Genomic DNA, 57,671 nt, shown 5'->3' on the forward strand with positions numbered 1-57,671 from the left:
GATTGTTTCTTCTTTCCAGAATTGACGTTTCGTTCTTGGTTTCTTCTATTCTGTTCGGTTTTCAAAGATCTCTTTTTTGCACCGTTTCGCGTGCCTGATTATATTACCACAACTTGGTGGACTTTGCAAGCTTTTTTTTCAAACTCTCTTTTATCAGATCCGCTCTCCCTTGGCGCCCGTTTATATTAGCAAATATCCCCCTTCTATGTCAAATACTTTTTTCACTTTTTTTATATTTTTTATAAAACAAAAAAAAGACGACCGTTTTGAATCTATTATTGTTCATCTTGTCGTCTTTTTAGTTATAACCAAAACGATCCAAGCTATGCCTTTTCCCCGATACACTACACCAATTGACTTAAATCATTTTGATACATAGATTTCTCTATGTTATAACCTTTCTAAATGAATAATATCATAAACTTATTCCTTTTCAATATTTTATTTTTTTATTTAACATATGCTAAACTATAACCAGCTTGAAAGGAGATTACGCATGAAAAATATTATATTTCAACAATGTCAAACGGTTGTTGACGATACTCTTTACCCTATCTCAAACATATCAAATATATTAGCTATCCTATATCATGAATTTCCACATATAAATTGGGCCGGTCTATATTATTGTGATAATGAAAATCAAGAATGTATCTTAGGCCCTTTCCAAGGAAAGGTAGCCTGTACAAAAATTCCATACCATAAGGGCGTTGTAGGAACTTGTGCAGCAAGCAAAAAAATGATCGTAGTTGATAATGTACACCAGTTTGATGGACATATCGCCTGCGATCATTCCAGTAAAAGCGAGTTAGTAATACCTTTGATTTATAATAATGAATTATTGGCAATCCTGGATATCGATTCAGACCAATACAATAACTTTGACCAAGATACTGTTGAAACGATTTTAGAAATATCTTATATACTTTCTTCACTTGTATCTAAAGAAAGAAAGTGAATTGCTTTTCTTGAATATTCAGATGATTGTATATAACACATCTTTTTGTATTCTTCCATCCTTTCCTGATCCACTTCCAGGTTCAGGAAATTTTTTAATTGTTTTCCTCTCCCTTGATTTATAATGGCTCTCTTGATTGTGAGAATACCTTGATTCATCGTTTTAGCCATGGCAGGCCAAAGAAGACTATTTTCTATTTTTTCGCCAATTAAAATATTACATGCCCGTCGATCTACAAATTCTCTAAAAACACGACTAAAGGAAATTGGAAAGTTTAACGGTTGCTCTAAACACTTTTCATCATATGTTCCCCAAAAGGCAAAACTATATACCGGATGATTGGTTCTTCGTACATTTTCATTTTTTAAAAATTGATCGGCAAAATCTGCATAGACATCACATGATGTTAATTTTGGATCATACCCCAACATATTGTCACGAATCATGTTCCAGCTTTCATACGTATAATCATTTTGTTCATAGCATGCCGGATCCAAACAAGACAAACTAAATGTTGGGCAGATAATGCAGCCATCTTCTTTTACCAATTCCTGTAAAGCCTCAATGATAGCTTGTGACCCTGACAAAATTTCATTAAATCCTGTTAAATCTGCCTGCACGAGCACGACCATTCCTTCATCAATGCCCATAGTTGAAAATATGTCTAAAAAATCTTTTTTCGTATATAAAATGTCCATAGTTCTTATCCTTTTATTACCATTTATTTTATCATAATAAACGCTATTACGAGAAAAAAACTAATCCAAATATCCCTGCTCTAAAACCTTCTTTAGCCAATATAAAGATTTTTTAGGAATACGTTTATATGTATCTAAATCTAATTCCAATAATCCGTAACGATTTTTAAATGCATTAATGGCAGAAAGATTATCAATGAATGACCAAATTAAATATCCATGACAGTTACAACCTTCAGCCTGCGCCTTTATAGCATATGATAAATGCCTTTTAATAAAATCAATTCGATACTCATCATCTATATATCCATCATTGTTTCTAAACCGATTTTCATTTTCTATTCCAATACCATTTTCCGATATAAACCAAGGTTTATTGCCATACTCTTTCTTAATGCGCATGGCTATATCATAAATTGCCTGCGGATAGATTTCCCAGCCTCTATCGGCATTGTATTCTCTTTGAGGCCATACATAATCTTCATAATAATATTTTGAACAGAACGGACCATCATATGCTGATTCTCTGGCTTTTACACGAATTGGGAAATAATAATCAATGCCTAATAAATCAATTTGATTCTCTTTAATTTGTTTAAGATCCTCTTCTTTAAACTCAAACAAGCATCCGTGCTTAGAAAGCTCCGTGAATATTTCTGAAGGAATCTCACCTTTTAGATAGGCATCTAAATAAAGTCTAACTTCAAAAAGATCGGTATAATAAGCTGCTTCTACATCGCGAGCATCTTTGCTTCTGGAATAAACCGGGGTCATATGCACCATAGCTCCCATTTTAACATTTTCATATTTTCTAGAAATTTCTACCGCTTTGGCTGTTGCCAAGATCTTATGAAAATGTGCCTGATACGCACGTTGAGGATCATGCACAAATGGATACCATATTTTTTTGATATATCCATTATCAATAGGAATATTAGGCTCAGTAAAGGCAAACCACAAATCAACTTCATCATGAAATTCATCAAGAACTTTTTGAACATAATCTACATATAGATCCACCGTTTCACGCGAAGCCCATCCATCATATTTCTCTAATAAGATCGCTGGAATATCCCAATGTTCCAAAGATACGATAGGTTTCATACCATGAACCTTGATTGTTTGAATCACATCTCGATAATATGCAACGGCTTCTTTATCTACTTCTTTTTTTAAAGCATCTTTCATAAATCTTGCCCATTGGATCGTAAAACGAAATGTATTCATTTTAAAATCTGCCATCGTCTTGATATCTTCTTTGTAATGATGATAGAAATCACTGGCTTTTTCTGGCCCAATTTGATCATGCCAGCGGCTAGGATCTGTTTCATAAAATAAATCAGCCCAGCTTTTTTGCGTTTCACTTTTTCCAGCACAACCTTCGATCTGCCAGGCACTGGAACTGGTTCCAATCATAAAATGATCAGGAATAAGAATTTTCTGGTTCATTGTCTACACCTCTTTTCTTTCTTTATAATCCAAAAACGCTACTTTGTCTACCTAATAAAAAAATAGAGTCCGAAGACTCTATCGTTATTAAGATCTTAATGTCGCATCGCATTCCGTCTGGATTGCCTGCAAGATGTTTTCAAATACTTCATTGATCTCTTCATCTTTTAAAGTATGTGTATCTGACTGGAATGTTATAGATAACGCAACTGATTTTTCATCCTTGGCAACATGTTCTCCTTGATATACATCAAATACTTCCACATTGCGAATGATTTCTTCCTTGTTGTAGCGTGCATTTTTATTGATGATACTCACAACCTTTTTAACCGGCATATTTCGATCGATCACAAACGCAAGATCTCGCTGTACACTTGGATATTTTGAAACTGGTGCAAATTTGATCTTTGCTTTCTTGATATCAACCAATGCATCAAAATCCAATTCGGCCATAATTACATCTTTACAATCTGTCTCTTTAGCATACTGTGGATGAATTTTTCCTAAATATCCTATACATTTTTTATCGATCAAGATCTTGGCACTTTGATATGGATGGAAATGCACCACATCTTCTGTATTTGCCTCAAAAGAAACACGTGCTGCAGAAATACCAATGTGATCAAATAATGTTTCGATCAAACCTTTTCCTGTATAGAAATCACTTGGCAGTTCATATTGAAGCCAGCGAGTCTGCTGCAAAAGTCCACTTAAGACAAAGGCTAAATGCATACGAGTTCCCTGGGTTCCGGCAACATTGCTCAATTCAAATACATTCACATCTTTGATCGTACGAGCGTGGTTATAGCTAACTACATCCAATAAACTTGGAAGGATACTTGTACGAATCCAGCGTCTTTCTTCACTCATTGGACTTGCTAACTGGATTGGATCCTGTAATCCTAAGATTGCATTGTCCTTTTTCTGTGTGCTAACTAGTGTATATGTTAAACAATCCTGCAAACCTAACTGGCAATATAAATTACGAACAGTACGAATTAGTTTCTGCTTTTCGTTTAATTTACCTTCTGTCATTTCCATCAAAGGCAAAGTACTAGGCAATCTGTCATATCCCAATAAACGAATGACCTCTTCACTCAAGTCTGCTTTTCCTTCTATATCTGTACGATAACTAGGAATATGTACCATATATTTGCCATCTTCATACTCTGGTTCAAAATGCAGACGTTCAAATATATCTTTTACTTCTTCTGCATTAAAATTCGTTCCTAAACGATCATTGATATCTTTTAAAGTACAAGAAAGGCTTACTGGTGTATATCCAGAATCTCCATACTGTACAGTTTCTTCGATCATCTTCGCATCGGCATACTCAATCAATAATTGCACGGCACGATCCAATGCTTTTGATGCGGCAAGTGGTTCAATCCCTTTTTGATAACGAATACTTGATTCTGTTGCCAAATTTAAACGACGAGCCGTGTTACGAATAGACACATGATCAAAAATAGCACATTCGATGATCAAACCTTTTGTTGTATCTAAGATCTTGGAATCATCTCCGCCCATGATACCTGCAATACCAATTGGTTTAGATTGGTTTGTGATCACGATATCTTCTGGAAGTAAATGATATGTAACACCATCCAAGGCAACATAGTCTTCATCAAAACCACTGGCAACCGTGATTTCCTGATTTACGATCGCATCTTTATCATAGAAGTGCATTGGCTGTCCTGTTTCAAGCATTACGATATTTGAAATGTCGACAACATTGTTGATTGATTTCATCCCTGAAGCGGCTAACAATTCTTTCATCCATTTTGGACTTTCTTTGATCGTGATTTCCCCAATGACCTTTCCTAAAAACAAAGGACATTTTTCTGTTGTACTGCTTACATGAAGTTTAGTAGGCCCTCCAACATTTGCAGCACCTTGATATTCTGGAAGTTTTACTTCTCTTTTTAAGATCGCACCAGCTTCCAATCCCATATTAAAAGCGGCAAGACAATCGCTACGGTTAGGAGTCAATCCGATTTCCAAAATTTCATCATCTAAACCTAAATAGGCAAAAGGATCTTTATTTCCAACCGGCGCATCTTGATCAAGAACCTCAATTCCTGATTTTTGCTCTTCGCTTAAAGAATGTGGATCTACACCCAATTCCACCAAAGAACAAATCATACCATTACTTACCTGTCCACGAATCTTACCTTTTTTGATTTCGCCACCAGGAAGCTTTGCCCCTGGAAGAGCAACGATGACTTTTTGACCAGCAGCTACATTTGGAGCCCCACATACGATATCCAGAACTTCATCGCCTACATTGACTTTTGTACAGTTTAAATGATCGCTGTCTGGATGAGGATAACATTCCTCTACTTGACCAATCACAAGATTTGTCCCTTGTGCCAAACGTTCAATACCTTCAACTTCTAAACCTGCTGATGTAATTCGATCTGCCATTTCTTCAATGCTAAGATCGGATACATCCATATATTGTGATAACCATTTTCTTGAAATTCGCATGTTAAATCCTCCTAATCAAAACGTTTGAACGTCTCCAAGAAACGCTTGTCGTTTGTATAGAAATGACGAATATCATCAATTCCATATTTCAACATCGCAACACGTTCAATTCCTACACCAAAGGCAAATCCAGAACATTTTTCTGGATCATAACCAGCCATTTTCAAGACATTTGGATGCACTTCACCAGCACCTAAGATTTCGATCCAGCCAGTCCCTTTACATGTTGGGCATCCTTTTCCATTACAAATATGACATGTTACATCTACTTCAACACTAGGTTCTGTAAATGGGAAATAACTTGGTCTAAAACGAATCTGACGATCCTGACCAAATAATTTTTTCGCCATAAACTCCAACGTTCCTTTAAGGTCTGATAGAGTAACTTTTTCTCCAATAACCAATCCTTCCATCTGCATGAACTGATGAGAGTGTGTCGCATCATCATCATCGCGACGATATACTTTACCTGGACAAACAACTTTGATTGGCAAATTCGGTGCAGATTTTTCAAGTACCATCATTTGGATTGCTGTCGTATGTGTTCCTAATAAAGTATTTTGGTCAATATACAGACTATCCTGCATATCTCTTGCTGGATGATCTTTAGGGATATTCGCTCTTTCAAAACAATATAGATCGTCTACGATATCATTGCCTTCAATAACTTGATACCCTAAACCAATAAATAAATCTTCTAATTCCTGTTTTACAAGATTTAAAGGATGCGCATTGCCTAATACTGGACTGCGGCCTGGAAGCGTAATATCGATTTTTTCATTTTCAATTTTAGCTTCCATTTCCTTCTTTTCCAACTCAACTTTTTTATCTTCGATCATTGAAGACAATAACTGTTTTAACTGATTGACTTTCTGGCCAAAAATCGGTTTTTCTTCCTTAGGAAGATCTTTCATGCCCTTCATTAATTCCTGAACAGGACCTTTTTTTCCAAGATACAAGACACGCAATTCATTTAGCTCCGAAAGACTTGCAGCGGACTGAATCTTAGCTTGGGCTTCTTGTTGTAACGTTTCGATTGGTTCCATATTCTCTAGTCTCCTTTACAAAAAAAACGACGAATACAGGAACGAACAAAGTTCGCGGTACCATCCTGTTTCGTCGAAACGCACTTAATTATCATGATAACCGTGTGATACGGAAAGGGATTAACCTTTGCTCCCAGGTGAATTCATTAGACCTTCTTTGCCTGGACCTTTCAGCCGATGAGTCCAGTTCTCTGTCAAAGGGCACCTAATTACTATGCCTGATCATCGTTTTAACGATTAAAATTATACAAAATCTATGAAAAAGTTTCAACCGAATCTTTTTTCTTACCGAATAAAACCTTAAAATCCATTAAAAAAACATAGCCGTTGGAAGATAAAATGCATATGGAGATGTAAATACAGCTAAAGACAAAGCTATTTTCTTTTTCTGGATCAAAGATAAGTCAACTTTTTTAAGACAAAACTTAGAATTAAAGTAATTAATGCAATATGCGCTGATTATTAAACTCACCATCACCCATATAAAAGCATAGACACTTTCAAAAGGGTTACACATGATCGCATTAGATAGATTATGATACCACCACATACCTATCTGAGAATTATAATCAAATTGAATGAGACAAGGTATGATCATCAATACGGTTCCAATCATATCCGCAATAAAACCAAATATCCATATTCTTAAAATTGCTGGTTTGACCAAGGTTTTAATATTTTTTATTTTCAAATATTTCATCGTTAAGACTACAACCAATAAGTCTATGAAAAAATTTACAGGAAGAATAATAAACCAAGTAATGGGTATCAACCATAATAACCAGATTGGAAAAGCCATGTTATAAAGTTTTATTTTCTTTTCTTTCATACAAGTCTTCCAATATAAAGTTTAATGGATAAATTGTCTAATCCTCATCGATAAATTCTTTTATCTCATCCAGTCTTGCCAAAGTTTCATCATAGCCTAATTGAAACCATGGTCGAAGTTTTTTCGGATCCGTTGTGTAACGGGAAACCCCAATATCCTTGCTGGGACGAAGAACCAAGGCTTTACCTTCTTTTTCTAACTGGGCAATCTTATCCCATTGCTCATTATATCTTTCATGACGTCTTCTTAGATCATCGACGATTTTGTCATCATGATATACGAGCTTAGCTAATAATTGTTGATACTTTGGTGCCGGTTTGCGAACATATCCTTTTTCCTTTGTGGATAAGACAATGTGTTTCTTGTTCCCACGACGAATACTCTGCTCAATACTGATCATATCGACCAATCCGGCATCCATGTATTTTTTATTGTTGAACATATAAGGTCTTGACAATAATAACAATGCACAGCTAGCTTTGATCAACGTCATATCTTTGTCTACATACGATTTATCAAAATACTCTACAGTATGTTCTTTGATATTGTATAAACCTACATCCATCTGTGTTTCACTGTTTCGTAATGCTTCAAAATCTAAAGGCGCTCTGGATTCAATAAAGTCATTTGTCGCTTCAATTCCAAAAAGGCCTCCCTCTTTTAATAAAGGACGAATTCCAATTACTTCTTTTTGACAAGGTGCATCGATACCAGTAATTTCCATACGGTCAATTTGTCTTGTGACATACGATAACAATATCTCCGATCCAGCCGAGATACCAACACAATATGGTAAATAGATTCCATTTTCTAAGAAACATTTTAATGCACCAGCAGAATAAGCAGCTTTGGTACCTCCCCCTTCGGCAACCAATCCTACTCGCCTGCTCATTTAGTTTTCTCCCATTGACGGATAACACCTGATTTTTTTGCTGCTTCTTCGACCGCATCAGCTACTACATCTGCCACACGAGGATCAAGTGCAGATACGATAACATTTTCTTCAGAAAGATCTTCTTCTTTGATCATAGAGGCAATCGCATATACGGCCGCCTTCTTCATTTCATCATTGATGCAAGTTGCCTGTGCACGCAAAGCACCTTTAAAAATCCCTGGGAAAGCTAATACGTTATTGATCTGATTAGCGTGATCGCTTCTTCCCGTTCCAACAATTCTAGCTCCCGCAGCTTTAGCATCTTCCGGTTCAATTTCTGGAATTGGATTTGCCATTGCGAACACAATAGCGTCTTTATTCATACTGGCAATCATCTCTTTGGTTACAATATGCCCTGCACTGACCCCAATAAATACATCGGCTCCTGCAAGTGCATCGGCCAATTTACCTTTTTTATGTTCAGGATTACTGATGGACATCAATCTTCTTTGTTCATCACTTAAATTCATTTCTTCAGATAGAATTCCATCTTTATCACATAAGATCACTTTACCAATCTTCATTTCAAGGATCAAATTGGCGATAGCACACCCTGCACTGCCAGCTCCATTGATTACGATCGTTGGATCGTCTTTTTTGACAAATCTTAAGGCATTCACAAGAGCGGAACTAACGACAATGGCCGTTCCATGCTGATCATCATGAAATACAGGTATGTTCATTCTTTCCTGTAATCTTCTTTCAATTTCAAAACAGCGTGGTGCTGCGATATCTTCCAAGTTGATCCCACCAAAACTTGGCTCAAGTCTGGCAATTGTTTCAACCAATTCATCTGTATCTTGTGTATTTAATGCCAATGGAATCGCATCTACATTCCCCAATGCTTTAAACAATACACATTTTCCTTCCATAACTGGCATTGAAGCTTCTGCTCCAATATTTCCTAACCCTAAAACTGCTGAACCATCTGTAATGACCGCAACTAAATGGCTTCTTGCGGTATAAGTAAAGCTCTTTTTAGGATCATCTTTGATTTCAAGACAAGGTGCTGCCACTCCAGGAGTATACGCAATTGATAAATCATCTCTTGTCTTGATTGGCATCTTTGGAATCGTTTCTAACTTTCCATTCCATTTGGCATGAAGTCTTAAAGCTTCCTTTGCATAATCCATATAATTCCTCCTAATATTTAATAATATTTATAACAATATCGACCATTTTCTCCATTTTTTGAATGCTGGCAAATTCATAACGACCATGATGATTGAACGAACCCGTTCCTAGATTTGGCGTCAACAAGCCCTTTTCAGACAACATGGCTCCATCTGTACCACCTCGTACTGGATTTGATACCGGTTTAATGCCCGCCATTTCTATCGCTTGTTTCGCTTTATCTACACAACGCATATCATGTTTGATATACGAATACATATTCTTGTATTGATCTTTGATCTCTAATTGAAATCTTCCATCATATTTTTGATTAAACTCATCCACTAAATCTGTCACAAAATTCTTTTGTGCCTTGAATTTATCTTCATCATGTTCTCTTAAGATATAGTCAAGCGTTGCAAGTTCAACATCTCCCTGTAGATTGGTCAAATGGTAAAAACCTTCTCTACCTTCTGTTTTTGATGGAATCTGCTCCTTTGGAAAACGACTGGCAAATTCTACGGCTAACAATCCAGCATTGATCATCTTATCTTTGGCATCGCCTGGATGAATAGAACTGCCAACAATTTCAATATGAGCTTTAGCCGCATTGAAGTTTTCATAATCAACACATTCAACTTCACCTCCATCGATCGTGTAGGCATAATCCACATCAAATCGATCTAAATCAAAAGTATCTGTTCCACGACCTACTTCTTCATCGCAGGTAAAGGCCACCATGATCTTTCCATGAGGGATCTTTTCTTTGATTACTTTTTCTAAAGCGCTCATGATGATCGCAATTCCAGCTTTATCATCACCACCTAGTAAAGTTGTACCATCAGTAACGATCAAATCTTCAGATATACATGTAGCCAAAGCTGGATACATCTCTTTAGACATGCTGTAATGATCATTAAGTTGAATTACTTCCCCCTGGTAGTTTTCAATGATCCTTGGTTTTACATCTTTGCCACTTAATTCACAGGCTGTGTCCATATGAGCTAAAAAACCAATCGCATCTTTTGTATCATCTGTACTGAATAAAGTGGCATATACTATGCCACTTTCATCCAATTGTACCTCATCAAATCCAATTTCTTTACACTCTTGAGCCAATATACGTGCTAGATCAAGCTGACATGCTGAACTTGGCACGCTTGAAGAATCTTCATCGGCCTGTGTATTGATTGAAACATATTTTAAAAATCTCTCTTTAATTTCCATATCATGCTAACTCCGTTGAAAGTCGAGGTACGATTTGTTTCTTTCTTGAAACAACACCTTGTTTCTCAAAATCTTTGATCGTTCCCATAAAAAAATTCGATAATTTTCCTGTATAGATGAATCTAGATCCTTTTCCTTCAATATTGGTAAAGACCATCAAGCGAAGATCAAATCTTCTTGCCTTATTTTCATCTTCCATATACTTTAAAAAGTCTGCTTCAATATCATCTACAACATCAAGATTATAGATAAACACCTGTGATATCGCAACTCGCTTCCCACTTAAAGTATATTCCTTGCAGTCATTATAAAGAATATCTCTAAATGTCTTGCCTTTGATCGTAGCGGTATTCTCAAACAATTCTGTTGCCATATTCTGGTGATTAAAACCAAATTGCTTTTCTAATCTTGAAGCTAAGATACGATCTGTTTCGGTGCAGGTTGGCGAATGGAAATTCAATGTATCACTGATAATTCCATAACAAATTAATTTTGCTACTGTCTCAGACATCTCGATTCCATATTCAGAATACATTAGTCCAACTATAGTACAGCTAGAACCTACGATCATGTTTCTGAATACAATCGGTTTGTCAGTCTCAATATCCCCAATTCGATGATGATCGACGATTTCTATGATATCTGCATAATCAATATCACTGATACTCTGTTTTCTTTCATTGTGATCGATCAAGATAAATTGCTTCTTCTCAGATTTTAACAAGTGATAACGTGCTACCGATCCCACCAGTTTATCTTGAAACATGACAGGATAGGAAGAGTGACGTGTCTTTAACATCTCTCGCTCCACATCTTGAATAAACTCCGTCTTATTAAAGCGAATGATATCATGTGCTGGTGTCATGATCAGTTCTACTGGAATAGAACGATAGATCATCTGAATCATTTTCATCGTATTATATGGCGTATTGATCAAAGTTACACCCATAGATTTGGCAATATCAATGATATAGTCATTTGGAACATAGTTTTCTGCAATACAGATGATCGCACATCCTCTTCCCATGCTCTTTAACATATCATCTTCGGCATCATCCAAAATCATGATAGCCCCTCTAAGATCACGCTCCATCAATTTCTTATCACTGATGCGTACTTGACCATTGGTAGGAAGCGTTCCTTTTAATAAGATTTTTCCTTTTAATACTGCTTCTAGATTTTCAATTGGTGTCTGGCTTAATAACTGTTGTGTGATCGCAAGATCCTGCATCTGGATCCGGGAAATTTCACCAATTGTTGTCATTCCAACAAGATTATCGTTCTCGTCTACAACATAAAGTGTTTTTGTATTATTTTCTAGACATATATCCCAAGCCCTGCGTAAAGTATCTCCTTTATACACAGTATACGCTTCGTCAATTTCGATTTCTGCCAAGGTATTTCGAGCCGTCGTCATATATTGTGGTGATTCGACATTTAATTTATCTAAAATAAACCTTGTTTCGGGATTCAGATGACCAATTCTTGCGGCCATTGCATTCACACCCATTTTCTGTTTTAACTCAGCCAAAGCCAAGGCTCCACAGATTGAATCCGTATCCGGAATTTTATGTCCTATCACATATACAGGCAAATTCATATTGCGTTGCACCCCCTTGTATATGCTTTCGCTTTTCTATTATACCAAAAACGTAATAAAAAAGGCCAACGAATTGGCCTAATTATATGAATTACTTAACAGCGTCTTTTAATGATTTTGAAGCTTTGAATTTAACAGCTTTTGAAGCTGGAATTTCAATTTTTTCTCCAGTTGCTGGATTTAATCCCATACGAGCAGCTCTTTCGCTCAATGAGAATTTACCAAAACCATAGATATCAACAACACCATCTTCTTTTAGTGTGTTCATGATTTCTTCAAATACTGTGTTGATGCATCCTTCAGCAACTTTTTTACTCAAATCATATTCTGCAACCAATTTAGCTGCTAAATCTTTTTTATTTACTGTTGTAGACATTATTAATTCCTCCTTTGTCCTGACATATTTTACCACTTCACTAATACATACACAAGCAAATCCTACCATGTAAGTGTTTGCACACTTTTCAAAAATTTCAAACTTGAAACATTAAAATGTATACATTTTTCTAACCATTCCACCCAGAAAATAAAATCATCCAAATTAAACGCAAACATTTCATTCAACTGCGTAAAATCCTTTTCATTTGCCTTAAACAAAGAACGAATCTGGATCATCTCCTGTTTCGATCTAGGTAAGATACGATCATGATTGCATGTGGTACATAAAAAACCACCATCGGTTACAGACAAGGTTTCTAAATGATCTTTTCTTTTACATAAGATACAGCCATCCACAAATGGAGCAATTCCCTCTTTTTGAATTATTTGGGCTAAAAGCAGACAGGCATAGTTATACGCTTTGGCATCATCATTTTGAAATTCTTTTAAACACTTGTCAAACAACATATAAATTGTAGGATTACCATGAAATCGCGTGATGACTTCTGCCAAAACAAAGCAGATAGAACTTTTCATTAAATCTTCCATGATCTTGTAATGACTGTCAATGACATTGCCATAATACAACAATGATAACCCATTCTCTTTTTGCTCGATCGTATAGCGCACATGTGAAAACACCTGCGTGATCATTCGATTCTTTGAAGTTTGTTTCTGGATTCCTCTAGCCAGGATCGAAAGAATTTTATCCTGCGTTAAAAGGCGAATAATTCCATCACTTTCACGATAGTCCTGAACAGATAAAACGATTCCTTCAACTTCAGTCGTTGGCTTCATTTAACTCATCCAATCCAAATTCCTTGATTTTTTGTTCCTGATTACGCCAATTCTTTTCAACACGAACATATAACTCAAGTTCTACATTCTTCTTTAGTTTTTCTTTCAGTTCTTTTTGTGCTGCCAAACGAATTGAACGAATCATCTTTCCCTGCTTACCTATCAAAATCCCTTTTTGTGAATCTCTGTCGACAACGATCATTGCCTGCATAAATATTTTGTTTTCTTCTTCAACCTTGTTTTCCAATAAGACAGCTACACTATGAGGAATTTCTTCTCGCGTCTTAAAAAGAATTTTTTCACGTATGATCTCACAGATCTGAAAATTAATATCGTGATCGCTTTTCATTTCACTTGGGTACAACATACCACCTTCTGGCAAATATTCACGGAATACATCCAGTAACTCATTTAAATTATTCTCTTTTAGAGCACTAATTGGAACAATTTGATCGAAATTATAACGATCCTGCCATCCTAAAAGTGTTTCAAGCAGTTTCTCTTTCTTGACCATATCAACCTTATTCACGATTAAGATAACCGGCTTTTTAAGCTGCTCGATACGATTTAAGATAAATTCATCTCCTGAACCAAAACTCTGTGTTCCATCAATGATCCAGCCAATCACATCACAATCTTCCATTGCGGTATAAGCATTCTTATTCAATACACGCCCCAGCTGTTGTCTTGGTTTATGAATCCCTGGTGTATCGACAAACACATATTGAGCATCTTCTAATGTCAAGATTCCGGCAATATTATTTCTTGTCGTATTGGGTTTATCTGACATGATCGCAACTTTTTCTTTTAAAAGAGCATTCATCAATGTTGATTTCCCTGCATTGGGTCTTCCTACTATTGCGATAAAACCTGATCTATAATCCATTTTTTCACCTTTTCCTTATATCAAATTTAACAATTTAGGCACAAAGATACAGAGTGCCACAACAAGCGCAAAACAGCTCACTAAAAAAACCGCAGCCGCTGCCATATCTTTGATTTTCTTTGCCCTTGGATCTTTCTTTAAAGAAATATAATCGACCAATCCTTCAATACATGAATTGATGATTTCAAAAGAAACGACCAATACGATCGACAACAAGATCCAAAGCCATTCTGTCATTGAACATTGAAATATGATTCCGGCAAGGAATGCTAAAACGCCTAAGAAACATTGAAAGGCAATACTTCTGTCTTTAAAGGCATACCTCAGCCCTTCAAAAGCATATTTAAATCTACCGACTAACCACTTCATCAAGAATCACATCCTGTAACTCAAACATAACTTTTTCTTCTTCTGGTTCCATATGATCATATCCCATCAAATGCAACAACCCATGGCAAAACAAAAAACATGCCTCTCTGCGCAAAGAATGACCATATTCTTTTGCCTGATCACGAATCGCCTGCACGTTAATAAAGATATCCCCCAATTCGCACATAGATTCTTCGATCAAAACATCCGAAAGATCATCCTGCAGGGCAAAACTAATCACATCGGTTGGACGATCGATCTTACGATACTCCTTATTGATTTCATGAATCTGTTCAGGGGTCACAAAAATAACCGACAAGCTCCAGTCTTTATGGCGATTCAATATATCACTGGTTCTTTGCAGTATGCGTTCATAATCTTTTTTATAGCGATAGATGCTTCTATCTTTTGCTTCATTTACTATTACGATTTCCATGCTTAAAGTATAACCTAAAAAACAAAAATTAGAAATATATTGTATAATATTAAAGCTTAAGAAGGGGTGTTTTATGAATCCATTTGTATGCATCATGTTGATCTTTGCCATAATAGGCCTCATTGATAAGATCTTAGATAATAAATTCGGCTTGGCATCTGCCTTTGATAAAGGAATTATCACCATGGGTGATTTTATGTTATCAATCAGTGGTTTTTACTGTATTTCAATTGCCTTTTTACGAAACAATACTGAAATCCTCAATCGCTTAGGTGATTTTCTATTCTTTGATCCTTCCATCTTGATTGGATCCTTGTTAGCACCTGATCTAGGTGGATATTCCATAGTGGAAATGATCTCAAAAGATCCAAACATGATCGTATTTGCCGGCGTTTTATTAACTTCTACCATTGGAGCTACCATTAGTTTCCAGCTGCCTATCTTTTTAAATAATCTAGAAAAAGATGATGTCCCATCCTTTATGCAGGGAATTGCCTATGGTTTGATCGTTTTACCAATCGTTTTGATCCTTGTCGGTCTTTTTTTACAGATTGATTCACTCATGATCAATATGATACCTTTGCTTGTTTTATGTATACTTCTATTATTTATGTTCTTTATTAATCTAAAACTCAGCGTAAAGATCTTGACGATCTTTGCCAATATGATTCGCATTCTTGGTTATCTCTTCTTTTTCCTTGTCTGCCTGACTTTTTTCTTTGATCTTGGTTTTACCCAGCAAGATCTGATCCAGGAAGTCTTTAGTATCGTATTTCAAATGACTTTGATCGTTGCCGGCTCTTTGGTATTGTGCCAGCTGATCTTAAAATATTTTTCCCTGCAAATCGAAAAACTTGCCACTATGTTGCACATCAATCAATATGCCTTAATTGGTTTGATCTTAAGTTTAGGCACAAGCATTGCCATGATGCCTTTGTTTTCCAAGATGGATACAAAAGGAAAACTGATCAATGCTGCTTTTTCTGTCAGTGGTGCCTATGTATTTGGTGGACAACTCGGTTTTATTGCCAGTGTATCGAATTCATTTTCGACAACGATCTTCATCATCGCTAAATTAAGTGCCGGCATTCTTGCGATCCTCATGGTTTATCTCTTTACGAAAAGAAGGATGGAAAACTAATTCCATCCTTTTATAAGCTTTGTTCTGTACGACCAATAATATCATCCTGTGTTGCTTTCGATAAAACATTAAAGAAAGCGGAGTATCCGGCAACACGAACGATCAAATCTTTATGTTTTTCCGGATGTTTTTGTGCATCGATCAAAGTTTCTTTTGAAACAACATTGTATTGCACATGATATCCCTCAAGACGATTAAAAAACGTTTTGATCAACATCTCCAGTTTCATCTTATTTTCTTCTTTTTCCAGCAACTGTGGAGTTACCTTTTGGTTTAATAAAACACCACCTGTAATTTCATGAGTTGGTAATTTAGAAACCGATTTAAACACAGCAGTCGGTCCATTTTTGTCGCTGTTATGAGCTGGCGAACTACCCTCAGCCAAAGGAGTATGTGCCTTTCTACCATCTGGAGTTGCCATTGTATCATACCCTTGCCCAACATTGGCTGAAATCGAGGATGTTCCAGCATAGCGGATTCCTCCAATAGGACCTCGATGATATCTTGTGTTTGGATATTTCTTCATTTCATCAATATATGAATCATAAGCTTTCACTACTAACATATCCACATAATCGATATCATTTCCATATTTTGGTGCTTCGTTGATCAACATAGACTGAATTCTTTGACTTTCCGGACTTTCAAAATTATCTATTAAGGCATCCCAAAGTTCTTGTTGTGTGATCTTCTTTTCATCAAACACGAGTTTTTTGATGGCTGCCAAGCTGTCTGCCATATTGGCAATTCCTGTTTGTAATCCAGAAATAAAATCATAGATGGCTCCACCTTCTTTGATCGTTTTTGCTCGGCCAATACAATCTTCGACCAAAGTAGAACATAGGATATCTGGAACTTCTCTTTCACTGGCCAGATCGATCGTATTTTCTACGATTACACTCATTCGCGTCAATTTCCGTACTACCTTATCCCAGGCATTCATCAATTCATCAAATGATTTCATCTTAGTAAAATAACCACATGGTTCTACAAATCTTTTTTGACTTGTCATATCTACACCGTTGTTCATCGCAATCAATAGGATTCTTGGAAAATTCATATAACTCATTCCTGTACAACGATATCCCCATTTACCTGGAACGGCCGTTTCTACACATCCAATTGCCGAATAATTATAGGCATCTTCTTCTTTAACTCCCTTTTCGATAAAAGAAGGAATGATCACTTCATCATTATTGAAAGCTGGCATACCTGTACCAAGTTTCATGACTTCAATAGCTTCATCAAAGAAGTGCGCATCTAAGTTTTTATGATAACGAACCGTTAAATTAGGCTGTGGCAAACGAGTCTGGGCTACTGATTTTAAAACCAAAAAAGACAACGCATTGACTGCATCCTTTTTATCTGTTGTCTGTCCACCAATTGTAACATTTTGATACATCGGACTTCCTGCACTTGAGAATGTATGTGCCTGAGAACGGACTTTATTGATCGTGGTAGTCTTGATCCAAAGATTATCTAACAACTCAACCACTTCATCATCCGTGATAAATCCTTCATCGATGTCTTTTTTATAGAATGGATACATATACTGATCAAAACGTCCATATGAAACGGAATGTCCATTGGATTCGATCTGAAGAATAAGTTGAACGAACCACACCGACTGAATGGCTTCATAAAAATTAGATGCTGGCTCATAAGGCACTTTGGCACAAATACGAGAAATTTCTAAAAGCTCTTCTCTACGTTTCTTTTCCGCATTTAAAGACATTTCTTTGGCAAGCTTGCTAAAACGAGAGGCAAATGTCTTTACGGCATCGATAACGATCAAAACAGCACGATAGAAATGATATTTATCAATATTTGCCGGATTGCATAGATCTAATTCACCTTTTAGCTTTTTGACTCTTTCTTCATAGCCTTGCAATCCATCGGATAATAGTCTTTGATAATTCACAGATAGATGAGCATCTCCGGCATTTAGTTTTCCTTCCATCCCAAAGAAACCAGTTTCCATGAATACACTGACTTCTTCTGGCAATAATGCTTCTCCTTTTGCCCTTAAATTATTATTCTGCCAGAAAGGGGCAATGGAACGAAGATCTTCTTTTGTCTTTTCCGTGATATAAAAAACATCTCCATCACGTTTTTCAAATGTATCCAGTTCATCGATCACAAATTTCATCGTATACTCAGGAAAAATAGGCGCATCACGATTGGATGATGCTTGATTTCCCACGATCAATGTATCTTCCTCAATATAGATTGGCATCTTTTCAAGGATGTTTTTCAACATAAGAGCACGTTTTAAGACAACAGGCTGATTTAAGTTTTCTTTATATGCCTGGGTTGCCAGTATGGCTCTTGTCGCATCGATGTAAGGCTTTTTGTCCAGGATCTCTTCGCGAAAATGATCCATTCGTGGAGTAAGACTTCCAAAATGAGCAGAATTTTTCATGTTTCCTCCTTTTTTTCTTATAAAAAATATTAATTTCGTCCTTTATCTATATCATATATTTTTCTGAACACATGTCAACATAATTTCATTACGAATTATATTCAGTTTCATTTGAAAGTTATAATTGTTTGTAAATGATTTCTATGTTAGTATTTATACACAAGGAGAACCACAATGACAAAAGCTCTAATTTTTAATATGCAAAAATTTTCGATTCATGATGGACCCGGCATCCGTACAACAATCTTCTTTAAAGGCTGTCCTTTAAAATGCTTATGGTGTTCTAATCCTGAATCACAGGATACTTCGATCCAAATTTTATATGATCAAAAAAAATGTGTTCACTGTATGACCTGTTTACATACATGTCCAAATAAAGCCATTCAATTTCTACAAGATCAATTTTACATTGATACTAAGGCTTGTTCTCATTGTTTAACATGCGTACACAACTGTATCAACCAAGCCTTAAGTTATGAAGGAGAATATAAAACCATTGAAGAAATCGTAGATTTTTGTCTTCAAGATGTAGAATTTTATGAAGAGTCCAATGGTGGAGTGACTCTTTCAGGAGGCGAAGCCTTGTGTCAGCCACAAGCCGTCCATGAATTATGCAGCGAATTAAAGAAACATAAAATTCATATTGCTGTAGAAACCACTGGCTATATTGAATCACAAATCTTTCAAGAGAGCGCTGCTTTATTTGATCTGCTCTTATTTGATGTAAAACACTATGATTCAAATATCCACCAAAAAATGACAGGTGTTTCAAATGATAAGATCCTTAAGAATCTAAGTTGGGCATTAAACAATAATATTGAAGTTCTTGTACGTATTCCTGTAATTCCTGGATTTAATGCAGAAATCAAAGATGCGAAAGGCTTTGTATCCCTTTTTCAAAAAATGGGCATAAAAAAAGTCCAACTGCTTCCATTTCATCAGTTTGGACAAAATAAATATAGCTTATTAAATAGAGAATATGCCTATAAAGATACTAAGGCACTCTATCCAGAAGACCTTCAAGAATATCAAAATATCTTCACACAAGAAGACATTGATTGTTTCTTTTAAACTTTGATGACTTCTACTTGATTTTCTTTTAAATAATTTTCTGAATCACGATTGATCTCTTTGTCAGTATATACCATACTGACTTTTTTTGTATCCATCAAACTAACGACACCAACTTGATGAAATTTAGAAGAATCTGTAACAACGATTACTTTTTTGGCTTGTTTAGCTAGATCACGAACGGTTTCTGCACGCATATAATCGTTTCCGGTAAAGCCTGTATCGACAGAGAATCCATCCGCTCCAATAAATAGTTTATCCACATAAAAATTCTGGGCACAATTTCGTGTGATAGGTCCCACCATGACCTGAGATTCTTTTTGATATTCTCCCCCAAGAAGGATCACATGAATATTCTTATATCGTCTAACATATTCTGCGATAAATGCAGAATTGGTGATTAGAGTTACTTCCTGTTTGGTCTTGGCAATTTCTAAAGCCAAAAGAGAACAACAAGAGCCTGATTCAATCATCAGCGTTTCACCATCATGAATCGTTTCTGCCGCTTTTCTGGCAATTTTTTGTTTGATTTCATAATGATAAGCCAAACGAGTATTGATATCATCACTATCATTTAATACGGCATACCCATGTTCTCGAATGATGATCCCGCTTTTTTCCAAAGCATCCAGATCTTTACGAATCGTAACCTGGGAAACATCCAGCATTAAAGCCAAAGAAGAAACTTCGATCTTTTTTGATTTTGATAATAAATCCAGTATTGTCGTTTGCCGTTTATTCATTCTCTCACCTTTTAAAAAGGTATCATACACATCTTTCATTTGCAACTAAAGATTGTTTCATTTATTCATGAGCATTCTGATAACACTTACGAATTTCTTCTGGCATTCTATCTTCAAAACCTTTTTTTAATTTAGCCTCTGTTTGATCTTTGCAGGCAGTTTCATAGTACCAGCATTTGAACTCGACCATATCCAATGTTTTTTGTAATTCATTCATCTTCTTTAAGATATTTTCTCTTTGGGCATAAAACATCTCTTTTCTTCTCTCTAGTGTACTGTCCCCTTGAGCACACCAGTCCATAAATTCACGAATCTCTTTGATCTGCATTCCTGATTTTTTTAAACATTCAATCACTCGCAAAGCCTCAAGGCTTTGTTCATCAAAGCGACGAATTCCAGATGGTTCTTTATTTAGTTCTTGAAATAAACCTTCTTTATCATAATAACGTAATGTAGAAATTGATAAATCAAACATTTTTGATACTTGTCCAATAGTATACATGATCATTCCTCCAATTTTTCAAAAAAAAACTCTTGACCTAAAGTTAGCTTTAGGTTGTACATTTAGTATATCAAGGAGGAATTAAAAATGGAAGAAAAACTAAATCTAACAAGTGAATGGGATAAAACATTCCCAAAAAGTCAAAATGTTGATCATCGTAAAATAACTTTTCATACACGTTATGGTCTTACTTTAGCAGCAGATATGTATACCCCAAAGACATACGAAGGAAAACTTGCTGCGATTGCGATCAGCGGTCCATTTGGGGCCGTAAAAGAACAAGCTTCTGGATTATATGCCCAAACTTTGGCAGAAAGAGGATTTTTAACAATTGCCTTTGATCCATCTTATACAGGAGAAAGTTCAGGCTTCCCTCGTAATGTGGCTTCACCAGATATCAACACAGAAGATTTTTTAGCTGCAGTCGATTTCTTATCCGTCCAGGAAAATGTCGATCCTGAAAAAATCGGTATTCTAGGTATCTGCGGATTTGGAGGCATGGCATTAAATGCAGCTGCACTGGATACACGAATCAAGGCAACCATTACTTCAACAATGTATGATATGACCAGAGTAAATGCCAATGGTTATTTTGATGAAGAAGACAATGAAGAAAGTCGTTATGAAAAAAGAAAGGCAATGTCCTTACAAAGAACATTGGATTTCAAAAACAATGATTATGCACATGCCGGTGCATTGCCTGATGAAGCACCTGAACAAGCTCCACAATATTTGATTGACTATATTGATTATTATCGAACGAAACGCGGATATCATCCTCGCTCACAAGGAAATGGAAAGGGATGGAATGTTACAGGATGTCAATCCTTCATGAATATGCCAATCCTTCAATACTCTAATGAAATCCGCAGTGCCGTATTGATGATTCATGGTGAGAAAGCTCATTCGGTATATTTTACTAAAGATGCATACGCCAATATGATCAAAGACAATAAATATACAGAAAATAAAGAATTATTCATTATTCCTGGAGCTGTTCATACCGATCTTTATGATCAAACGGATATCATTCCTTTTGATACGATCACAGATTTCTATCAAACATATCTAAAGTAAAAAGTGTGGAAACCCCACACTTTATTTTGTCGTACCTTTTGACATTAAAACATAAGACATTTCAATATCTTTATTGTCTTTTACGGAATCATCATCTACAAGCATCTTAGTCAATAGACGCATTGCCACAGCTCCTAGATCATATTCAGGAATGTTGTAAGATGTAACGTTTGGACGTGTCATTGTCAAATACTTGTTATTTAAGACACAAACCAATTCGCAATCTTCCGGCAATGAATAACCTGCTTCCTGACAAGCATTTAATACCGCGATGGCCTGAGAATCACGGAATGTGATAACAAGCTTGCTAGGGCGATTGTTCTTATAATAATCAGACAAGAAATTAAATGAACTCTTATAGTTATTATCATCATAAGAAATGTATTTATTAAATACTTTTCCTTTTTCTGCATACGCTCTATCAATACCCGCTTTTAACTGTTCCATCATTGATAAATTTAATTTATCTTCTACAAGGGAAATATCATCGATACCTCTTTCAAAATACTTATTGACTAGATCATAAGCCATTTTTTCAAAGTTGATATATACATTTCCTACATTCCCAATCTTTGTTTCAGTAATCTTACTGCCAACAACAACCATAGGAATTTGGTACTCATTTAAGACTTCCATCTCTTCTAAAGAGAAGTTGTCATTAAATAAGATAACTCCATCCACTCTTGATTTAATGATGGATTCAATAACATCCTGCATTTTAGAAATGCCCTTTGATGTTGTATGGAACATGATGTTGTAATTGTAGATCTTGGCAACATCCATCAATCCATTTAAGATCTTGCCATTATAGGCAAACATCTTTTCACTCATAACGATCGATACCGTTGTCGTTTTCGATAATGCCAAACCTTGTGCAATCGCATTCGGTTTATATCCTAGTTTTTCAATGGCTTCCTGAACACGAATACGTGTATCTTCGCGTACGACATTGCTGTCATTGATAACGCGGCTTACTGTAGCTAAAGAAACATCTGCTTCTTTGGCAACATCATAAATCGTAATTCTTTTCATTCTAACTATGCTTCCTCCTCAGTGTCATTTTTTACTGCAGGAGGCTCACTTCGATTCGCTTCTTTATCAAAAAACTTTTTGATTCCTCCAAAAACAGCTTCTGTTACCTTTCCCGTAACTTCTTCAGCCGTATCGACGGCATTTCTTAAACTTTCACTTTCGCGTAAAACATCTAATTTTTCATCCGCCTGATCCACGACTTTTTTGATTTGCTCATTGCGCATCAAAATATCAGCTCCAGCTTTTAAACCATCCGCAAGCATACCACCAGCTCCAACTAAAAAATCTTTACCGGCAGTAAGTGTTGTCTTGAACTGTTCAGACTGGCTTAATTCAACAGCTTTGTCTTTTGTCGTTTTTAAAATATCTACGGCATCATCTTTTGCCTTGTTTACGGCTTCTTTTACTTTTTCTGGATCGCTGTTTTCTTTGATCCAAGTTTTTAAATCTGCGAAAATATCTTCAATTTTCTTTTTTGCATCATCAACAACTTTTTGATTCTCTTCATTATTCTCTTCTCGAAGAGTTTCTAATTCATTTAATGATTCGTTTTCAAGTTGTTCAACTACATTGTTTTCTTCCATGTTATGAAACCTCCTCATCTTTTTGGATTTGTTCTTCACTTGGAGTATCTGAGGCAGTATTTTTCTTGGAATTTAGCCATGTTTTTAAATTGTCTGCATTTTCAGTTACAACGTTAATGGCAGATGTAACTGCTTTTTTTGTCGCATGGTGGATCTCATCCGCTGTTTTAGATAATTCTTCAACAGTAGCCAGAGGGCCATCCAGCTTATTGATTTCTCTTTCAGCAGCATTTAATGTCTTTGAAAGATCTTTTAGGGTCACTAAAATACCTTTTAAAACAAAAATCAAATAAACTAATACGACAACACCTAAAATAGGTAATAAATAGGTTGCCAAACGTGCTAATGCACTCATTACTGCATCTATACTCACAAAATCACCTTCTTTAGAGATTATAACATGAATGCAAAACTTAAACTACCTTTATTGAAAGTTTTTTCAAAATTATGTAATCGCTTTAATATATTGCTATTTTCTTAATTTAACTCGCTTATGATTCGAATAGCGCTTATACTGGTTATTCTGTTTCTTTTCACGAATCAGACATTTTGGTCCATTTCCAATTAGATCCTCACGATGTGCCATGACTAAGGCTTCATGAACCAGATCATAATTGCGTGGATTTTTATATTGCATCAGTGCTCGCTGCATCGCTTTTTCATGTGCACTCTTTGGTACATAAACTGGTGTATTATCACGAGGATCGATTCCTGTATAATACATGGCTGTTGATAGAGTGCCTGGAGTTGGATAAAAATCCTGCACCTGTTGAGGCTGGTGATGAATATCACGTAAATACTCTGCCAATTCAATAGCTGCATTTAGATCACTTCCCGGATGGGAGGACATCAAATAAGGAACTAGATATTGATCTTTGTGATATTCTTCATTTAAGCGATAATACTTCTTCACAAATTTTTCATACAATTCTTTATGAGGCTTTCCCATCTTATCGAGGACCTGATTGCTGATGTGTTCTGGAGCAACTTTTAATTGTCCACTGATATGATGTTGTACCAACTCTCTAAAGAATGTATCATCTTTATCATACATCAAATAATCATAACGAATTCCACTGCGTACAAAGACTTTTTTAACATTTGGAAGTTCTCGCAATTTCTTCAATAATTCTAAATAATCTTTATGATCCACTTCTAGATTGTTACAAGGTGTTGGCCAGAGACATTGTCTAGTTTGACACACACCATGTTCCATCTGTTTCTTACAAGCCGGTGCTCTAAAGTTTGCCGTAGGACCTCCGACATCATGAATATACCCTTTAAAATCTGGATCCCAGATCATCTTTTTAGCTTCATTGATAATAGATTTATGAGAACGCGTTTGAATGATTCTTCCCTGATGGAATGTTAAAGCACAAAAGTTGCAGGCTCCATAACAACCACGATTGGAAATCAATGAAAACTTCACTTCATCAATGGCAGGAACATGCCCAATCTCTTTATAAGATGGATGATATTGACGTGTATATGGCAAGGCATAGGTTCGATCAAATTCTGCTTGTGTTAAAGGTCGATTTGGCCTATTTTGCACCACATACCAACCTTTATATGGTTCAACCAAAGTCTTGGCTGTAAAATGATCCGTATTTCGATACTGGATCAAAAAACTTTCCGCATATTTTTTCTTGGATGAAGCCACTTCTTCAAAGCTTGGCATAATAATCGGATCTGTTGCCAAAGCTAAATTTTTGGTTTTGAATACCGTTCCATCCAAATATGTTAAATCATGGATATCAATTCCACTGTCTAAGGCATCGGCAACTTCAACAATGGAATTTTCACCCATTCCATATAAAACGAGATCGGCATTAGCATCTATAATGATGGATTTTCTAACTTTATTATCCCAATAGTCATAATGAGACAAACGGCGAAGGCTGGCCTCAATACCACCTAAGATAATGTTTGTATCCGGATACGCCTGGCGAACCATTTGTGAATAAACGATCACGGCACGATCCGGTCTTTTTCCCATGACACCACCAGGGGTATAGTTATCTGTCTTCCTTCGTTTTTTGGCTACGGTATAATGATTCACCATAGAATCAATATTTCCACTGGAAATCAAAAAGCCTAAACGAGGTTTTCCAAAACGCATGAAATCTGTCTTATCTCGCCAGTTTGGCTGAGATAAAAAACATACCTTATAGCCATGAGATTCTAAAACACGGCAAATAATGGCAGCGCCAAATGATGGATGATCTACATAAGCATCCCCACAAACATATACAAAATCACAAGTATCCCAGCCACGTTCAAGCATTTCTTCTCTTGTGACAGGTAAAAAACGATCATCCATAATAGTTTCTCCTTTCAGACAAAAAGGGTACTGATAAAAATACCCTTATAAAATCTCTTTTAACATATCTTTTAATAGATAAATATCTTTGCTGGACATGAATACATAAACAGCGGGTGCCATCTCTTTTAAGGCTTCAGCACTCTTTTGATCAATATCCAATAAGATTGAATTAGGACAGCGATCCAACAAATCTTGAATCGTTACCGTAATCGTATCATCTTCTCGTTTCGCATTCTTTGGAAAATCACACAAGCATACTTGATCTGCCGTATTTAAACTTTCGGCAAATTCATCTAGAAAATACTGCAGGCGGGAATAGCGGTCCGGTTTATATAAAGCCACCACTTTCTTTCCTGGATATTTTTTTCTTGCGGCATCGATCATATAACGAATAGCCGTTGGATGATGAGCATAATCATCGATACATACGCTATCTTTGACTTCTTCAACCACGAATCGACGTGCAATTCCCTGATATTCTTTTAATCCTTCTACTATATCAGAAGCTTCCATGCCGATTTCATGACATAAGGCAAAACACCCTAAGGCATCCTGCAAGAAAGGAATTCCAACTTCCGGCAGTTCTACATGAATGCTCTTATCATTATCATATACACAATCAAAGTGCATACCATAGCTGCCCATTTCCACATTGATTGCACGATAATCATTTCCTTCATTTAGACCATAGGTTACACAAGGAACCTTATAATCCAGATCCTTTAAATATGGGTCATCTCCAAAGATAACCGCTTTCTTCTTGATCTGATGTATAAATGACTGGAAAGCATCCAAATAATCATCCATGTCTTTATAATAATCAACATGATCCAATTCAATATTTGTAATGATCGCATAATCTGGCGAATATGCTAAGAAATGACGCTGAAATTCACAAGATTCCAACACAAAGTTATCGGCATTCTTTGGCATATAACCATGTCCATCACCAATTAAGAATCCTGTCTTTCCAAAATGAGAAAGCACTTGACCTAAGATCCCTGTAGTGGTGCTTTTACCATGCGTACCAGCTACACAAATCGAATTATATCGTTTTAAAAGAATTCCCAGATATTCATTGTAATAATATGTCTTAACCGTTGGATTATCCATAGCTGCAGCGACTTCAGGATTACTGCGATCAAAAGATAAACCGATAATAACGGTATCATGATCATGAATATTAGCTGGATCAAAAGGATAAATAGGAATTCCACGAGAACGCAATCCATCTTCTGTAAAGATATATTTTTCAATATCACTACCGGCCACTTCTTTTTTTTCATCATGCAGGATGCATGCTAAAGCGGCCATTCCGGTTCCTTTGATCCCAATAAAATGATATGCCATCCTATTCACCTTCTAATCTTTTAGATCAAACAGATCTTCTTGTTTAGTCTTCTGCTTTTTTGGCTTTTCTAACATATCTGATAGACTTAATGTTGATTCCGGTTCATTTTTTTCTTCGTTTTTTTTAAACACAGGTTTTACAGTTGGAATGGATTCCACTGGCTGTGGTTCAGGAATATCTTTCCCATACATTGGAGAGATGATTTCCACAAAGCTTGTATCATCCTGTGGCTTTTGAAGTTTGATCGCATCATGAACCTTTTCAAACTGTTTATTTTCTTCCTGAATATCTCCAAAGATTGGGGAAATAATTGGTTTATAATCCAAATCTTCGCTGGTACGAAGTTTCATCATCTTACGACGATCATATTTGTATGGTTTATTAGTAGAACGAGGCTCTACACGAGATACTTCTTCTACATCAAGACCAGTAAAGATACTTGTTTTTGGTTCTTTTTTAGGTTGTACTTTTGGTCTTGTGAACGTTTCAATTTCTGGTTCAGGATACGCTGAAATTGGTTCAACATATGTTTCTTTTGGCATAGGTTGAGACTGTGGTTCTGGTTGAGAAACCGTCTGAGGTTCAATCCTTTTTTCTTGTTCTTCTTCGATTTCATCCTCTTCCACTTCGACATCTTCATTTAAAATAGCTTTCATTAAATCTTTTAACATGAATTATTCCCCCTTTGCGATCGTATCGTTAAGATAAGCTTCGATCTCTGGACGTGTTTTTCTTAAACTGGATACAAAGCGAGAAATCTCTTTTCCATTTAGATAACTTACAAAGCTAGGAATTCCCATGATTTCTAATTCCTGCGCTATATCCATACAAGCATCTCGATCGACTTCATAGAAAGTTAGCTGATCAAAAGCTTTTTCTACTTCTGGCATGAATGGTTTGATAAACATGCAATCTCCACACCATTTTGTCGTAAACAAGAATACTTGAATTCCATCATTCTTCAACGCTTTTTCAAAATCTTCTCTTGAGTTTACTGTCTGCATAAAATCACTCCTTATTGTTTCTTGTCCAAACACAACGATAAATAGGCTGTCCCAACGAAACAAATTTTTCTTCATATTCCGTCATGACATCTTCATCATGTGTTTCTCTTCGATAATCCACACTGATTTCGATCATGCGATATCCTGCATTTTGAAATTCGATCAAAGAATATTCAAAAAGCGAAGAATTATCTGTCTTCATTTGGATCTGTCCTTCATCACTTAAAATCTGAGCATACTGATCTAAAAACTGAGAGCTGGAAAGTCTTCTTTTCGCATAGCGCTTTTTAGGCCATGGATCTGAGAAATTCAGGTGAATGACATCCACTTCTCCTGCAGCAAACCATTCAGAAATATTGGCAGCATCTTTTTGGATCAGCACCAAATTTTCCTGCTGGTTGGCATCATCGAATTTTTTAGCCGCAATCCCAGCTGCACTCTCATTTTTTTCGACCGCGATAAAAGCTTCCTGAGGATACAGCTTAGCCATGTTCAAAGAATAATTTCCTTTCCCGCAGCCAATCTCAACATGGATTTTTTTCTGATCAAAACGCTCTTTCCATGTTCCTTTTAATGCACTAGGATCCTCAATCAGGCAGTTAGCATCATTTAGATAATCCACTGCCCATTTCACTTTTCGCATTCGCATACTATTTACACAATGTCACGATCGCATCGGCGTAAATGGCAATCGCTTGAATCAAATCATCAAGTTTCATACCTTCATCACGCTGGTGACATCCTCCAACAAATTGATCCGTTTCTACAACTGCATTTGGCAATTCAGGACCAAAAGATACAAAGTTTTCAAATTTACGAGCATACGTTCCTCCGCCCATAGTCACAGCGCAAGAGAACGTATCTCCAGTATATTTGCGATATACATCCATCAATCCTTTAACCAATTTTGATTCAGGATCCACAAACAATGGTTTTGAATCGCTTTCCATGATAGCCGTAATGTTTGATTTTAATTTTGCACAAGTTTCATTAAAACCAGCCATGATCTTTTCTGCATTTGTATCGTTTGGATAACGAATATCGATCAACAACTCAGTCTTACCATCTTCAATCGTTACGATACCTGTACTCATTGTCAAGAAAGACATATACATTCCATCAATATCGATTCCTAATGGTTTTCCCTGCCAGTCGTGAAGCATAAAATATAAATCTTTCGCAAGCTGATCATCATACGCTGAACCAACAAAGTTCAATAGATGCAAGGCTGCATTGACTCCATTCCATGTCATAGCTGCATGCGCAAAGACGCCGTCAATATGCAATTTGATCAAACCATCTTCTTCAGTGATATTTCCTTGAATCTGATTCGACTTGCAGTAAAAATCAAATAATTCTCTTTGTGCATCGCTGATCGTCTTAACATAGCAATCGGCTTTTCCAATAACGATATTAGGGCGAGTTCCAGCATTCATCTTTACGATTGCTGTATGATCTTCACTCTTCAATACAACATGAAGACCGCCTTTTTCCCCATAAACAACAGGGAAATCTGAATCTGGTACAAATCCCATCTTTGGAATTTCTGCATGTTTTACATAATAATCCATACATTCCATGCCAGACTCTTCATCACATCCAGTAATTAACATGACTCTTTTCTTTAAAGGAATATTTAATTCTTTAACCAACTTTAAGGCATAGTATGCAGCTAGAGTTGGCCCTTTATCATCCATGACACCACGACCGAAAACATAGCCGTCATTTACCGTTACTTTCAATGGATCTTTTGTCCAATCATCTCCTAAAGGAACGATATCTAAGTGACCTAAAATTCCAAGTGTATCTTCTCCTTCACCATATTCGATAACACCTGCATAGCCATCGATATCTTTTGTCACAAATCCATCTTTTTTTGCCATATCCAACATCGCATCAAGAACTTTACGGCAATTCTGCCCAAATGGAGCATTTTTAGTTGCCGTTGAAAGATCGCGTGTTGATTCAATAGAAACTAATGTATTTAAATCATTCAAGTAGGCTTCTTGACATGATTTTGCGTGTTCTTTAAAATTCATTGAAAATCACTCCTTTGCAGATATTCTATCATACTTTTTTGCTAAATAACTGTTTAATTCTGAAATTCCATGAAAAAAGAGGATATCTTTACGATACCCTCATGATTAACGTTTATTCTTCTGTAGGTGTTTCTGCCTTTTTAGGTTTTGGCAATAACGCTTTGGCACTTACATTGATACGACCTTTATTGTCAATTTCCATGACTTTGACATCAATGATATCACCGATCTTCAAAACATCTTCCACTTTGTCAACACGGTTATGAGAAATCTTAGAAATGTGCAGCAAGCCATCTGTTGAACCAAATAGATTTACGAATGCACCAAATTTTTCGATACGAACAACTTTAGCAGCATATACTTCTCCAACATGTGCTTCTTTAACGATACCTTCGATCATTTCTTTAGCCTTGTTGATGACTTCATAATCGTGATGATAGATTACAACTTTACCATCATCATCAATATCGATCTTAACATTGTCACATTCAGCAATAATCTGGTTGATCATTTTTCCACCTGGACCGATAACATCTTTGATCTTGTCTGGATCAATGTTCATCATGGCAATCTTAGGTGCATATGGACTTAATTCTTTTCTTGGTTCACTGATACATGCAAGCATGTTATCCAAAATTTCCAAACGCGCTTTATGAGCCTGTGTTAAAGCTTCTTCAAAAATTGCCTTTGTGATACCAGTTACTTTGATATCCATCTGTAAAGCAGTGATACCATTTTTCGTTCCGGCAACCTTAAAGTCCATATCTCCAAAATGATCTTCCATACCCTGGATATCCGTTAAAACTGTATAGTCTTTTGTTTCTTCATTCATGATCAGACCCATTGCGATACCTGCTACAGGGGCTTTGATTGGAACACCGGCAGCCATCAATGACATAGTTCCTGCACAAATACTAGCCTGAGAGCTTGATCCATTACTTTCCATAACATCCGCTACTGTACGAATTGTATATGGGAATTCATCTACGCTTGGCAATACTTGTGCCAAGGCTCTTTCACCTAAAGCTCCGTGTCCAATTTCGCGACGTCCTGGTGTTCCCATTCTTCCTGTTTCTCCAACTGAATATGGAGGGAAGTTATAGTGATGCATAAAACGTTTTGCGTCTACTTCTGTTAAGTCATCAATGATCTGGTTTTCATTCAATGCACCTAATGTTGTCGTAGACAATACCTGTGTTTCACCACGAGTAAACATAGCAGAACCGTGAACTCTAGGCAATAGATCCACCTGAGAATTCAAAGGACGGATCTCGTCGATCTTACGTCCATCTGGACGAACTTTATCTTCAATGATCAAGCGACGAACTTCGTCTGCTTCAATTGAACGACAAATTTCACGAGCCTGTTTTACGGCATTGTTTTTATCTTTTTCTGTTTCGTATTCTTTAGCTTCGATCATTGCAGCTGCTTCATCTGTCAATTCATCGATCTTACCATAACGTTCAAGTTTTTCTTTGATTGAAACAGCTTCACGAATCTTCGCTTCATAGTTTTCGCGTACTTCTTTATCAATATTTTCATCAACTGTATATAGTTGAATTTCACGTTTTTCTTTACCACATGCTGCGATAACTTCCTTTTCAAATTCGCAAAGTTTCTTGATTTGTTCATGACCAAACATCAAAGCTGCAAGCATATCTTCTTCGCTTACTTCTTTTGCACCAGCTTCAACCATGTTTAATGCATCGTATGTACCAGCAACTGTTAAATCAATATCACTTTGTTCTGCCTGAGCTACCGTAGGGTTGGCAATAAACTCACCGTTTACACGACCTACCTTTACACCGGCAATTGGTCCATTAAATGGAATGTCTGAAATACAAAGTGCTAAACTTGCGCCTAACATAGCAGCCATTTCTGCACTGGCATCCTGATCAACGCTCAACACAGTATTTACGACCTGTACTTCATTTCTGAATCCTTCCGCAAACAAAGGACGAATAGGACGGTCGATCATACGAGCTGTTAAAGTTGCATGTTCGCTTGGTCTTCCTTCACGACGTAAGAAACCACCTGGAATCTTACCAACGGAATATAGTTTTTCTTCAAAACTTACTGTTAGTGGGAAAAAGTCAATTCCCTCTTTAGCGGTATTGCTGGCACAAGCAGTTGATAAAGTAACTGTATCTCCATAACGGATAATGACAGCTCCATCGGCCTGTTTAGCAATTTCGCCTGTCTCAACTGTGATCCCCCGACCACAGAAATCTAAATGAAACTCTTGTTTCGCCATTTTTTTCACCTCTTAATATTAGCCTTTGAAATAATATCATACTCCCAAAGGAAAAGATAGAAAATAAATTTTATTTTGTATCAAAACAATAAAAAAAGTAATCCAAAATCGGATTACTTTCTTAGACCTAATTTTTCGATCAATGCTTTATAGCGTTCAAGATCAGTTCTCTTCAAATATGCAAGCATATTTTTACGACGACCAACCATCTTCATCAAACCTCTTTGAGAATGATAGTCATGTTTGTGTTCTTTGAAGTGCTCAGTCAAACGGTTGATCTGTTCAGTCAATACCGCGATCTGTACTTCAGGAGAACCTGTGTCACCTTCATGAATTGCATATTCTTTCATGATAGCCTGTTTTTCTGCTTTTAATAACATTTTTCTTTTCCTCCTATTTCTAATGTCCTTTTTGCCCGAGGGTAAGGTTGGAGATTCCAAACTCTCAGCACAAAAGCGTATATATTTTATCAATCAATCAATAAAAAATCAACTAGAATCGTATTCAATATTTCCATAGCTTCTCTACTAGGATACAGGATACCATTCTCCAGTTTTAACACGTCATGGTATTTCTCCAGGATGCTTTGATACCTCTTTATAAAGTCTTGATCATAACGCTGATTCCATTTTTGTATATCTAATCCAAAAGTTGTTCTTAATGCCATCATGATGGCATTAAACGCCTTATCCTTTTGCGTCTCTTCATATATATAAGGATTAGCTCCTGATTCAATATATGTTTTTAAAGAACGAGTGTTATCATAACGCACATTGTTCTCTTTTCCACTGGCACCGCATCCAAGTCCTATAAAATCTTCATCCTGCCAATAAGCCAGATTGTGCTTTGAATGATATCCAGGCTTACAAAAACTACTGATTTCATAATGAAGATAGCCAGCTTTTTCCATCGTCTTACAAATTAATTCATACATATCTGCTTCGATATCTTCATCTACCGGTTTTAGATTCTGCCTGCCAAAGATTGAATTTTCTTCAATCTGCAAAGAATAGATCGATAAATGTTTTATATCCAGATCCAGGAAAATTTCCAAATCTTTTTTAACATCCTTTAAACTTTGTTCTGGTAAAGCATACATTAGATCAATTGATATATTATCAATACCATTTTCCTTTAATAACTGGATAACTTGAAATATATCTTCTTTTCGATGTTTTCGATTGATAACTTGTAATAAACGATCATTAAATGTCTGTACGCCCAGACTAATACGATTGACTCCTAATTTTTTATAAAGTTGAATTTTCTCTAAGTCCAGCGATTCAGGATTGCATTCAACCGTAAATTCTTTACTTACATTAAATAATGAAGCAATTTTTTTAAACTGTTCACAAGTTAGTGAACTTGGGGTTCCGCCTCCAAAATATAGAGTATCCACTTCATGAATATTTTTTTGTTTGATTTCTTCAATGATCTGTACCATCCATTTTCTTTTTGTATCTTCATTTGTGATGATACGACAAAAATCACAATATGCACAAATCGAATCACAGAAAGGAACGTGTAAATAGACAGCTTTCATTAATCTTCATCCATAGAAAGAACAGCCATAAATGCTTCCTGAGGAATTTCAACACTTCCTACCATCTTCATACGCTTCTTTCCTTCTTTTTGTTTTTCCAATAATTTTTTCTTACGAGAAATATCTCCACCATAACATTTTGCCAATACGTTTTTGCGCAATGCTTTGATGTTTGTTCGGGCAATGACTTTTCCTCCAATCGCTGCCTGAACAGGAATTTCAAACTGCTGCTTAGGAATAAGATCTTTCAATTTGATCGTCATGGCATTGCCTCGATTATAGGCAAAATCTTTATACACGATCGTAGATAAGGCATCGACGATCTGTCCATTTAATAAGATATCCATCTTCACAAGCTTGCTTGTACGATATCCGCTGAATTCATAATCAAAACTTGCATAGCCTTTGGTAGAAGATTTCATCTTATCAAAGAAGTCAAATATAATTTCAGATAACGGCAACTGATAAGTCATCATCATTCGAACATCATCTAAAACCTGCAAGTCAACATACTCTCCACGTTTTTTCTGACAAAGATCCATCATTGGACCTACATAATCTTTTGGAACCATGATTTCAGCTTTTACAAACGGTTCTTCAATATGGTCTATATTCTGCGCCGGTGGCAAGGCTGCCGGGTTATCAATTTCAACCATTGTCCCATCAGTTTTATATACGTGATAAATAACACTTGGACTTGTCGCGATTAAATTCAAGTTATATTCTCTTTCCAATCTCTCTTCAACCACATCCATATGTAACAAGCCTAAAAATCCACAACGGAAACCAAACCCTAAAGCCTGTGAGGTTTCCGGTTCAAACTGCAAAGCTGCATCATTTAATTTTAATTTCTGCAAAGCTTCTTTTAAATCATCATATCGTGCATTGTCTACCGGATATAAACCACAGTACACCATTGGATGCATCTCGCGATATCCAGCTAAAGGTTCTTCACAAGGATTGGTTGCACTAGTTATCGTATCACCGACACGAACATCTTCAATGCTCTTAATTGCAGCTGAGATCCATCCTACATCGCCTGTCTTTAGCTCATCACAAATCACTTCTTTTGGTGTTCTTACACCCACTTCAATCACTTCGTATTCAGCACCGGTTGCCATAAAACGAATTTTATCCTTAGGTTTGATCGAACCATTTTTAACACTGATAAAGGCAATAATTCCTCGATAAGAATCATAAAGAGAATCGAAAACAAGCGCCTGCAATGGAGCCTCATTATCTCCACTTGGACATGGCAGTTTTGCCACGATTTCTTCCAATACTTTATCAACATTCAATCCTGATTTAGCACTGATTTCTACAGCTTCAGAGCAATCCAAACCAATCAGATCTTCTATTTCTTTTTTAACGACATCCGGTTGTGCACTTGGAAGATCGATCTTATTTAAAACTGGTAAAATTTCCAGATCATTATCTAAAGCTAAATATACATTGGCCAAAGTCTGTGCCTGTACACCTTGAGCCGCATCGACCACTAAAACAGCCCCGTCACAAGCCGCTAAAGATCTAGATACCTCATAAGAGAAATCCACATGACCGGGTGTATCGATCAAATGAAAGATATAATCCTGTCCATCTTTGGCATGATATACCAGCTGAACGGCATTTAATTTGATCGTGATTCCTCTTTCTCTTTCAAGATCCATGCTGTCAAGAATCTGATCTTTCATTTCCCTTTTTTCAACTGTATCTGTTAATTCAAGAATACGATCGGCAAGTGTCGACTTTCCATGATCGATATGTGCAATAATTGAAAAATTTCGTATATTCTTCTGATCCATATAAAACCTCTATTCTATAATTTGACCAACCATGTTTCTTCCTTGACCATTGAAGAAGTCTTTAGCCTGCATGACTGGTTTTCCTTCCATTTGTAATTTTGAAACCAATAAAACGCCTTCGTGCAAAGAAATCACAAAATGATTATCTCGCAACCCTAAAATTTCCAGTGGCTGTTTTACAGGTTCTTTTTGATATGTAGCTTCCAAAAGTTTCAGTTTCTTATTTTTGATCAACCCGTAGGCACCTGGAGTAAAAGACAAAGCGCGAATTTGGTTCAGGATTTCAATATCATCTTTTGAAAAATCAATCTTTTCTTCCTGTTTAGTAATAACAGGTGCAAATACAACTTTATCTTCATCCTGTTCTACATAATGTGCCTGGTCTGAGCAAATCAATTCAAAGTTGTCTAAGATTAGCTTACTGGCGGCAAGGCCCATCTTTTCAAACACACTGGTAGAATTATCCTGAGATTCAATCTTCACTTTTTCAATGGCCAAAACAGGTCCAGCATCCATTCGTTTTGCCATCTTCATCAAAGACATACCTGACTCTTTATCTCCATTCCAGATAGCTCGCTGGATTGGGGCTCCTCCACGATATTTTGGTAAGATAGAGCCATGAAGATTGACACACCCAAAACGTGGTGCATTCAATAGATCCTCTGGAATAATTTGTCCATATGCACAAGTTACGATCAAATCTGGTTTAAGATCCAAGATCCTTTGATGATCTTCCTTGATACGAACAGGTTGGAAACATTCTATTTCATGATCAACTGCCACCTGTTTTACAGGGGAGTATACTATTTTTTGTTTTCGTCCTACTTTTTTGTCGGGTTGACTGACAACAAGATCGATCTTGATGCCTGCTTCTAACATAGAGCTTAATACAGTTGCCGCAATTTGGGGCGTTCCCATAAAGACACATCGAATATCTAACATAACTCATCCCTCCATAACTTTTGGTATTATACCCTATTTTTTGATGATTGTGTTGCAATAAATAACAGAATTTGCTATAATCTCAATGCAATTTATGTCAGGAGGTGCAAACCATGCCACAAATCAAATCTCAGATGAAACGTGTAAAGACAAACAACAAGGCACACAAACTGATCGTATCTAAAAAAAGTGCATTGAAATCTAGTATTAAAGCTGTATTGGCTGCAGTAGATGCACAGGATAAAGAAGCGGCTATTATTGCATACAACAGTTGCTGTTCTAAATTAGACAAAGCTGTCGCAAAAGGTATCTATCACAAAAATTATGCAAGCCGTCAAAAATCACGTTTGGCTACGGCTGTTAACTCTATAAAATAAGAAAAGAACATTTGTTCTTTTTTTTATACTCAATCAAAAGGGGCTACAACTGTAGTCCCTTTTACTGTAACATACCTAAAATAAATTGTTCAAAGCCCTCATCTTTATCAACCAATCCCATCTTCATATCCTGATCTAGTTTTGCCAAGATCGATAACTTTTCTAAAAGTTCATCACTGGTAAAATTATAAGCTCTTTGCATATTGATCTGCACACGATATGGATGAGCTTTTAATCTTCTGGCAATTTCTTCTTTAGAATTACCTTGATCCATCAACACACGAACTTGAAACAAAAAACGTATTTGTCCAGATAACAAACCATTGATCGCAACCGGCTCCATATTAAGTTTTCTAAAATTACGATAATACGCCAATAATCGAAGCGCATTTCTTTCAAAAAGAGCATCTACCATCTTAAAGACATCATTCAATGGTTCACATACCATAAGATCCTGTACATCCTTTAATGTAATATGATCATTGAATGTTTTGAATTTGATAAGTTCCTGCTCAATGCGTAAAGCATCAAATCCTGCTCTTGCACTAAACCACTTGATCGCATCTCGATCCATTTTTAGATTTAGCTTCTTTAATTCTTCATTGATATATCCAGGCAGTGATTTTTCATCCAAGGCAATACATGGATATACAGTTGATTTTGATATCAATTCCTTAACAGCCTTTTTTCTTGTATCCAGCTTATCACTTGGACAGCAGAACACAAGGATCACGCTTTCATCATTTGTGCTTCGATCTATAAAACCTTTGATATCATATTTAGTGGTATCTTTACTGGAAAGAAAGGTTGCATTCTCTATGACGATCATCTTGTCATCATCAAAAATGGAAATGGTATCCATCTCATTGAATACATCTTGCTGCTCATCATCTGTCGCATCAAAAACGATCACATTTTCAATGTGATGTTTTGTTTTTAGTGCATTGATCTTTTGCTTCACTCTTCCTTCATCATGTCCATGTAATATATAATTCATGACTCTAGTATACCAAATAATCCTGTTTGTGTGCGAAAAAACGCAATCCCTTTAAAAGCAAAAATATGGATCATTCCGACATCTTTGGTCATCAACAAATCAATATTTAATTTATCACAATTGGAAATCACTTCATTATCTGGGTGTCCATAGCGATTATTGGCTCCTACACTGATCAAACCTAATTGCGGTTGGATTTCTTTTAAAAATGCATAGGAAGAACTGGTTGAAGATCCATGATGCCCAAGTTTTAAAACATCTACTTCTAATTCTGGATATGCCTTCATGAATTGTTCTTCAATCTCAATACCTGCATCACCTGTCCATAGATATTGAATACCATCGTAGATAAAATACGAAATGATACTGTTATCATTTTCATTATTAGCTTTTCTATCTTCTAATAGAGAAAAGAAAGGATAATCCACATCTATCTTTTGATTGGAGGTCTGGACAATTTGTTTGATTTCTACTTTTTCTTTTAAAGCTTCTAAACCCCCACTGTGATCAAAATCTTCATGGGTAAGAATCAAAGCATCCAGCTTAGAAATATGATGTGCTTTTAAAAATGGATCAATGATTTCTTCGACATTGTCTCGATATAGATTTTGTCCACAGTCAATCATAACTGCAGAGCGCATAAATGGTTCCACGATCAATGTACAATCACCCTGTCCTATATCCAACATATACACATTAAAAAATGGGTTTAAATAATTCGAACAAAAAATCATGATAAGACTGATACAAAGAGGATATACAAATCGATGATCATTATATATTTCATAGACCAGCCAGAATATCACGATAATAAATAGAAAACCTGGAGCATAATTGATCACAAGAGAAGGAAGATGCATGATAAAACCATCATAAATATCTAATATAAATGTTAGTATAGGTTCATAAAATAAACTGACTAGGCTTATAAAAAACACTAAAGAATTTAATTTTCTCAAGATAGAAAATCCTAAAAACAGAACTATATCCACGCTATGAAAATAAATAAATTGAAAAGTCATTAATAAGATACGAATCAAAAAAATACGCTTAAACAAATCATGGCAGAATCGATACACTAACATGGCGCAAACAGGGAATAAAAAGATAAACTCTGTAGCAAAACCGGGTAAGACCATCAAAAATAATATTGTTGAAAAGCTTAATTGGTATTCCCATTTTGAAAAGACGATTTTTCCTAAAAGAAACAAAGTGATTCGAACCAAACTAGGTGTAAAGGTAAAAATACTACCATACAAGATTATCAGTAAGAATAATATTATTTCACTAATATTTTTGGAAAATATACGCAAAAGAAACTTACGCAATATGGAAATCACACCCAGGATTGGTAAGCCCAAATTTATAAGGATAGTGCTGACATCTTCATTGCGGATCCCATAAAAATTAGATAAATAAAAGTTAGCATGTTTTCTGTTTTTAAGATGATTATATACATCATTCTTGATTGAATTTTCTGTCCTTATATACATATACCGGCTGACATTTGCACTGTAGTAGATGGATTGTTTATGCAAATATTCTTCAAAGACAAACTGCCCTATATTTTTTATCGTATTCACTTTTTCAAATTCACTGATTTTATAGACATCATAATACTCTGGATCTTCAATGCCATATACAATGATTGAAACATTATCCTTTCTTGCAAGACAATATTTTGGCTTAATTTCATAAATCATGTATTGACCAGGTTGTGGTTCTTCTATTGGCTTATTGATGTACACAACAAAACAAACTGTAAATAATGCCCATATGATTACGATCAATTTACGTTTAAAACGATACATCAAAAATAGAGAAAAACCCATAATAAACAAACAGACATAGAATACATCTTTTATGGCAATACTGATCCAGAATCCAAAAGCTGCAAATAGACAAAAATACTTCATAACGTGATCAAATCCTTGATCTTTTCATAAAGTTTATCACCAATGCCTTTGACTTCTTTGATTTGTTCCAACTCCACAAAAGGAATATTGTTTCGATAGTCAATGATCCTTTGAGCAATGGATGGGCCAATACCAGGAAGTGAATCAAGTTGTTCCAAAGTCGCACTATTTAAAGATATCTTTTGTGTTTCTGTACGTTTGGAAACAAAGATCGTATCCTGGTCTTCCAAAGGCTTCATCAAAGACAAAGAATCGGTTTGAGCTTGTTCTGTAAATCCGCCAGCCTGTTTCACCAGATCATCTAAAGTAGCATCAATTTTAAGCGTATAAACACCCGGATTGACAACTTCTCCTTTGATTTCAACCGTAATCGTTGTTGGTTTAGCTACATCCAAACTTACTGGTTGATATCGTCCAAAATAGGCAAAACAAAATAATCCAAACAAAATAAAAAGGAAAAGAGCTTTTTTCATTAACATCACCCTTTTCCTAATACAATCGAAATTGATTAAATGACAAAAATTTATGCAATTTTTGTAATTTCTACATCATATGGTTCATCTACACGACTTACAGTAACAACATCTCCAACCTTATGATCTAGGATAGCTTCTGCAAGTGGTGTATTGTTAGAAAGTTTTCCATTCAAAGGATCGGCCTCGATTGAACCTACAATTGAGAATGTACTTTCTACATTATCGGATAAATCTTTCAAAGTTACCACAGAACCTAATTTAACAACCGCATTCTTTGCAGCTTTTTTCTTACCATCTGATTCTTCAATGATTTCAGAATTTTTGATCAAAGCTTCCAACTCGCGAATACGTGCTTCTACTTGTGCCTGATGTTCTCTGGCTGCATCATAGTCCGCGTTTTCAGACAAGTCACCTTGTGCTCTGGCTTCCTGAAGTTCGACAATGACTTCGGCACGTGTTTTATGGACTAACTCTTCATGTTCTTTAACTAAATCATTATAACCTTCTTTGGTAACGTAAAACTTTTCGTTTGGCATACTATCACTCCTTATTTTTAACGCGATTGAATTATATCACAGAACGTAAATTATTCAATAACTAGACCTAATTCTTCCATTCTAGCCTGGTGTTCTTCATAGGTTGTCGAATAATAAACACTTCCATCTCCATAGATATCTGCCACAAAGAACAAATAATCATTTGGCGAAGGATTTAATACGGCATTAATTGCCTCTTCACCTGGATTTAAAATTGGTCCAATTGGTAAACCATCATTTAAATATGTGTTATATGGTGATTCGATATCGGTTCTAACTTCACAATCCTGTGGATCATTAAATTCATCATACAATGCATAGCATACCGTAACGCTGGATTCTAAACGCATCTGTTGATTTAGACGATTATAGAATACCTGAGCAATCGTTGGCATTTCTTGTGCACTGCCTGATTCAAACTGGACTACACTTGCCAAAGAAACAAGTTGATGTATTGAGTAAGAACTGTTATCAAATTGTGTCTTATACTTTTCATAAATCGTTTCAAACCCATTTAACAATGTTCTTGTGATTTCATCAATTGTTGCATCCTTGTCAAAGAAATATGTTTCCGGAAATAAATACCCTTCCAGCTTCACTTTATAATTCTCATTTGATAGTGCTTCTGGATCTAAGAACGTATAATCGTTTGCCAAAGTGCGAATATACTCTATATCATTCCAAGTTGCCAAAACTTCTTCAGTCGTATAAGGAAACTGTTCACTGATGCTGGCAGCAATTTCCTTCGCCCACTTTCCTTCTGGAATCGTAATTGAGACTTGTTGTGTCTTTGCATTTTCTATATTGCCTATATGGCTCAAGATATCACCGGTGCTCATACCGTCATTTAATTCGAAGAAACCTGCATAATATTCCTGATGTCCTGTAACTCTAGCATACAACTTACTAACTGTAGCAGATCGAATCAAGTTCTGGTCTTCTAGATCATTTAAAACTTCATCAAAATCAGAACCCTCTTCGATTTGAAAATCTATCGTATTAGAACCATCTCCAACCGGCTGCAAGTTAATATAGCCATAGCCAAATATTCCCCCTAATACTACAACTAAGACCAATACGACTACTAAAAGTATATTACGAACCGTATTGTTTTTCTTTGGCCTTCTTCTAGATTTAGGCATTTTCGTTGTCCTCAACAAAAGTATTGATAACTTCTTCTACCATTTCCCATTCTTCATCGGTTTCAATTGGCAGTAACTGTCCATTTTCATCATAAGCTGAAGCATAGACTTCATCTTCATCTTGTTCTGGGTCTTGGAAAACAACATATTGTTTTTTTGTTACTTCATTATCGAAAGTAAACAATATGGTCATACGTTTTTCATTTCCATTTTCGTCTTTGACATATAAGCTGTTTGAATCTAACATAGTTTTTCTTCCTTTCCAAAAAAATACGGAGGATCAAATGCCCCCGTTTTGTCTGTCTAAAAAGCTCTGCAAAATTTGCACTGCAGCCATCTGGTCAATTACTTTTTTTCGTTTCTTTCTAGAAACGTCCCCCTCAAGCAAAAATCTTTGAGCGCTGACCGTCGTCAGTCTCTCATCCCAAAGATGAACATGATAGCCTTCTTTTTCGAGTTCCGCACCAAAATCTATAGATAATTGTCCTCGCACACCAACGTCGCCATTCATGTGCTTAGGTAATCCTAAAACAATTGTCTTAACGTGATGTTCTTCTAATAGATCTAATAGCTTATCAAAACATTCATCATAATCATCTGGCGCAAAACGAATAGTTGTTAAGGCTCTTGCCACGATACCTGTCTCACTGATCGCAACTCCACAAGTAACACTGCCAAGATCCAGTCCGATGATCTTTTCCATTATTTCTCCAAATATGCACGAACCAACTCTTCAATGATCTCATAACGTTCGATTCGTTGAATCAGATTACGTGCGTTCTTATGAGAAGAAATATACGCTGGATCATTGCTGATAAGATAACCTGCAATCTGGTTTTCAGAATTATAACCACGTTCTTCTAACGCATCACTTACTTCACGTAAGATCGCTTTGATATTTTCGCGGCGAATTTCTTCCGTTGTAAATGTCATTGTTTCGGTAATGTCTCTCATCTTCATCACACTCCTTAACATAAAAACATTATACATTATCTAATTTTAAATGAAAACCTTTTTGATTTTTTTCAAGTGTTTTTGGGAAATTCCACATAAAAAATGCAAGTTTTCATCAAAAAGTCCCCACATAGAATGAATAAAGATAAAACGATAAAATTTTATAATCATTTGTTTACACTATTCAAACTGCTAATGTATTGCTTGTTTAGCTTTCATCAATAATTCAGAAGATACTCCGGTGATCTCCAAAATATAAGAATCCGATATTCCTTTCTTTAATAAATTTGTTAAAATTCTTAATTCCGCTTTTTCTTCACCTTGGATTAATCCATCTCTTCTGCCTAAGATCATGCCCTCTGCTTTTGCTTCTTCTCTCATTCTGTCTAACGATTCACACATTACAATAACCTCCTTTTCTTCCTCCTTGATCTGTTGATACAGTTTTTCATCTTTTGCCATGCTGGCAATAACTAATGCTACCTGCTTGGGTATGCCTTGTTTATATTTATTCCTTATCGTATTAAAATTGGCATTCAATATGTCTCTTGTCATGGAAAAGACCAGATCCAATTCCTTGTCCTTATATTGATGTGTATCACTATGCACTTCAATCAGATTCATCCTGAAATCAATTAAAGAACTCATGTCTTTGACATCGAACATATCCTTCATGCTGAAATTGGTCTGCCATGGTCTTGTTCCATAATAGATCACGATTGTGATGCATGGGATCAATCTATCACTTGCCTTGATCCCGGATAGAAACTCCTCACTGCTTCTTAGATCCTTCTTTTTCCTGTGTTCCTTTTCAAGTATATCCATCTGATCCTTATACACCAGGCAGTCATACTGTAGGATACGATACGGCATAGGATAGTTCTCGATCAGTTGATTTTCGATACCTAGATAATAGGAACCATATCTTCCATTCCACAACATCAGCACATCTCTTGTATAGGCCTGTATCTTTGGATCCACCAGCATCAGATTTTCTGGTTTGACGATCTCCTGACCCTGATAGAGACAGGTATTGATCAAAGAGGCAAAGTGATGTGCATCCTTGAAGAAGGTATTGATTTCCTGATCAAACGTACCAAAGCTGTTTTCTTTTTGTATCATTTTTTCACACCTCCAATATATCATGAGAGACTTGGATTGTCATTGAACCATGCATTTATGGTTTTTCAATCCTCTCTCACTTATCTATCACACCGGAAATGTCCAAAATGACAAAAAAAGATCGAAAATATATCTAAAAAATATAAATTCGATCTTTATTACAACTAATAATTTAATTAAATGTTTGCTAATTCTGATTTAATTACTTCAAATGCTTCATTTAGTTTAGAAATATCTTTTCCACCTGCTTGTGCCATATCCGGTTTTCCACCACCGTTACCTGAGCATAATTGAGCAGCTTTTTTAACTAACTGACCTGCGTGAACACCTTTTGAAACAGCATCTTTTCCAGCTCCAGATACAAAGACGATCTTATCATTTGAAACATTTCCAAAGAAACATACGATATTTGGATCTTTTGCCTTCAAATTTGATACGATATCTTTTAAAGCGCCTGCATCCATACCTTCAACTTTTTTGATCAATGCATTTACTGAACCCAAAGAAACTGTTTCATTTACCCATTCATTTGATTTAAGGGCAAAGATTTGATTCTTTAACTGTTCAATTTCTTTTTGAAGAGCATGCATATTCTGGTAAGCTGCGTCCACTTTTGTATCAATATTCTTGATACCTTTTTGTTTTGCGCTGATTGCAATATTTTCTAACATATTCTTTTCTGAAGCACATTCTTTATAAGCCTGGTATCCTGTCTTAGCTACGATTCGACGAGCATCTGAACCAATGCTTTCTTCACTAATAATCTTGCATAGACCAATCTGTGATGTATTCTCAACATGGCATCCTGCACAGAATTCTTTAGAAACATCGCCCATAGTGACAACACGAACGCGATCTCCGTATTTTTCGTTGAATAAAGCAGTTGCTCCTGATTTTTTAGCTTCTTCAATATCCATGATTTCTTTTGTAACAGGATATGCTCCAGCAATATACTGATTCACTAAATCTTCAATTTCATCTAGTTGTTTTGTTGTTAACTTTTCAAAATGGTTAAAGTCAAAACGTAAGTATTCATCACATACATAGCTTCCGGCCTGATGAATATGATCTCCTACAACTTTCTTCAATGCACTTTGTAAAAGGTGAGTACAAGAGTGGTTTGCAGTTGTAGCTTTACGTTTTGCTTCATCTACATGACAATGTAGGCTCATACCTACTTCCAAGATTCCACTTTCAATTTCTACACTGTGAATATGTTGTTTGTTTCTTGCCTTTTGAACATCCGTTACTTTGCACATTACACCATCTGCACTTAATGTACCTGCATCGGCAACCTGTCCACCACTCTCTGCATAGAAACAAGTCGTATCTAGAATTACCTGCCCTTCATCAGACAAAGTATCAACCATATGTCCATCTTTGAATAAAGCAATGATCTTGCCATCGCATTCCATATGATCGTATCCAATGAATGTACTTTCCTGTGTAAAATTCATCAATTCAGCATTTTGTGTAGCGAAAGAATCTTTTGTATTACGAGCATTACGAGCACGTTCTTTCTGTTTGTTCATTTCCACATCAAATTCTTCACGAGATACTTCAAGCCCACTCTCAGAAGCAATTTCCTGTGTTAGTTCAAATGGGAATCCATATGTATCGTAAAGCTTAAATACAACTTCACCACTTAGTTTTCCATCTTTTGCCTTTGAAATCTCTTCATCTAAAAGAGCCTGTCCATTCTTTAATGTTTTCTTGAATGTATCTTCTTCTACTTTGATCAGTTTCTGATTGAATTCAACATGTTCCTGTAAATAAGGATAGAAATCCTGCATCGTATCCGCAACAACTGGTACCAATTTATATAAGAATGCATCTTCCAGTCCTAATTTTAAACCAAAGCGCACAGCACGTCTTAGAACACGACGCAATACATAGCCACGTCCACTATTTGAGAAGTTTGCACCATCGCTTAAGGCAAACGTTAAAGTACGAATATGATCGGCAATGACACGATATGCCATCTTATATTCTCCTTCATAAGGATATTTTGCCAATTTTTCTGTTGCGTGAATGATTGGAAGGAACAAGTCTGTATCAAAATTTGTTTCTCCATCCTGGATCAAGGCAACCAGTCTTTCTAGACCCATTCCTGTATCGATATTTTTTTGAGGTAGTTCTTTATAATCTTTACGATCTAACTCAGGATCACAATCATATTGTGAGAATACAACGTTCCAAACTTCTACATAACGATCATTTTCCATTTCTTCAAAGAACAATTTTTCTCCAAGACCTTCTGGATCATATTTTTCACCACGGTCAAAGAAGATTTCTGAGTCTGGTCCACCTGGCCCTTTTCCAATTTCCCAGAAGTTATCATATGTCTTTAAGATATGACTAGGATCTACTTTACATACTTCTGTCCAGATCTTATATGCCTGATCATCATCTGTATACACAGATACATATAGTTTATCTTTATCAATTCCCATCCACTTTTCGCTTGTTAAGAATTCCCATGCAAATGGAATGGCTTCTTCTTTAAAGTAATCACCAATTGAGAAGTTTCCTAACATCTCAAAGAAAGTGTGGTGTCTAGCTGTCTTACCTACATTTTCAATATCGTTTGTACGAATACTTTTTTGTGCATTGGCAATACGGTTACAACGAGGTTTTTCACTACCATCAAAATACTTTTTCAAAGCAGCCACACCTGCATTGATCCACAACAAAGTTGGATCATTATTCGGAACAAGGCTTGCTCCTGGTTCGATCATATGACCTTTGCTTTTAAAGTAATCCAAAAACATCTGGCGAACTTGATTTCCGGTTAAATATTTCATGTTTTCTTCCTCCATCCAAATAAAAAAACGTTCCTATATCTAGGAACGTTATTAACGCGGTACCATCCTAGTTCATCTTTTATAAGATGCCCTTAATTATCGTTAACGCTGACTAAGCGGTTTTAACTCCAAAGTAGCTTCCTTAACAGACCCTTGTAAAGTTTCCACCAAACACTTTATCTCTTCATTTCCAGATCTATCAGTACTTATCTTCTTCACTGTCAAACTATGCACATTCTATCATTCTTTATTTATTTTTACAAGAAAACAATATCTAAAAATAGCTATGCACTTTATTCTACTGTCTTATAACGAATCCATACAGCACCACTTTTAAAAGTTTCAACATCTTTTAAGGATAAAGAGATAACGGGTTGATCTATATCAAATCCATCAAATACACCAGGCATACCTTTTCTTCCGTCAATGCCTGCCCCAATTAAAATACTAACTTCATCCAGTAGACCAGCTTTTAGAAAAGCACCATTTATTACAGCTCCCCCCTACAACTGCCATTCTTTCTACATGAAATTCTTCATAGAGAATTTTAGACGCCTTTACTAAATCTGTCGTATTTTTTCCACATACGATCCAAGAGATATTTTGTTCATCTAAATAGTTTAAATATTCTTTTGTGACTTGTTCACTGGTGATGATCAATAATGGTTTTTCATCCCTATTTTCTTTTTCCCACAATAATTCTCCCTTGGAATCGACGACTACTTCATAGCCTTTGGCATCCACCTTCTTAGAAAACCCTTCTTTTCCATAGATTTCTAAATTCTTAGAAACATATTTGCCAGATAAAGCCATTTCTAGTTCATCGGTTCTTTTTCCACTGACTGTCGTATCTGCATCTAATTAAGCTAATGTTTCATAATAATCTTCTACACCTTTTAATTGTTCTGTCATAGCACAATCAATTCTTCCATCCACAGAAGACATCATATGACAAATAATATATGGTTTATTCATATCGCACCTCCGCTGGATCAGTGTATACCTAAAGTCAACTTCACCTTCAAGCCTTTTCAACAAAAAAAGTTTGACTCACTCTTGAAATCAAACTTTTACTTCTATTAACGATTTGAATATCTTGATAAGAATTGTTTTGTTCTTTCCTGTTTTGGATCATTAAAGATTTCATCTGGTGTTCCCTGTTCAGCGATTACACCTTGATCCATGAAAATCACGCGATCACTTACTTCTTTGGCAAACTGCATTTCGTGAGTAACGATGACCATGGTCAATCCATGATTAGCCAAATCTTTCATTACATCCAAAACATCGCCAACCATTTCAGGGTCTAGAGCACTTGTTGGTTCATCAAACAACAGAACTTCTGGATCCATGCAAAGAGCTCTTGCGATGGCAACACGTTGTTTTTGTCCACCAGATAGTTTCGTACTTGCCTTATTGGCAAACTCAAACATACCAACTTCTTTTAAATATTTTTCGGCTTTTGCGCGCGCTTCTTCTTTTGAACGCTTTAAGACTTTGATCTGTCCGATCATACAGTTTTCAATAACACTTAAATTGTTAAAAAGATTGAAACTTTGGAATACCATTCCTACTTTAGATCGATATTGATTTACATCATTTCCGTTATCTAAGATATTTTTTCCATGATAAAGGATGTTTCCTCCATCCATTCTTTCTAATAAGTTAATGCAGCGCAGCATTGTTGATTTCCCACTACCACTTGAACCGATGACCGTAACAACTTCCCCTTTATGGATATCAAAGCTAACATCATTTAAGACCTTAAGATTTCCAAAGTGTTTTTGAAGATGTTGAATTTGAATAATTTCATTCATTTTTCATGGTCCTCCTAACTGCAAAAATCCATTGATTTGGTCTTGCGTTCTTCATCAAGACGTCCTTCAAGGAAGTTCAACAAGAAACTTGCCAAAGTTGTCAAGACTAGATAAATCAAAGCAGAAACAAGGAATGTTTCAATGTATTGATAATTTGATCCGGCAACAGATGTTGTCTGGAAGTAAAGTTCTGTTACACCAATAACATTTAACATAGAACTGTCTTTGATATTTACGATCAACTGGTTACCAATTGATGGGAATGTGTTTTTGATTGCCTGAGGGAAAACGATGAAGATCAAAGTCTGGATCGTTGTCATCCCTAAACTTTTTGCGGCTTCATTTTGTCCATTATCTACAGACTGGATACCAGCACGAATAATTTCAGCCATATAAGCTCCTGTATTAATTGAAATAATGACCAAACCAGCAACAAATGGTGTCCACTGTAATACAGGTCTTAATAAGTAGTAAACAAACATAGCCTGAACCATCATTGGAGTTCCACGGAACACCCAAATATAGAAACTTGTGATCCAGCGTCCAATGTTTTTAATCGCTTTTACTGGAGTACTATCGTAATCGTTGATTTCAATAGCACGAATTCCTCCAACTAAAAGTCCAATCAAGAAACCAACCAAAGTACCAATCAGAGCAAACAATAAAGTATTCCCTATTCCATATAGAAATAGGGAAATATTTTCCTGAAAGATTTCTAGAGCTCTAGGAAAATTAATACTCATGATTATTCTCCTGCTGGCTGATTCTGTACAGCTTCGCTCATCCACTCTTTACGAGTCTCTGTATCTAAGTTATCTAAAGCTTCCTGAACTTTTTTGAAGAAATCTGAATCTCTTGTTCCTTCTTTTAATGCGATTGAAACAGTTGTATCCGCTTCAAAACCTTTTCCTTCATCAAATTGAACAACTGTTAAATCTGGGTTTGCAGCAATTACACCTTCAGCAACTGCCATTTCAGCTGTAATACCATCTACATCGCCTTGTTGTAGAGCAACGATCATTTCACCATACTGTTGTTTTGGTGTTACGTGGTTAACGCCCTGGATCTGATCGATCACATCATCGTAGTTTGTTCCTTTTTGACCTACAACATTCTTTCCTGAGAACTGTTGAATATCTGTATATGTTGCTTCTTCACTGTCTTTTCTTACGATCATGATCATACCTTCACTATCATAGTAAGGTGTTGTGAAGTCGGCACCTTCTTCACGTTCTTCATTGGCTGTCATTCCAGCAATAACCGCGTCGATTTCTCCAGAATCAAGTGCTGGTAATAAACCATCCCATGAAATCGTTTTTATTTCTAGATCCATCCCAAGTTCATCCGCAATATATTGAGCGACACGAACATCATAACCATCTGCATATCCACTAGAACCTAAAGGAACTGAAGTATCTGTTTCTTCACTGGTCTTCCAGTTAAATGGTGCATAGGCACATTCCATACCGACTACGAAAGTGTCTTTATCTTCTGTTGTTTCTGTGTTACCTCCAGAAGCACAGCCTGTCAAGGCTAGGGCAGCTACCGCTGCAGCAGCAAGTAATTTTTTCATATCTCTTTTCCTTTCTGAATCGGTGAATAAATAGAAAAGCTATGCGTTATCGCATAGCTTGTAATGTCCCTTCGCTATAAGATAACCCCTCTTCAAAGTTTGAAGGAGTGTATTAGGTATTCCCTAATACCCCAGGGATAAGGTTGCCACCTTATGTCCTTCGGCAATGATTACCTTTCCTGCACTTCTTAGTTTGCCAACTCCATGCAGTACTCTGATGCATTGCTACCTCTATCTTCATCCGATTTACTTGTATGAATACATTATAAATAAATATACTGATATGTCAACACCTTTTTAAAGAAAATGTAAATATTTTTCTTTTTGTTTTGAAAATTCTTTCATCTTAGCAAATAATCTTTAAAGCTCTTGGTACAACCTGTATTTCAGCTTTGTCTCTTTCTTTGCCTTTTTCCCCATCCAAGGTCCACTTCATTGGCTCATCGGCTTCAATCGTTATATGTTTAGCTTGATACCGTGTTACATATTTTCCATTTACAGATGGATTTAAAAGTCCAACTGGATAATTATATAGTTCCAATAAATTTGGCGTATGTTCTACTAAGATTACATTCAATGTGCCATCTTTCATGGCATCATCACTTTTTTCCACAAGATCAAATCCAGAAACACGGACGCCGTTGATAATAAGCCCAAACATTAAATCTTTTTCAATTTCCTGTCCATCAATATTCATCTTTACATGATAGGGCTTTAGATTTGGTAGTAAAGAAACCGCCTTGATGACATAGGCTAGATTGCCTAAAACATGTTTTAATTCCTGGTCCGTTTCAAAAGATACTTCACAAATCATTCCAAAACCAGCCACATAGTTAAAGTATTGATGATTGATCTTACCTAGATCAAATACATCTACTTTTCCCTCACAAACTGTTTTAGCAGCTTCCTCTAAATTGGCACTTAAATTAAAGTTAGCGCCAAAATCATTCATGGTTCCAGAAGGAATATATCCTAATAACGGCTTCTTCTCTAATTGTATTAAAGCATTTGTAGCTTCATTTAATGTTCCATCTCCACCACTAATAACTACGATATCATAATTTTCTGCATATTTAAGAATATAGTCATATGCATCCATTGGTGCTTGTGTTATATATGTTTCCACAAATAAATCATGTTTTGAAAATTGATCCAAAGCATTTAAAATTTGTCCCTTTGAACGATTTTTTCCAGAAACCGGGTTAATGATAAATAACAGTTTTTTTCTTTCATCCATATAACTACTTCTTTCCAATTCCATATAAAACATTTTTATCGTAATAATTTGAATGTTTCTGTAACTGAGCATCCAGCTCTTCTACACCCATGATTTCTGCCAATGTTCTTTCATCTGTAAACAAATTTGTTCCCAGCGCTAATCGATTGGAATCAAAAGTTACACCTAAAGATGCCAAAGTGGTTGGAAATAAATCCACGGTAGATATTATACGACTTTCATTAGAAACCGGCGCTATAGCTGGATTAATGATCGTAAAATATCCTTTTCTTTGATATCCACTTTCCTCAATGGAATCAAACCATGTTGTATCCATGCTTTTATGATCTCCTGCAATTACGATTGTTGTATTGGCATAGAAAGGTTGTGCCTGAATCCAAGATATAAACTCTCCGACATGTCGACTTGAGCAGGAAATGACATTAGAGTATTGATCACCCCAAAGATCAATACATTCCTGACAAGGATATCCACCGGTAAAATGTGTATCCGCAGTCAACATTGTGAAATTAAACGGCTGTCCATTCGCTGCCAAAGATGTCAATTCATTCTTGGCATATTCGAACAGTTTTACATCTTCATAGCCCCACCAAGTATAATAATCTTGTTCTAGCCAACCTCTTTTTTTAACTTCATTGATATCTACAATATTATAGTTACCATGTTGTTCAAAATAGTATTTTCTACCGCCAAATTCTGCATCTGAACCAAGCAACAGTTCATTAACATATCCATTATCTTCTAAAATCTCCCCTATTGAATAAGCTCCATTTAAAAAGTTTCCTTCGCTGATATAGCTATTTCCATCTACAGGAATGTTTAATGGGATTCCACTTGTCTGTCCAACCATAGCAGCAACGGTCCAACCAGCACCAGATAATACATTAAAACCATCATTAGCTACATTGCCTCCTGAAAAAGTAAGATTATTATTAGCTAGATTTGTCAGCTCAGGAATCAAATTATTTTCCATTGCACCCCCATTGGCTATATCTTCATAAGTTGTTTCCATGGACTCTAAGAAAATATAAATCAAGTTTCTTTTCTGCTCTGGGAATGTATAGTTCACACTTTGAGGATTTACATAATAATCTTCATAAATGGTAGAAGGATGAAGCATTCCGTCAATATAATCATCCGCATTGACACTAATTGCACAATATTGAATCCCTAATCCAAAAGAAACCACACTGCATACAACAAGAATCGCATTAATAATGATTCCTTTTTTTGAACGAATCTTTTCTGAAAACTGCGCTTGGATAGTAAACAATAAAACTAATATTAAAGTTAAAATTGTTGGGAATGGTAAGCATTCCTGAATAAAGCTTTGAACATAGTTAACTGTATCAGTGGATTCCACTGGTGCAAGCATATGGAAAATCACCTGTTCAAATGGAATATCACCAAATGTTTCAGGAACCCACTCGGCAACCTGTATTAATAAAAGACCTAAAAATACGAGTAAAACAATGAAAAAATATAGTAAAAACTTTAAAACTGGTTTCGAATACTTTTTCATTTTTTCTTTCATATCTCTACATCCTTTCTAATCATTTAAAAATGTATATCAAAAATTAGACTAAATAAACTTGTTTCATCATAGACCATAGGTATATCAGGAAAAACAAAGATCATACGATAGATATAATATAGAATCATGGTGATCCCCCATATCAATAAAAGTCTATCTCTAATTTTCTTATTCTGTCTATAAGACAAAAAAAGACACACAACAAAAACGATGATCGTTGGTATCAGTAAAGCATGATAATACAAGGAGGTATTAAGGTCTCCTTTTACAAAGAGCCAGTAGCTACTCGTTATTATATTACATCCAGGACAGGGAAATCCAGTGATTTTTTGAATAGGACAGTGGTATCCGATTACAATAACAAAAAGGAGCAACAACAAGATTGCCCCTATTCCACTCACTACTTTTTTAAGCATAACGTTGAATATCATTTAATGTACTTTGAAGGATACAATTTGAGATTAGTCCAAGACCAAATATACAAAGAAGCATCATAACCAAACTATTATCTTCTACATAATATCCATTATCAAATTGTAACTGTTTTACAAGCTTTCCGACTTTCCAATAAAAATAAATTCCATATAGCCCACATGTAACGATATATAATAATATGACCATTCCGGCATCTTGTCCTGTTGGTTTTTGTTGTGCTGCATTCAATGTATTTACATCTTTAGCCAACCGATAGATCCAATATAAATTATAGATACCACAAGTTACAATACTTAAGATAATACAAACTGGAATACTTCTTGTCTCAATAAAAATCTTATTTGTATTTCCATTTGCGTAATTATTAAATCCACCTGATCCAGATCGTCGATCAAATAAAGTAGAATCCTTACAATGGATCCAATCCATCATTCCGGATCTCCATACATAGGTATTTGCCGTAATAATGCCTTCTTTAATAAACTGTACCATTTCTTCTTCTGTATATGGTCCCATTTGTTGGTTTGAGCTGTTAACATAGAACCAAGATGCATCTTCAGATGTAGTTTCTGTTCTTGTATTTGCGTCTCCTTTTTGAAGATATACAGCTAAATCTGAATTCTTTAAATAGATCCAATCTTTTAAACCAGATTTCCATACATAGGTATTTCCATAGATAGTCTTATTTTCAATCAACTCTTCCATTTCTTCTACAGAGAATGGTCCTACAGATTGATTATTTGAAACATAGTACCAAATTTTATTCGAATGAGTTTCTTCCTCTTTTGTTTCTTTAGTTTCTTCTTGAACTTCTTCAACGGTTTCTTCTTCGTTTGTTTCAATTGTTTCTTCTAAAGATTTGGAATCTTCTTTTACTTCGTCCTGCGTTTCAATTTCGTCTTCAGTAACTTTCTGTGTTTCCGGCTCATCTATAACAGTTTCCTGAATCACTTCTTCTTGAATATCTTCTACTTCATTATTTTCCAATTCACTTTCTTTACTTTTCAAAGGAGTCCCACACTCCAAGCAGAATTTTGCATCTTCTGGTAATTCTTTTTGACATTTTGGACAAATCATTTTTGTTCCTCCTTTTTGTTAAAGATATATATGATTATAAACTATATTTATCATACTGGCAAATGACTCTATTAACAATTAACGTTATTATTTACGTTAATAAAAGTACGTGGTATCCTTCAATTAAAGGAGAATGCTTATGGCTTACATTCAAAAAGGTGAAAATCAAAAATTAAAGATGTTATATCTGGTTAAGTTATTTTATGAGGAAACGGATGATCTTCACGCATTGACAATGCCAGAAATCATTGAAAAACTCTCAGAATACGGAGTGAATGCAGACAGGAAAACATTATATAAAGATATTGATGAATTAAAACAATTTGGATTTGATATCATTTCTCAACGAAGTGGTAAAAATTACTATTATTCTTTAGCTAGTCGAGAATTTGAGTTACCTGAATTAAAACTTCTTGTAGATTCCGTTCAGTCAGCTAAATTCATTACAGACAAAAAATCAAAAGAGCTTATCAAAAAATTAGAGTCTCTTGTCAGTAGATATGAAGGAAAGCAATTACAAAGACAAGTTGTAATTGCCGGTCGAGTTAAAACAATCAATGAAAGCATTTACTATAACGTAGACATGATTCATGAAGCAATCAATAAGGAATGTCAAATTGAATTTCAATATTTCCAATGGAATATCCATAAAGAAATGGAATTAAGAAAAAACGGAAAAATTTATCGAATCAGTCCCTGGGCTTTAATGTGGGACGATGAAAACTACTATTTGGTTGCCTATGATGAAGAAGATCAAAAAATAAAACATTACCGTGTTGATAAAATGCTTCATACTGCAATCACCCAGATTCCTCGTAAAGGCCAGGAAGCTTTCGCAAGATTTGAAATGCCAAAATACACCAAAAGTTTATTTGGTATGTTTGGTGGAAAAGAAACCAAAGTTACAATAGAAGCAGACAACGATAAAGCCGGCATTTTAATTGATCGATTTGGTAAAGATATTATGTTATTTCCTATAGATAACGATCATTTTAAAACAACGGTAACTGTTGCGATCAGTAAACAATTCTTAAGTTGGATCATATCTTTAGGATCAGGGATTAAAATTGTTTCTCCAGATGAGGTAGTCAATTTAATGAAAGATGAAATCCAACGTTTATATAACGATTATTTTGAATAAGTCCAATTTTTTGTACACATCTTTCTTTACAATAAAAGTGTAAAGAAAAGGAGTTGTTGTTTATGAAACCAATTTATTTTACCATTACAGGTACAAACCATTATTATGGATCCAGCTTTATGAAGTTAGGTATGCAAGTACGGTTAATTAAAGACATTCATAACGAATTTGATAATGAAGCTATTGCGGTTAAAATGGATGGCTTAGGTAAAATTGGTTATGTAGCTAACAGCCGTTACACCGTTCTAGGAGAAAGCTATAGTGCAGGTCGCTTATATGACAAGATCAATAAAAAGGCAACCGGTACTGTTTTATATGTCTTAGACAATGGTGTTCTTTGCCGTTTAAACGAATTTTCGCTTAAATAGAATTTTTTATTATGAAGATTGTTGACCTTTTTATCCGATGTTAGAGGACTTTTGCCATGAGTCCTCTATTTTTTTACTTTTGATAAATATCCTTACTCATCACTTAAAGCTTGATAAACTACCTGTAGTTCTTCCTGCATCGCCCTTCTTGATGAATATAAGCGACTCCAATGATAAAGCATTTCTCTTACTACTTGACTTCCAGTATCATACTCCATCATATGAATCATCGTATTTGCCCATTCTTTATACACATTTCGATTTGCGACAAGCAATGCATTTCTCTCTAGAATTTCTTTATATGCTTGAACAATAGCTGGCTCAAATTCTTGAGGTATTTGTTTTTCATACATGTTTAGAAAATTAAGATCTGAACGCATTGATAAATTCTTCAACAAAGATTTCCAGTTTTGTTCTTCTACATATAGCTTTAACAGAAAGTCATCATAACTAAATTCTGAAAATATCTCAAAACGGACTTCTCGAAACTCTTCTTTTGAATATAGATTTTTCAGTTCTCTATATGTTTCAATATCGCGATAACTCTTTATAAGTTCTCTTAAAAAGACTTTTAATGTTTCAATATCTTCTTGATTTATCAATAATTCCTTATATAGAAGTTTATATCTTTTTCTTGGACCATATTCTTGGCATGTCTTTAAACTTTCTTCTAAGAGCTCTCGAGCTTTTGCATACTGTTCTTTATCCATGAATCGTTTGATTTGCCAATGTTTAATACAATCTAAATTTTGATGATTTTGTATCATTGCATCTAGTATTTGTTCATTTAACCCTTTTTCATAGGCCAACTTTAAAAACAAGCTCACAAAGTTTACCGCTCTTTGTTTTAAAGCAGGATAAATATTATATTCTATCTCTTTTGTCCATAGATTCATTTCATTGCGAAAAACATCTACATACTCCATGTTGTTAAAACTTTGAACAATGATATCCATAATTTCATCACGTTTTTCAACACGATTTAACAAATATATCAGCATATTTTCTTTATGATTCTTTTCTAATTTTTCTAAGAAATGCTTAATTTCCTGTGAAAGAAAATCAAAGGAACAATTCGTCTCATATGCCATTGCATCAATTAACCATTGTAAAAATACGGTTCC

The 57,671-nt window shown here is 35.6% G+C and carries 59 protein-coding genes, 1 riboswitch and 1 other annotated feature (1 of these 61 running past the window's edge); of the genes, 8 read left to right on the forward strand and 51 right to left on the reverse strand.

Going from position 1 to position 57,671, the window contains the following annotated elements:
- The coding region (locus PND65_RS07115; RefSeq protein WP_271991140.1) for a hypothetical protein at positions 1–189 on the forward strand (189 nt) is incomplete at its 5' end.
- A gap of 307 nt (positions 190–496) precedes the next feature.
- On the forward strand, positions 497–958 hold the full coding sequence (locus tag PND65_RS07120) for a GAF domain-containing protein (protein ID WP_271991142.1): 462 nt from the start codon (positions 497–499) through the stop codon (positions 956–958).
- On the opposite strand, the gene PND65_RS07125 is transcribed toward PND65_RS07120, so the two are convergent.
- The 14 genes from PND65_RS07125 to ybeY form a co-directional block, all read right to left on the reverse strand.
- Entirely contained in the window at positions 919–1,656 is a 738-nt protein-coding gene (locus PND65_RS07125; protein WP_087320220.1) for an AAC(3) family N-acetyltransferase, read from the reverse strand. The genes PND65_RS07120 and PND65_RS07125 overlap by 40 nt on opposite strands.
- A 60-nt stretch (positions 1,657–1,716) precedes the next feature.
- Positions 1,717–3,105, reverse strand: a complete 1,389-nt coding sequence (locus tag PND65_RS07130; RefSeq protein ID WP_271991144.1) for a glycoside hydrolase family 1 protein — start codon at positions 3,103–3,105, stop codon at positions 1,717–1,719.
- Between the two features lie 87 nt (positions 3,106–3,192).
- On the reverse strand, positions 3,193–5,595 hold the full coding sequence (gene pheT / locus PND65_RS07135; RefSeq protein ID WP_271991147.1) for a phenylalanine--tRNA ligase subunit beta: 2,403 nt from the start codon (positions 5,593–5,595) through the stop codon (positions 3,193–3,195).
- 11 nt (positions 5,596–5,606) lie between these two features.
- A complete protein-coding gene (gene pheS / locus PND65_RS07140; RefSeq protein WP_271991149.1) occupies positions 5,607–6,641 on the reverse strand; it encodes a phenylalanine--tRNA ligase subunit alpha in 1,035 nt (344 codons plus the stop codon).
- Positions 6,642–6,951: 310 nt separating this feature from the next.
- On the reverse strand, positions 6,952–7,470 hold the full coding sequence (locus PND65_RS07145; RefSeq protein WP_271991152.1) for a hypothetical protein: 519 nt from the start codon (positions 7,468–7,470) through the stop codon (positions 6,952–6,954).
- Positions 7,471–7,507: 37 nt separating this feature from the next.
- The gene (locus tag PND65_RS07150) at positions 7,508–8,362 is read right to left on the reverse strand and encodes a patatin-like phospholipase family protein (RefSeq protein ID WP_271991154.1); all 855 of its coding nucleotides are present in this window, start codon (positions 8,360–8,362) and stop codon (positions 7,508–7,510) included.
- A complete protein-coding gene (locus PND65_RS07155; protein WP_195191229.1) occupies positions 8,359–9,537 on the reverse strand; it encodes an NAD(P)-dependent malic enzyme in 1,179 nt (392 codons plus the stop codon). The genes PND65_RS07150 and PND65_RS07155 overlap by 4 nt, the downstream gene beginning before the upstream one ends.
- A gap of 10 nt (positions 9,538–9,547) precedes the next feature.
- Positions 9,548–10,744, reverse strand: coding sequence for a peptidase T (gene pepT / locus PND65_RS07160; RefSeq protein ID WP_271991156.1), 1,197 nt, complete (start codon positions 10,742–10,744; stop codon positions 9,548–9,550).
- Between the two features lies 1 nt (position 10,745).
- Positions 10,746–12,344 (reverse strand): putative manganese-dependent inorganic diphosphatase, encoded by a 1,599-nt coding sequence (locus tag PND65_RS07165; RefSeq protein WP_087320231.1) that lies wholly within the window; start codon positions 12,342–12,344, stop codon positions 10,746–10,748.
- A gap of 91 nt (positions 12,345–12,435) precedes the next feature.
- Positions 12,436–12,720 (reverse strand): HU family DNA-binding protein, encoded by a 285-nt coding sequence (locus PND65_RS07170; protein WP_015535973.1) that lies wholly within the window; start codon positions 12,718–12,720, stop codon positions 12,436–12,438.
- A gap of 62 nt (positions 12,721–12,782) precedes the next feature.
- Positions 12,783–13,520, reverse strand: coding sequence for a DNA repair protein RecO (gene recO, locus PND65_RS07175; protein ID WP_195376090.1), 738 nt, complete (start codon positions 13,518–13,520; stop codon positions 12,783–12,785).
- Positions 13,504–14,406 (reverse strand): GTPase Era, encoded by a 903-nt coding sequence (era, locus tag PND65_RS07180; RefSeq protein WP_022355971.1) that lies wholly within the window; start codon positions 14,404–14,406, stop codon positions 13,504–13,506. The genes recO and era overlap by 17 nt, the downstream gene beginning before the upstream one ends.
- Positions 14,407–14,421: 15 nt before the next feature.
- Positions 14,422–14,775, reverse strand: a complete 354-nt coding sequence (locus tag PND65_RS07185) for a diacylglycerol kinase family protein (RefSeq protein ID WP_015535970.1) — start codon at positions 14,773–14,775, stop codon at positions 14,422–14,424.
- Positions 14,756–15,211 carry an rRNA maturation RNase YbeY gene (ybeY, locus tag PND65_RS07190; RefSeq protein ID WP_035403160.1) on the reverse strand — a complete coding sequence of 152 codons (456 nt, stop codon included), beginning with the start codon at positions 15,209–15,211 and terminating at the stop codon, positions 14,756–14,758. Before ybeY ends, PND65_RS07185 begins: the two co-directional genes overlap by 20 nt.
- Before the next feature lie 73 nt (positions 15,212–15,284).
- Between ybeY and eutH the strand changes: the two genes are divergently transcribed.
- The gene (eutH, locus tag PND65_RS07195; RefSeq protein WP_195294322.1) at positions 15,285–16,352 is read left to right on the forward strand and encodes an ethanolamine utilization protein EutH; all 1,068 of its coding nucleotides are present in this window, start codon (positions 15,285–15,287) and stop codon (positions 16,350–16,352) included.
- Positions 16,353–16,362: 10 nt separating this feature from the next.
- Here eutH and PND65_RS07200 read toward each other — a convergent pair whose 3' ends face one another.
- On the reverse strand, positions 16,363–18,774 hold the full coding sequence (locus PND65_RS07200) for a glycyl radical protein (RefSeq protein ID WP_271991157.1): 2,412 nt from the start codon (positions 18,772–18,774) through the stop codon (positions 16,363–16,365).
- A 174-nt stretch (positions 18,775–18,948) separates the two neighbouring features.
- Between PND65_RS07200 and PND65_RS07205 the strand changes: the two genes are divergently transcribed.
- Positions 18,949–19,845: a glycyl-radical enzyme activating protein gene (locus PND65_RS07205; RefSeq protein WP_271991159.1), complete on the forward strand. Its 897-nt coding sequence runs from the start codon at positions 18,949–18,951 to the stop codon at positions 19,843–19,845.
- On the opposite strand, the gene PND65_RS07210 is transcribed toward PND65_RS07205, so the two are convergent.
- Both PND65_RS07210 and PND65_RS07215 read right to left on the reverse strand, forming a co-directional pair.
- Positions 19,842–20,588 carry a DeoR/GlpR family DNA-binding transcription regulator gene (locus PND65_RS07210; RefSeq protein WP_271991161.1) on the reverse strand — a complete coding sequence of 249 codons (747 nt, stop codon included), beginning with the start codon at positions 20,586–20,588 and terminating at the stop codon, positions 19,842–19,844. The genes PND65_RS07205 and PND65_RS07210 overlap by 4 nt on opposite strands.
- A 61-nt stretch (positions 20,589–20,649) precedes the next feature.
- Complete coding sequence (locus PND65_RS07215) at positions 20,650–21,090, reverse strand: MerR family transcriptional regulator (protein WP_015535966.1); 441 nt, start codon at positions 21,088–21,090, stop codon at positions 20,650–20,652.
- 87 nt (positions 21,091–21,177) lie between these two features.
- Here PND65_RS07215 and PND65_RS07220 point away from each other — a divergent pair, with 87 nt between their 5' ends.
- On the forward strand, positions 21,178–22,167 hold the full coding sequence (locus PND65_RS07220) for an alpha/beta hydrolase (RefSeq protein ID WP_271991163.1): 990 nt from the start codon (positions 21,178–21,180) through the stop codon (positions 22,165–22,167).
- A 21-nt stretch (positions 22,168–22,188) separates the two neighbouring features.
- On the opposite strand, the gene PND65_RS07225 is transcribed toward PND65_RS07220, so the two are convergent.
- The 14 genes from PND65_RS07225 to fmt all read right to left on the reverse strand — a co-directional run bounded on the left by PND65_RS07225 (position 22,189) and on the right by fmt (position 37,041).
- Positions 22,189–23,199, reverse strand: coding sequence for a LacI family DNA-binding transcriptional regulator (locus PND65_RS07225; RefSeq protein ID WP_022355214.1), 1,011 nt, complete (start codon positions 23,197–23,199; stop codon positions 22,189–22,191).
- A 5-nt stretch (positions 23,200–23,204) separates the two neighbouring features.
- Positions 23,205–23,783, reverse strand: coding sequence for a hypothetical protein (locus tag PND65_RS07230; protein ID WP_035403154.1), 579 nt, complete (start codon positions 23,781–23,783; stop codon positions 23,205–23,207).
- Between the two features lies 1 nt (position 23,784).
- Entirely contained in the window at positions 23,785–24,156 is a 372-nt protein-coding gene (locus tag PND65_RS07235) for a hypothetical protein (protein ID WP_035403157.1), read from the reverse strand.
- Between the two features lie 96 nt (positions 24,157–24,252).
- Entirely contained in the window at positions 24,253–26,103 is a 1,851-nt protein-coding gene (locus PND65_RS07240) for a YgiQ family radical SAM protein (RefSeq protein WP_022355217.1), read from the reverse strand.
- Positions 26,104–26,148: 45 nt separating this feature from the next.
- Positions 26,149–27,456, reverse strand: a complete 1,308-nt coding sequence (gene murC / locus PND65_RS07245) for a UDP-N-acetylmuramate--L-alanine ligase (RefSeq protein ID WP_195191216.1) — start codon at positions 27,454–27,456, stop codon at positions 26,149–26,151.
- Between the two features lie 12 nt (positions 27,457–27,468).
- Complete coding sequence (locus tag PND65_RS07250; protein WP_022355219.1) at positions 27,469–28,128, reverse strand: hypothetical protein; 660 nt, start codon at positions 28,126–28,128, stop codon at positions 27,469–27,471.
- Between the two features lie 3 nt (positions 28,129–28,131).
- Positions 28,132–28,461, reverse strand: coding sequence for a thioredoxin family protein (locus PND65_RS07255; RefSeq protein WP_015535963.1), 330 nt, complete (start codon positions 28,459–28,461; stop codon positions 28,132–28,134).
- A gap of 4 nt (positions 28,462–28,465) precedes the next feature.
- Positions 28,466–29,110: a tRNA (guanosine(46)-N7)-methyltransferase TrmB gene (gene trmB / locus PND65_RS07260; protein WP_195294336.1), complete on the reverse strand. Its 645-nt coding sequence runs from the start codon at positions 29,108–29,110 to the stop codon at positions 28,466–28,468.
- Between the two features lies 1 nt (position 29,111).
- On the reverse strand, positions 29,112–30,500 hold the full coding sequence (gene pepV, locus PND65_RS07265; protein ID WP_035401176.1) for a dipeptidase PepV: 1,389 nt from the start codon (positions 30,498–30,500) through the stop codon (positions 29,112–29,114).
- A gap of 112 nt (positions 30,501–30,612) precedes the next feature.
- Positions 30,613–32,754 carry a polyribonucleotide nucleotidyltransferase gene (gene pnp / locus PND65_RS07270; RefSeq protein WP_022355222.1) on the reverse strand — a complete coding sequence of 714 codons (2,142 nt, stop codon included), beginning with the start codon at positions 32,752–32,754 and terminating at the stop codon, positions 30,613–30,615.
- Between the two features lie 113 nt (positions 32,755–32,867).
- Entirely contained in the window at positions 32,868–33,134 is a 267-nt protein-coding gene (gene rpsO / locus PND65_RS07275) for a 30S ribosomal protein S15 (RefSeq protein WP_015535960.1), read from the reverse strand.
- Between the two features lie 89 nt (positions 33,135–33,223).
- The gene (gene hemW, locus PND65_RS07280) at positions 33,224–34,297 is read right to left on the reverse strand and encodes a radical SAM family heme chaperone HemW (RefSeq protein ID WP_271994375.1); all 1,074 of its coding nucleotides are present in this window, start codon (positions 34,295–34,297) and stop codon (positions 33,224–33,226) included.
- Positions 34,297–36,099: a translation elongation factor 4 gene (gene lepA, locus PND65_RS07285; RefSeq protein ID WP_022355224.1), complete on the reverse strand. Its 1,803-nt coding sequence runs from the start codon at positions 36,097–36,099 to the stop codon at positions 34,297–34,299. Before lepA ends, hemW begins: the two co-directional genes overlap by 1 nt.
- Positions 36,100–36,108: 9 nt before the next feature.
- Entirely contained in the window at positions 36,109–37,041 is a 933-nt protein-coding gene (fmt, locus tag PND65_RS07290) for a methionyl-tRNA formyltransferase (RefSeq protein WP_022355225.1), read from the reverse strand.
- A 113-nt stretch (positions 37,042–37,154) separates the two neighbouring features.
- On the opposite strand from fmt, the gene rpsT reads away from it, so the two are divergent.
- Positions 37,155–37,418: a 30S ribosomal protein S20 gene (gene rpsT / locus PND65_RS07295; RefSeq protein ID WP_015535955.1), complete on the forward strand. Its 264-nt coding sequence runs from the start codon at positions 37,155–37,157 to the stop codon at positions 37,416–37,418.
- A gap of 61 nt (positions 37,419–37,479) precedes the next feature.
- On the opposite strand, the gene holA is transcribed toward rpsT, so the two are convergent.
- The 19 genes from holA to PND65_RS07385 form a co-directional block, all read right to left on the reverse strand.
- Positions 37,480–38,415: a DNA polymerase III subunit delta gene (gene holA, locus PND65_RS07300; protein ID WP_087320247.1), complete on the reverse strand. Its 936-nt coding sequence runs from the start codon at positions 38,413–38,415 to the stop codon at positions 37,480–37,482.
- A complete protein-coding gene (locus tag PND65_RS07305; protein ID WP_271991168.1) occupies positions 38,412–40,331 on the reverse strand; it encodes a ComEC/Rec2 family competence protein in 1,920 nt (639 codons plus the stop codon). Before PND65_RS07305 ends, holA begins: the two co-directional genes overlap by 4 nt.
- The gene (locus PND65_RS07310; RefSeq protein WP_229027212.1) at positions 40,328–40,810 is read right to left on the reverse strand and encodes a ComEA family DNA-binding protein; all 483 of its coding nucleotides are present in this window, start codon (positions 40,808–40,810) and stop codon (positions 40,328–40,330) included. Before PND65_RS07310 ends, PND65_RS07305 begins: the two co-directional genes overlap by 4 nt.
- A 44-nt stretch (positions 40,811–40,854) precedes the next feature.
- On the reverse strand, positions 40,855–41,343 hold the full coding sequence (gene greA, locus PND65_RS07315) for a transcription elongation factor GreA (protein ID WP_022355229.1): 489 nt from the start codon (positions 41,341–41,343) through the stop codon (positions 40,855–40,857).
- A gap of 50 nt (positions 41,344–41,393) precedes the next feature.
- Positions 41,394–42,485: an endolytic transglycosylase MltG gene (mltG, locus tag PND65_RS07320; RefSeq protein WP_271991170.1), complete on the reverse strand. Its 1,092-nt coding sequence runs from the start codon at positions 42,483–42,485 to the stop codon at positions 41,394–41,396.
- Positions 42,478–42,732 carry a DUF1292 domain-containing protein gene (locus PND65_RS07325; protein WP_022355231.1) on the reverse strand — a complete coding sequence of 85 codons (255 nt, stop codon included), beginning with the start codon at positions 42,730–42,732 and terminating at the stop codon, positions 42,478–42,480. The genes mltG and PND65_RS07325 overlap by 8 nt, the downstream gene beginning before the upstream one ends.
- 33 nt (positions 42,733–42,765) lie before the next feature.
- Positions 42,766–43,188 carry a Holliday junction resolvase RuvX gene (ruvX, locus tag PND65_RS07330; protein ID WP_035400559.1) on the reverse strand — a complete coding sequence of 141 codons (423 nt, stop codon included), beginning with the start codon at positions 43,186–43,188 and terminating at the stop codon, positions 42,766–42,768.
- Positions 43,188–43,439 (reverse strand): IreB family regulatory phosphoprotein, encoded by a 252-nt coding sequence (locus PND65_RS07335; RefSeq protein WP_022355233.1) that lies wholly within the window; start codon positions 43,437–43,439, stop codon positions 43,188–43,190. The genes ruvX and PND65_RS07335 overlap by 1 nt, the downstream gene beginning before the upstream one ends.
- Positions 43,440–43,631: 192 nt before the next feature.
- A complete protein-coding gene (locus tag PND65_RS07340; protein ID WP_271992451.1) occupies positions 43,632–44,561 on the reverse strand; it encodes an Rpn family recombination-promoting nuclease/putative transposase in 930 nt (309 codons plus the stop codon).
- A 176-nt stretch (positions 44,562–44,737) separates the two neighbouring features.
- Positions 44,738–47,365 carry an alanine--tRNA ligase gene (gene alaS / locus PND65_RS07345; protein ID WP_271991177.1) on the reverse strand — a complete coding sequence of 876 codons (2,628 nt, stop codon included), beginning with the start codon at positions 47,363–47,365 and terminating at the stop codon, positions 44,738–44,740.
- Positions 47,366–47,403: 38 nt separating this feature from the next.
- Positions 47,404–47,593: a binding site (T-box leader), on the reverse strand.
- 65 nt (positions 47,594–47,658) lie between these two features.
- On the reverse strand, positions 47,659–47,856 hold the full coding sequence (locus PND65_RS07350; RefSeq protein WP_334258964.1) for a dihydrofolate reductase family protein: 198 nt from the start codon (positions 47,854–47,856) through the stop codon (positions 47,659–47,661).
- The gene (locus tag PND65_RS07355) at positions 47,819–48,178 is read right to left on the reverse strand and encodes a dihydrofolate reductase family protein (RefSeq protein ID WP_271991180.1); all 360 of its coding nucleotides are present in this window, start codon (positions 48,176–48,178) and stop codon (positions 47,819–47,821) included. Before PND65_RS07355 ends, PND65_RS07350 begins: the two co-directional genes overlap by 38 nt.
- A 266-nt stretch (positions 48,179–48,444) precedes the next feature.
- The gene (locus PND65_RS07360) at positions 48,445–49,182 is read right to left on the reverse strand and encodes an amino acid ABC transporter ATP-binding protein (protein WP_271991181.1); all 738 of its coding nucleotides are present in this window, start codon (positions 49,180–49,182) and stop codon (positions 48,445–48,447) included.
- 14 nt (positions 49,183–49,196) lie between these two features.
- Positions 49,197–49,925: an amino acid ABC transporter permease gene (locus PND65_RS07365; RefSeq protein WP_015536264.1), complete on the reverse strand. Its 729-nt coding sequence runs from the start codon at positions 49,923–49,925 to the stop codon at positions 49,197–49,199.
- Between the two features lie 2 nt (positions 49,926–49,927).
- The gene (locus tag PND65_RS07370) at positions 49,928–50,755 is read right to left on the reverse strand and encodes a transporter substrate-binding domain-containing protein (RefSeq protein WP_087159190.1); all 828 of its coding nucleotides are present in this window, start codon (positions 50,753–50,755) and stop codon (positions 49,928–49,930) included.
- Between the two features lie 74 nt (positions 50,756–50,829).
- A riboswitch (Lysine riboswitch) is annotated at positions 50,830–50,997 on the reverse strand.
- A gap of 104 nt (positions 50,998–51,101) precedes the next feature.
- A complete protein-coding gene (locus tag PND65_RS07375; protein WP_271991184.1) occupies positions 51,102–51,992 on the reverse strand; it encodes a diacylglycerol/lipid kinase family protein in 891 nt (296 codons plus the stop codon).
- Positions 51,993–51,996: 4 nt separating this feature from the next.
- Complete coding sequence (locus tag PND65_RS07380) at positions 51,997–53,526, reverse strand: LTA synthase family protein (RefSeq protein ID WP_271991186.1); 1,530 nt, start codon at positions 53,524–53,526, stop codon at positions 51,997–51,999.
- 23 nt (positions 53,527–53,549) lie between these two features.
- Entirely contained in the window at positions 53,550–53,957 is a 408-nt protein-coding gene (locus tag PND65_RS09655) for a DUF2752 domain-containing protein (RefSeq protein ID WP_408611320.1), read from the reverse strand.
- Positions 53,935–55,038 (reverse strand): GYF domain-containing protein, encoded by a 1,104-nt coding sequence (locus PND65_RS07385; protein WP_271991189.1) that lies wholly within the window; start codon positions 55,036–55,038, stop codon positions 53,935–53,937. Before PND65_RS07385 ends, PND65_RS09655 begins: the two co-directional genes overlap by 23 nt.
- A gap of 139 nt (positions 55,039–55,177) precedes the next feature.
- On the opposite strand from PND65_RS07385, the gene PND65_RS07390 reads away from it, so the two are divergent.
- On the forward strand, positions 55,178–56,179 hold the full coding sequence (locus tag PND65_RS07390; RefSeq protein WP_271991191.1) for a helix-turn-helix transcriptional regulator: 1,002 nt from the start codon (positions 55,178–55,180) through the stop codon (positions 56,177–56,179).
- Between the two features lie 62 nt (positions 56,180–56,241).
- Positions 56,242–56,547, forward strand: coding sequence for an HIRAN domain-containing protein (locus PND65_RS07395; protein WP_271991194.1), 306 nt, complete (start codon positions 56,242–56,244; stop codon positions 56,545–56,547).
- 92 nt (positions 56,548–56,639) lie between these two features.
- Here PND65_RS07395 and PND65_RS07400 read toward each other — a convergent pair whose 3' ends face one another.
- A protein-coding gene (locus tag PND65_RS07400) for an SWIM zinc finger family protein (protein WP_271991197.1) crosses the window boundary here: on the reverse strand, positions 56,640–57,671 show its 3' portion. The gene runs 618 nt beyond the window's last position; only the last 1,032 of its 1,650 coding nucleotides appear in the window; its start codon lies off the right edge, out of view; the stop codon is at positions 56,640–56,642.

It is taken from the genome of Faecalitalea cylindroides (assembly GCF_028321995.1).
Taxonomy (GTDB): domain Bacteria; phylum Bacillota_I; class Bacilli_A; order Erysipelotrichales; family Erysipelotrichaceae; genus Faecalitalea; species Faecalitalea cylindroides.

Excerpts from the sequence above, each read along its gene's own strand:
- PND65_RS07120 (WP_271991142.1), top strand. The coding sequence starts at position 497 with ATGAAAAATATTATATTTCAACAATGTCAAACGGTTGTTGACGATACT.
- PND65_RS07125 (WP_087320220.1), bottom strand. The coding sequence starts at position 1,656 with ATGGACATTTTATATACGAAAAAAGATTTTTTAGACATATTTTCAACT.
- PND65_RS07130 (WP_271991144.1), bottom strand. The coding sequence starts at position 3,105 with ATGAACCAGAAAATTCTTATTCCTGATCATTTTATGATTGGAACCAGT.
- pheT (WP_271991147.1), bottom strand. The coding sequence starts at position 5,595 with ATGCGAATTTCAAGAAAATGGTTATCACAATATATGGATGTATCCGAT.
- pheS (WP_271991149.1), bottom strand. The coding sequence starts at position 6,641 with ATGGAACCAATCGAAACGTTACAACAAGAAGCCCAAGCTAAGATTCAG.
- PND65_RS07145 (WP_271991152.1), bottom strand. The coding sequence starts at position 7,470 with ATGAAAGAAAAGAAAATAAAACTTTATAACATGGCTTTTCCAATCTGG.
- PND65_RS07150 (WP_271991154.1), bottom strand. The coding sequence starts at position 8,362 with ATGAGCAGGCGAGTAGGATTGGTTGCCGAAGGGGGAGGTACCAAAGCT.
- PND65_RS07155 (WP_195191229.1), bottom strand. The coding sequence starts at position 9,537 with ATGGATTATGCAAAGGAAGCTTTAAGACTTCATGCCAAATGGAATGGA.
- pepT (WP_271991156.1), bottom strand. The coding sequence starts at position 10,744 with ATGGAAATTAAAGAGAGATTTTTAAAATATGTTTCAATCAATACACAG.
- PND65_RS07165 (WP_087320231.1), bottom strand. The coding sequence starts at position 12,344 with ATGAATTTGCCTGTATATGTGATAGGACATAAAATTCCGGATACGGAT.
- PND65_RS07170 (WP_015535973.1), bottom strand. The coding sequence starts at position 12,720 with ATGTCTACAACAGTAAATAAAAAAGATTTAGCAGCTAAATTGGTTGCA.
- recO (WP_195376090.1), bottom strand. The coding sequence starts at position 13,520 with ATGAAGCCAACGACTGAAGTTGAAGGAATCGTTTTATCTGTTCAGGAC.
- era (WP_022355971.1), bottom strand. The coding sequence starts at position 14,406 with ATGGATTATAGATCAGGTTTTATCGCAATAGTAGGAAGACCCAATGCA.
- PND65_RS07185 (WP_015535970.1), bottom strand. The coding sequence starts at position 14,775 with ATGAAGTGGTTAGTCGGTAGATTTAAATATGCTTTTGAAGGGCTGAGG.
- ybeY (WP_035403160.1), bottom strand. The coding sequence starts at position 15,211 with ATGGAAATCGTAATAGTAAATGAAGCAAAAGATAGAAGCATCTATCGC.
- eutH (WP_195294322.1), top strand. The coding sequence starts at position 15,285 with ATGAATCCATTTGTATGCATCATGTTGATCTTTGCCATAATAGGCCTC.
- PND65_RS07200 (WP_271991157.1), bottom strand. The coding sequence starts at position 18,774 with ATGAAAAATTCTGCTCATTTTGGAAGTCTTACTCCACGAATGGATCAT.
- PND65_RS07205 (WP_271991159.1), top strand. The coding sequence starts at position 18,949 with ATGACAAAAGCTCTAATTTTTAATATGCAAAAATTTTCGATTCATGAT.
- PND65_RS07210 (WP_271991161.1), bottom strand. The coding sequence starts at position 20,588 with ATGAATAAACGGCAAACGACAATACTGGATTTATTATCAAAATCAAAA.
- PND65_RS07215 (WP_015535966.1), bottom strand. The coding sequence starts at position 21,090 with ATGTATACTATTGGACAAGTATCAAAAATGTTTGATTTATCAATTTCT.
- PND65_RS07220 (WP_271991163.1), top strand. The coding sequence starts at position 21,178 with ATGGAAGAAAAACTAAATCTAACAAGTGAATGGGATAAAACATTCCCA.
- PND65_RS07225 (WP_022355214.1), bottom strand. The coding sequence starts at position 23,199 with ATGAAAAGAATTACGATTTATGATGTTGCCAAAGAAGCAGATGTTTCT.
- PND65_RS07230 (WP_035403154.1), bottom strand. The coding sequence starts at position 23,783 with ATGGAAGAAAACAATGTAGTTGAACAACTTGAAAACGAATCATTAAAT.
- PND65_RS07240 (WP_022355217.1), bottom strand. The coding sequence starts at position 26,103 with ATGGATGATCGTTTTTTACCTGTCACAAGAGAAGAAATGCTTGAACGT.
- murC (WP_195191216.1), bottom strand. The coding sequence starts at position 27,456 with ATGGCATATCATTTTATTGGGATCAAAGGAACCGGAATGGCCGCTTTA.
- PND65_RS07250 (WP_022355219.1), bottom strand. The coding sequence starts at position 28,128 with ATGTTAAAAGATTTAATGAAAGCTATTTTAAATGAAGATGTCGAAGTG.
- PND65_RS07255 (WP_015535963.1), bottom strand. The coding sequence starts at position 28,461 with ATGCAGACAGTAAACTCAAGAGAAGATTTTGAAAAAGCGTTGAAGAAT.
- trmB (WP_195294336.1), bottom strand. The coding sequence starts at position 29,110 with ATGCGAATGCGAAAAGTGAAATGGGCAGTGGATTATCTAAATGATGCT.
- pepV (WP_035401176.1), bottom strand. The coding sequence starts at position 30,500 with ATGAATTTTAAAGAACACGCAAAATCATGTCAAGAAGCCTACTTGAAT.
- pnp (WP_022355222.1), bottom strand. The coding sequence starts at position 32,754 with ATGGCGAAACAAGAGTTTCATTTAGATTTCTGTGGTCGGGGGATCACA.
- rpsO (WP_015535960.1), bottom strand. The coding sequence starts at position 33,134 with ATGTTATTAAAAGCAGAAAAACAGGCTATCATGAAAGAATATGCAATT.
- hemW (WP_271994375.1), bottom strand. The coding sequence starts at position 34,297 with ATGAAAGCTGTCTATTTACACGTTCCTTTCTGTGATTCGATTTGTGCA.
- lepA (WP_022355224.1), bottom strand. The coding sequence starts at position 36,099 with ATGGATCAGAAGAATATACGAAATTTTTCAATTATTGCACATATCGAT.
- fmt (WP_022355225.1), bottom strand. The coding sequence starts at position 37,041 with ATGTTAGATATTCGATGTGTCTTTATGGGAACGCCCCAAATTGCGGCA.
- rpsT (WP_015535955.1), top strand. The coding sequence starts at position 37,155 with ATGCCACAAATCAAATCTCAGATGAAACGTGTAAAGACAAACAACAAG.
- holA (WP_087320247.1), bottom strand. The coding sequence starts at position 38,415 with ATGAATTATATATTACATGGACATGATGAAGGAAGAGTGAAGCAAAAG.
- PND65_RS07305 (WP_271991168.1), bottom strand. The coding sequence starts at position 40,331 with ATGAAGTATTTTTGTCTATTTGCAGCTTTTGGATTCTGGATCAGTATT.
- PND65_RS07310 (WP_229027212.1), bottom strand. The coding sequence starts at position 40,810 with ATGTTAATGAAAAAAGCTCTTTTCCTTTTTATTTTGTTTGGATTATTT.
- greA (WP_022355229.1), bottom strand. The coding sequence starts at position 41,343 with ATGCCAAACGAAAAGTTTTACGTTACCAAAGAAGGTTATAATGATTTA.
- mltG (WP_271991170.1), bottom strand. The coding sequence starts at position 42,485 with ATGCCTAAATCTAGAAGAAGGCCAAAGAAAAACAATACGGTTCGTAAT.
- PND65_RS07325 (WP_022355231.1), bottom strand. The coding sequence starts at position 42,732 with ATGTTAGATTCAAACAGCTTATATGTCAAAGACGAAAATGGAAATGAA.
- ruvX (WP_035400559.1), bottom strand. The coding sequence starts at position 43,188 with ATGGAAAAGATCATCGGACTGGATCTTGGCAGTGTTACTTGTGGAGTT.
- PND65_RS07335 (WP_022355233.1), bottom strand. The coding sequence starts at position 43,439 with ATGAGAGACATTACCGAAACAATGACATTTACAACGGAAGAAATTCGC.
- PND65_RS07340 (WP_271992451.1), bottom strand. The coding sequence starts at position 44,561 with ATGATACAAAAAGAAAACAGCTTTGGTACGTTTGATCAGGAAATCAAT.
- alaS (WP_271991177.1), bottom strand. The coding sequence starts at position 47,365 with ATGAAATATTTAACCGGAAATCAAGTTCGCCAGATGTTTTTGGATTAC.
- PND65_RS07355 (WP_271991180.1), bottom strand. The coding sequence starts at position 48,178 with ATGGCTTTATCTGGCAAATATGTTTCTAAGAATTTAGAAATCTATGGA.
- PND65_RS07360 (WP_271991181.1), bottom strand. The coding sequence starts at position 49,182 with ATGAATGAAATTATTCAAATTCAACATCTTCAAAAACACTTTGGAAAT.
- PND65_RS07365 (WP_015536264.1), bottom strand. The coding sequence starts at position 49,925 with ATGAGTATTAATTTTCCTAGAGCTCTAGAAATCTTTCAGGAAAATATT.
- PND65_RS07370 (WP_087159190.1), bottom strand. The coding sequence starts at position 50,755 with ATGAAAAAATTACTTGCTGCTGCAGCGGTAGCTGCCCTAGCCTTGACA.
- PND65_RS07375 (WP_271991184.1), bottom strand. The coding sequence starts at position 51,992 with ATGGATGAAAGAAAAAAACTGTTATTTATCATTAACCCGGTTTCTGGA.
- PND65_RS07380 (WP_271991186.1), bottom strand. The coding sequence starts at position 53,526 with ATGAAAGAAAAAATGAAAAAGTATTCGAAACCAGTTTTAAAGTTTTTA.
- PND65_RS09655 (WP_408611320.1), bottom strand. The coding sequence starts at position 53,957 with ATGATATTCAACGTTATGCTTAAAAAAGTAGTGAGTGGAATAGGGGCA.
- PND65_RS07385 (WP_271991189.1), bottom strand. The coding sequence starts at position 55,038 with ATGATTTGTCCAAAATGTCAAAAAGAATTACCAGAAGATGCAAAATTC.
- PND65_RS07390 (WP_271991191.1), top strand. The coding sequence starts at position 55,178 with ATGGCTTACATTCAAAAAGGTGAAAATCAAAAATTAAAGATGTTATAT.
- PND65_RS07395 (WP_271991194.1), top strand. The coding sequence starts at position 56,242 with ATGAAACCAATTTATTTTACCATTACAGGTACAAACCATTATTATGGA.